We start from the raw sequence: 57,527 nt of genomic DNA on the forward strand, positions 1-57,527 counted from the left end.
TTTCTGGCCGCACCATCACGCTGACGCTGGCGTCGCTGGAGGCGGGCCACTGGCCGGGCCAGCCGCCGCAGGTGTTGCTGGCGCCATGGGGCATGCTGTGGCTGACGCGCGCCGGTGATGGCAATGACAGCGGCGGGGCACACTGACATGACGACTTCTCCCTTGCCCGCGGCAAGCGACGCCTCAATCGTGCTATTCGGCGAAGCGCTGATCGACGATTTTGCGACCGTCCAGGTGGTTGGTGGCGCACCGTTCAATGTCGCCCGCCACCTGGCCGCCTTCGCGCCCCTGGCCTGCCCGCCGTTGATGATCACCCGCATCGGCAGCGACGATAACGGTGCGCGCGTACTTGCCGAATTCAGCCGTTTTGCCATGCGCGTCGATGGCTTGCAGAGCGATGCCAGCGCGCCCACCGGCCGCGTGCTGGTCGAAGCCGATGGCGACAGCCACCGCTTCATCATCTTGCCGGACCAGGCTTACGACGCCATCGATGGCGCGCTGGCGTGCACCGCGCTGGCGCGCTGCACGCCGTCGACCATTTACTTTGGCACGCTGGCCCAGCGCAGCGCCGGCGCGCGGACCGCGCTGGCGACGCTACTGGCGGCGACACCGCACGCCGCACGCCGCTTCCTCGACCTCAATCTGCGAGACGGCCAGACCGATGCCGCCTGCGTGTTCGCCTCCCTCCATGAAGCCGATGTGGTCAAGGTCAATGAGTACGAACTGGGCGCCCTGTTTGACTGGTGCAATCCGGCGGCGCGGCCAGCGGCGCTGGTCGCTGGTGTCGACATGCGTGACATCGCGCTGCGGATGGCGTGCGTCGGCCTGATGGACAACTTCGGCGTGCTCGGCTTGATCGTCACGCTCGGTCCGCACGGCGCCGTCTATCTGGCTGCCGATGGCAGCTACGTGACGGCAGCAGCGGCAGCTGCGCCTGCTCTGGTCGACACGGTGGGCGCGGGTGACGCCTTTTCTGCTATCTATCTGTTGGGCAGCACACTTAGATGGCCGCTGGCGACGACCTTGCAACGTGCCAACGCCTTTGCCGCCGCCGTTTGCGGTATTGCCGGCGCCGTGCCGGCCGACCTGACATTTTACGAGCCGTGGCTGCTGCGCTGGCTCGCGGACTGATCAATCAAAGCGAAACTCAGAGAGTCCATCATGGCGCACCAACCGCACCTGTCGTTCTGGCAAATCGTCAACATGAATGTCGGCTTCTTTGGCATCCAGTTCAGTTTTGGACTGCAGCAAAGCAGCATGAGTCCCATCTACAGCTACCTGGGCGCCAACGAAGCGACCTTGCCGCTGCTGTGGCTGGCGGGGCCGATGACGGGGCTGATCATCCAGCCCATTGTCGGTGCCATGAGCGACCGCACCGTCTCCCGCTGGGGCCGGCGCACGCCGTATTTCCTGATCGGTGCCATCCTGTGCAGCCTGGGATTGCTGGCGATGCCATTTAGTCCCACGCTGTGGATGGCAGCGAGCCTGTTGTGGGTGCTTGACTCGGCCAACAATGTGACGATGGAGCCGTACCGCGCGTATGTCAGCGACAAGCTGGCGCCGGCCCAGCACGCGCTGGGCTTTCTGACCCAGAGCGCTTTTACCGGGCTGGGGCAGACGCTCGCTTACCTGACGCCGTCGCTACTGGTGTGGTTTGGCATGAACAAGGATGCCACCAACGCCAGCCATATTCCCCATATCGTCATTGCCGCTTTTCTGATCGGCGCCGTGTTTTCCATCTCCAGCGTGCTGTGGAGCCTGTACACCACGCCGGAGACGCCGCTGGCCGCCGCCGACCTGGCCAGATTGCGCGCCGCCCGTCGCGGGGGCAAGGCCGTGGTGGCCGAGATCGCGCTGGCGATCCGAGAAATGCCGCCCACCATGCGCCAGCTGGCGGTGATGAAGCTGTTTCAATGGTATGCCTTGTTTTGCTACTGGCAATACATCTCGCTGTCGCTGGCGAAAACCGTGTTTCATACCAGCGACCCGCTCACCGCCGGCTTTCGCGATGCTGGCCTGCTCAACGGCCAGATTGGCGCCTTCTATAATTTTATTGCCTTCATTGCTGCCTTTGCGCTGGTGCCGTTCACCCGCCGCTTCGGTCCCAAGGTGGTGCACAGCGTGTGCCTGGCGCTGGCGGGCGCGAGCATGCTGTGCATTCCCTTGATCAGCGCGCCCGGCTGGCTGTTCGTCGCCATGATCGGCATCGGCCTGGCGTGGGCCAGCATCATGGGCAATCCCTACATCATGCTGGCCGGCTGCATTCCACCTGAGCGCACCGGTGTCTACATGGGCATTTTTAATATGTTCATCGTGATCCCCATGATCATCCAGATTTTTACCTTACCGCTGTATTACCAGGCCTGGCTCGGCGGGCGGCCGGACAATGTGATCCGGCTGGCGGGGGGGCTGATGCTGTGTGCGGCGCTGTCGGTGCTGCTGGTCAAGCTGCGGCATGTGCGGGCAGGGGCGGCACAGCCATCGCTGGCGTAATTGTCAGCGGTGGCCGACGACGCTAAGCGCGCTTTTCGATTCGAGAAACATGCGACAGGCGATTGCGCGCCAGTCCCGCCTGTCGTTTGAAGCAGGTGACTGTCCCATGTGTAAAAATTTAGCAGCCCTGGCTCGGCGGGCGGCCAATCAAGGTCAGCCGGTAATTCTCCATCAGCCAATTCGACTTGTAATGCATTCGGATAAACACCACGTGACAGCACGATTTTTACGTGCCTCTGGACACAAGAGGGCGACGATGTTGAGCGCGTCAGGACAGGCCGGCAACATTCCGATTCAGGCCTCCAGCAGGCTATCTCCCCACCCCGGTTGCTTCTTCAATTGGCCAGATCAGTAACGCTTCTACAGCGCCGCCACTGTCTGTCGACCCCCGATTGCGACGGCGGGGTGCTCACCTCACCGCGGGGTCTGATTATTGAACTTGTATAGCAACAAGTGCGCAAACGCTCGCGCGCCTGTGCGAAGACGGCTTGCTGGCCGATTGCGCAAGGTCAGACTCGTTGGGCGCACCAGACTGTTGCTTTTACAGAAAATAAGGCAACGCGTCAGCCACCCCATACCGTCCATTGGCAATTGAATATTTTTTACCGTCGATAAATATACATATCGACAAGTTCAACAAAATTCCGTTTTGTTGTTGATAACGAATCGCGAACAAACAACACGATTGGTGTCATTTTTTTAAAATTGTTAGCGAGAAGCCTGTCATGTAACGTACTATCAAGTCTAATAATTCTTAAGAGTAACTTAAGTTGTTCTTGTTTAATCCTTGACAACGAATTGTTGCCGCTTGAATTCTCTCAGAAGGTAGCTCATGTGACACGGCGTGCAGGTTTCACTGCTTTAAGACCGAATGCTGGCTTCCGGCGCTAATAGTTCCTCACCACGATTTTTACTTCCCCCTCCAGGATCTGTGGCCCCTCAGGCCCTGGATGGATCGACTCGTGCTGCCTCCGCGTGTTGTTGCGCTGACAACAATAAACAGGGTATATAATTACCCTTAGGAAATTTCGTGAATATTTATCACCGCATTCATCCGGACGGCTGGCGTCTCGGCGCGCTCGGCTTCGCCGGTACGCTTGGCATGCTGGCAGCAGGCGGCTGGCGCTGGCCGCTCGCTGTCGTGGCCGCCGCACTGGCGATCGCCACCATCCTGCTGGTCCGGCGCAGCGCCGCTGCCTACCGCCAGCAGCAACAGATGCTGGCCCGGTACCTGGCGGCGCAACAGGACTTCGGCCATGCCGTGGTGCCGGTCTGGGCCGGCCACATCGAAGCGGCCCGCATCCAGATGGATGGCGCGGTCGAGTCGCTGGCGATGCGCTTTGCCAGCATCGTTGAGCGGCTCGAGCAGGCGCTGCAGGCATCCAGCCAGGCCAGCGAACCGGTCGATGGCGACGACCTGGTGGCGGTGCTGGCGCGCAGCCGGCAGCAACTGTCGGCCGTGCTGGTGCAACAGTCGGACGCCATGCTCAGCATGACTACCATGCTCGGCAAGGTCCAGGATTTGCGGCAGTTCATCGCCGAGTTGCAGGACATGTCGGCCGCGGTTGCCAGTATCGCCGCCCAGTCCAACTTGCTGGCCCTAAATGCCGCCATCGAAGCGGCGCGCGGCGGCGAACTGGGACGCGGCTTTGCCGTGCTGGCCGCCGAGTTCCGCATGCTGTCGAACCAGTCGGGCGATACCGGCGGGCGCATGGCGCTGAAGGTGCGTGACATCAGCGCGGCGATATTTGCCACCTGCCAGGCGGCCGAGCTGTCGGTCGATGACCAGCACCGCTCGCTGCAATCGACCGATACCGTGATCGGCGCGGTACTGACCGATTTCAAGGGTGTGGCCGACGCCTTGCTGCGCTCGACCAGCCTGCTCAAGGATGAAAGCCTGGGCATCAAGGAGCAGGTGGGCGAGGCGCTGGTGCAGCTGCAGTTTCAAGACCGCGTCAACCAGATCCTGACCCAGGTCTCGGCCAATATCCAGCAATTCCCGCCGCACCTCGATGCCGCCTGCACGCGCTTCGAACAGGCCGGACAGATCGATGCGCTCGATGTGCCGGCCCTGCTGGGCAAGCTGAAGAAGACTTACGTGATGTCCGATCAGCATGCCGTTCACAGCGGCGCCCTGACAAATACCGTCGACCGTTCCGCCACGCTGTTTACTGAGGTTTGAAAATGACAAAAACGATACTGGTAGTAGATGACTCCGCATCGATGCGGCAAGTGATCGGCATCGCTCTCAAGGGGGCCGGCTATGTGGTGCTGGAAGGGCGCGACGGCCAGGATGGGCTGGCGCGCTTGACCGGCCAGAAAGTGCATCTGATCATCAGCGACGTCAACATGCCCGTCATGGATGGCATCAGCTTTGTCCGGCAAGTCAAACAGATGGCGAACTACAAGTTCACCCCCATCATGATGCTCACCACCGAGTCGGACGACGCCAGAAAGCGCGAAGGCCAGGCGGCCGGCGCCCGCGCATGGATGGTCAAGCCATTCAAGGCCGAGCAGTTGCTGGCCGCCGTGCAGAAGCTGTGCCTGCCATGAAGACGCTGACCGTGTGCCTCGATGGCGAACTGAGCATTTATCGCGCGGCGGACCTCAAGCAGGTCCTGCTGGCAGCGCTCGCTGCTGGCACCGTGATCGAGCTGGACCTCGCTGGCGTCAGCGAGATCGACTGTGCCGGGGTGCAGTTGCTGATGCTGGCCAAGCGCACGGCGCTGGCGCTGGGCGGCGATCTGCGCCTGGCGGCAAGCAGCCGGCCGGTGCTGGAAGTGCTGGCGCTGCTGGGCCTGGGCGCGATGTTTGCCACTGGCGCCGCCAGCAACAACATGGCCGCCAGCAACAACATGGCCGCCAGCAACAACATGGCCGCCAGCAACAACATGGCCGCCAGCAACAACAGGACCGCACCATGAACATGGACGCCGTACTGCAAACCTTCCTGATCGAGTGCGGCGAATTGCTTGAAGAGATGGAACAGGCGCTGCTTGCCGTGGAGGCGGCGCCCGACAAGAGCGAACTGGTCAATGCGATTTTTCGCGCCGCCCACACCATCAAGGGCTCCGCCGGCCTGTTCGGGCTCGATCATGTGGTCAGCTTCACCCATGTGCTTGAAAGCGTGCTCGACGAAGCGCGCGGCGGCCGGCTGCTGCTCGCCGACCAGCTGGTGGCCCTGCTGCTTGCCTGCGGCGACCATATCGGCGCCATGGTGGCCGTGGTCGCCAGTGGCCGGATGGACGCCGACACTGCCATCAGCAAGGCCGGCGCGCCCCTTGTACAAGCTTTACATGCCTATCTGGAACCGGGCGGCAGCGCCGTTGTTGCCGCCATCGCGCCGGCGCCGTCGGGCAGCAGCCAGAGCGGTGTCTGGCACATCACGGTGCGCTTCGGCAGCGAGGTGTTGAAAAACGGTATGGACCCGCTGTCCTTCATCGGCTACCTGGGCACGCTCGGCCAGATCGTCGCTATCGTCACCCTCGATGACGGCTTGCCGCAGGCTGCCGCCATGGACCCCGAATGCTGCTACCTGGGCTTTCATATCGTCTTCAGAAGCAGCGCCGACGTCGCCACCATCGAAGGCGCCTTTGAATTCGTGCGCGACGATTGTGTGTTGCAGATGGTGGCACCAGGCAGTCCGGTCGCCCGCTACGCGGCCCTGCTGGGCGATCTGGCGGCCCACGCCGACGCGCTGGGCGATTTATTGCTCCTGTGCGGCACCATGACGGCAACCGACATCGATGGCGTGCTGGCGCTGCAGGCGGCCCCTGAACCTGTATCTGAATCTGAATCTGTAGCTGAACCTGTAGCTGAACCTGTAGCTGAATCTGCAGCGGCGCCGGTCGCAGGCCCGGCAGACCGACAGCCGCAACCGCAGCCACAGGGCGAGGTCCGGGCGACGACGGCGAAAACCGCAGAACACCGCTCGATCCGCGTCGATGCCGACAAGCTCGATCAATTGATCAACCTGGTGGGCGAACTGATCATCGTCAGCGCGTCGGCCAAGCTGATCGCCGGGCGCGCCCAGATCGCCGAGCTGCACGACTGTGCCTCGACCCTGGCCACCCTGGTGGAAAACGTCCGCGACAGTGCCCTGCAACTGCGCATGGTGAAAATCGGCGCCACCTTCAACCGTTTTCAGCGCGTGGTGCATGACGTCGCCCGCGAAATCGGCAAGGACATCGTGCTGCAGGTGAGCGGGGTCGATACCGAGCTCGACAAGACCGTGGTCGAGCGCATCGGTGACCCGCTCACCCACTTGTTGCGCAATGCCATGGACCATGGCATCGAGCCGGCCGCTGTCCGTGCGGCGCACGGCAAGCCGGCGGTCGGCGTGGTCAAGCTCGACGCCTGCCACGATTCCGGCAGCATCGTCATTACCGTCAGCGACGACGGTGGTGGCCTCGACCGCGAACGCATTCTCGCCAAGGCAATCGAGCGTGGTTTGGTCGAGCCGGGGCGCGTGCTGGGCGAGAACGAGATTTATGCGCTGATTTTTGAACCGGGCTTTTCCACCGCCGCCCAGATCACCAATCTGTCCGGGCGCGGGGTCGGCATGGACGTCGTCAAGCGCAACATCAATGCCTTGCGCGGCAGTGTCGGCGTGCACAGCGAAGCGGGGCGCGGTACCACCATCACCGTGCGCCTGCCACTGACGCTGGCCATCATCGATGGGTTTCAGGTGGGCGTCGGCCCGTCGGTGTTCGTCATTCCCCTCGATATGATCGAAGAATGCGTGCAATTCTCGTGCGAGCCGGGCCACGATTACACCAATCTGCGCGGTCAGGTGTTGCCGCTGGTGCGGCTGCGCGACCTGTTCGCCATCGACGCCGCCGCGGTGCGGCGCGAGAGTATCGTCGTCGTCCACCATGCGGGGCAACGCTGCGGCATCGTCGTCGATACCCTGATCGGCGAATTCCAGGCTGTCATCAAGCCGCTGGCGAAGCTGTTCAATCAGGTCGCCTGCATCAGCGGTTCGACCATCCTCGGCAGCGGTGAGGTGGCGCTCATTTTTGATGTGCCAGCGCTGTTTGCGCAACTGGCCAGCCAGCGCGCCAGTGCGGGGGCGTCATGAACATGGCGTCTCATGAGCAACTGGCGGCGCCTGCCATGCAGCAGCCGATCGCCATCAGCGACCAGGAATTCGTCCAGTTCCAGCGCTTCATCCACGACGCTGCCGGCATCAGCCTGTCGGCGGCCAAGAAGGCCTTGGTCAGCGGCCGCCTGGCCAGGCGCCTGCAACACTGCCAGCTGCACAGTTATGGCGATTACTTTCGCCTGCTGGCCAGCGGCCATGCCGCCGCCGAGGTGCAGGCGGCCATCGATCTGTTGACCACCAACGAGACGTATTTTTTTCGTGAGCCCAAGCACTTCGACATGCTGCGCGAGTATGTGCGCACGGTGCACCAGCCCGGCCAGATGCTGCGCGTCTGGAGTGCGGCCAGCTCGAGTGGCGAGGAGGCCTACAGCATCGCCATGGTGCTGGCCGACTGTCTGCACGAGGCGCCATGGGAAGTGGTGGGGTCGGACATCAGCATGCGCGTGCTGGAACGGGCGCGCCTGGGGCACTACCCGCTCGAGCGCACCACCCACATGCCGCCGGCCTATCTCAAGCGCTTTTGCCTGAAGGGTACCGGCCAACAGCAGGGCACGCTGCTGATCGATCGCCGCCTGCGCCAGCGCGTCTGTTTTATGCAGGTCAATTTGAATGTGCCGCTGCCAGCGCTGGGCGCCTTCGACCTGATCTTTTTGCGCAATGTGATGATTTATTTCGACGCCAGAACCAAGCAGCAGGTGGTGGCGCGCGTGATCGGCCTGCTCAAGCCGCACGGCCGCTTTGTCATCGGCCACGCCGAAAGCCTGCACGGCGTGACCGACCTGGTGCGGGCGCTGGGACCATCGATTTACAGCCGGGACGCCGCCATGTAGCTGACACCGATCGCATGCCTTCCTGCCCGCGCCGCCTGGCGCGGGCCGTTGCCTTACCCATGTTTCACTCAGGAGCAACACCATGTTTAGTCATATCAAAATCTCGCTGCGGCTCATTGCCGGCTTCCTGCTGGTGGCCACCTTGAGCGTGGTCGTCGGCGTCATCGGCATTGTCAATTCGGGCGGCATCCACGACGCCGCCCAATCGATTTATAACGATGACTTGATGGCGATGTCGTATCTCAAAGAAGCGAATATCAACCTGATTTATATCGGCCGCGCCCGTTCCAACTACCTGCTGGCAACATCGCCGGAAGAGCGCGAACAGCGTCTCGTCTTCATGCGCAAGAGCATCGCCAACTGGAAAGACAATCTGGCCAAGACGCGTCCCCTGTTCAAGTTGCCGAAGGCGAAGGAACTGCTCGACACCATCGACAAGCAGTGGGAGGCGTACGACAAGGATTTGCAGATCGTGCTGAGCATGGCAGCCCGTGAAAAACTGGCGCAGCGCAGCGATGAACTCAACAGCGCGATGAACGCCGAACGCTTGCAGGCTGACAAGCTCGACGACCTGATGACCGACCTGGCGGTGATGAAAGAAGTGCGTGCAAAGGAAAAATATGACGATGCCACGACCCTGTTCAATGACAGCCGCAAGGCCATGATTGGCGCGATGGGCGCGGCGCTGGCGCTGGGCCTGCTTCTTGGCGTGCTGATCAGCCGTAGCGTGACAGTGCCGCTGAACCAGGCGAAAGATGCGGCGATCCGCCTGTCCGAAGGCGACCTCAACGTGAAGATCAGTTCGCAAGCCAGCGATGAAACGGGGCAAATGCTGCGCGCCATGCAAGCGATGATCGCCCGCCTCAGCCAGGTGGTGTCGGATGTCAACGGCGGCGCCCAGTCGCTCGCCAGCGCCGCCCAGCAAGTCAGTGCCACCTCGCAATCGCTGTCGCAGGCATCGAGCGAACAGGCCGCCAGTGTCGAACAGACCAGCGCCTCGATCGAAGAAATGACGGCGTCGATTGCGCAAAATACCGCCAACGCCCGCGTCACCGATGGCATGGCCAGCAAGGCGGCGCAGGAAGCGGTCGATGGCGGCGAATCGGTCAACGCCACGGTGGCCGCGATGCGCCAGATCGCCCGCAAGATCGGTATCATCGACGACATCGCCTATCAGACCAATTTGCTGGCCCTGAACGCGGCCATCGAAGCGGCCCGTGCCGGTGAGCATGGCAAGGGCTTTGCGGTGGTGGCGGCCGAGGTGCGCAAGCTGGCCGAGCGCAGCCAGGTGGCGGCGCAGGAAATCGGCGAAGTCGCCAGCAGCAGCGTGATGCTCGCTGAACAGGCCGGCAAGCTGCTGCAAGACATGGTGCCGAGTATCCGCAAGACGTCCGACCTGGTGCAGGAAATCGCGGCCGCCTCGGCCGAGCAATCGTCCGGCGTGGGGCAAATCAATTCGGCCGTCATCCAGTTGAGCCAGACCACCCAGCATAATGCGTCGAGCTCGGAACAGCTGGCCGCCACCGCCGAGGAAATGAGTAGCCAGGCCGAGCAGTTGCAGCAAACCATGGCCTTCTTCCGCCTCGATGGCATGGATGGCGGCGGGCAGCGCACGGCGGCCCGGCCGAAGGCGCCGCCGCGCATGAAGGACCGCGATGGTTTCAAGCCGAATGCCAAGCTGTCGCTGGCCGCCGCCGGCGAGCTCGATGAATCCCAGTTCGTCAAATTCTGATGGGCGCGCGCAGCAACGGGGCGATGCCGGCCCGCCAGCCACAGGGGAATGCGGTGACCGATGGCGCGGTCGAGCAGCAGCAATATCTGACCTTCATGCTGGGCGGCGAGATGCTGGCGGTGGGCATTCTCCACATCAAGGAAATCATCGAGTATGACGGCATCACCCAGGTGCCGATGATGCCGGCCTGCATACGCGGGGTGATCAATCTGCGCGGCGCCGTGGTGCCGGTGATGGACCTGGCGGCGCGCTTTGGCAAGCCGTCGGCGGCGGTGACCAAGCGCACCTGCATCGTGATCGTCGAGCTCGGTGACGGGGGCAAGATGGCGCAGGGCGGCGAACGGGGCGAGCGCCACGACATGGGCATCGTCGTCGATACCGTCAACGCCGTGCTGGAAATTGCCGCTGCCGATATCGAACCGGCGCCGGCGTTTGGCGCGCGCATCCGCACCAATTTTATCGAGGGCATGGGCAAGGTGAATGGCAAGTTTGTGATCTTGCTCGATGTTGAACAGGTGCTGTCGGACATCGACCTCGGCGGGCTCGCGCAGGGTGGCGATGGTGACGATGGTGGCAGCGGGTTGGCCGAGCTGGCCGACGGCATGGCGCGGACCGACTAAATGGACCGCATCAAGGTGATGGTGATCGACGACTCGGCCGTGGTGCGCCAGGTGGTCAGCGAACTGCTGCAGGCCGACGCCGCCATCGAGGTGCTGTGCGCGGTGGCCGACCCGTTGCTGGCGAGCGTGCGCATGAAAGTCCAGTGGCCCGACGTCATCGTGCTCGACATTGAAATGCCGCGGATGGATGGCATCACCTTCCTGCGCAAGATCATGAGCGAACGGCCGACCCCGGTGGTGATCTGCTCGTCGCTGGCAGAGAAGGGGGCCCGTACCTCGATCGAGGCACTGGCGGCCGGTGCGGTGGCCATCATCACCAAGCCGCAGCTGGGCCTCAAGCAGTTTTTGCACGATAGCAGTGTTGAGCTGATCGGCGCGGTGAAGGCGGCCGCGCGGGCCAATGTCAAGATGCTGGTGGCGCGCGAAAAGCACAGCGCCGACGTCATTCTGCCACCGCCCGGCAGCGCCGGCGCCATGCTGCGCACCACCGAGCGGGTGGTGGCGATCGGTACCTCGACGGGCGGCACCCAGGCGCTCGAAGTGGTATTGAAAGCGCTGCCGCGGGTGGCGCCCGGCATCGTCATTGTCCAGCACATGCCGGAAAAATTTACCGAAGCGTTTGCCTTGCGGCTCAACAGCGTGTGCCAGATCAGCGTCAGGGAAGCGCGTCACGGTGACCGGGTGATGCCGGGGCTGGCACTGATCGCTCCCGGTGGCAAGCACATGTTGTTGAGGCGCAACGGCGCGCAGTATCACGTCGACGTCATCGATGGCCCGCTGGTCAACCGCCACCGGCCGTCCGTCGATGTGCTGTTTCGGTCGGTGGCGCGGCATGCCGGCGCGAATGCGCTCGGCATCATCATGACGGGCATGGGCAACGATGGTGCCGCCGGCCTGCTGGAGATGCGCAGCGCCGGCGCTGCCACCCTGGCCCAGGACGAAGACAGTTGCGTCGTCTATGGCATGCCGAAAGAAGCGGTGCTGCGGGGCGGCGTCGACAAGATCGTGCCGCTGAGCGCGATCGCCCGCCATATCGTGCTGCAGCTAAACGCTGCGGCCCAGCAAGCCTGAAGCGCCACGCCAGAGCGGCGTGACGCAGCGAAGGGTACCCCTAATTGTTAAATATGCGCGCATACTGTGTCACTAAAGTATTGCCTTTAGAAGTACAGCAGAAGGAATTGTTCATGCCAGAGCAACGAAAAACAGGCACGCCGGCCGCCATCAGCCGCTCTGCGCTAAAGCATGGCATCACCCAGGCCGGCTACCATTTCCAGGCGCTCATCGAGAATTCGGATGATGCCATTATCAGCAAGGACATGTCCGGCAACATTACCAGCTGGAATGTGGGTGCCCAGGCCCTGTTTGGCTATGCCGCACCGTACATGATCGGGCGCTCGATGCTGCTGCTGTTTCCCGTCGATCGCCATGACGAGGAGGCGCTCATTTTTGCCAAGATCCTGGCGGGCGAAAAAGTCGAGCATTTCGAGACCGTGCGGCTGCACCGCGATGGCCATCTGCTGGCAGTGTCGGTGACGATTTCGCCGATCCGCGACGGTGCCGGCCGCATCATCGGCGCGTCGAACATCGCCCGCGACATCTCTGAACAGGTGTCGCTGGCCAACGCCGCCCGCCGCTGCGAGGCGATCATCGCCTCGTCTGACGACGCCATCATCAGCAAGTCGCTCGATGGCACCATTCTGAGCTGGAATGCCGCCGCCCAAACGATCTTCGGCTTTTCGGCGCAAGACATGATCGGTGCTTCCATTTATACGCTGGTCCCCGCCGAGTTGCGCGAGCAGGAAGACGAGTTCCTGCGCCGCTTGCGGCTGGGCGGTAAAGTCGAGCACGTTGAAACGCAGCGGCGCACCAAGTCCGGCGGCCTGGTCGATGTATCGATCAGCAGTTCGCCCATTCACGATGCGCGTGGCAAGGTGATTGGCGTGTCAAAAATCGCCCGCGATATCACCCTGCAAAAACGCGCCGAAGCGCGCCTGCAACTGACCTCGCGCGTCTTTAGCAGCACCCATGAGGGCATCCTGATTACCGATGCCGTGGGCAGCATCGTCGAAGTGAACGAGTCGTTTTTGCGTATTTCCGGCTACCGGCGCGAAGAACTGCTGGGGCAGTCGCCGCGCATGTTCCGCTCTTCGCGCCAGGGGCCGGAAGTGCATGAGGCGATGTGGGCCGAGCTCGCTGCCACTGGCAGTTTTCAGGGCGAAGCATGGAGCCGGCGCAAGGATGGCGAAGCGTATGCGGGCCTGCTGTCGATCAATGCGATCGCCGACAGCAACGGCAAGGTGCACAACTACGTGGCGATGGTGGCCGACATCACGCCGCTGCGCACCAAGCAGGAAGAGCTCGAGAGGATGCTCCATTTCGACCCGCTCACCACCCTGGCCAACCGCATTTTGCTGGGCGACCGCTTGCAGCAGGCACTGCTGCTGGCGCAACGCACGGGGCAGTCGGTGGCGGTGCTGTATCTCGACCTCGACCGCTTCAAGCAAATCAACGACGGTTATGGCCACGACATCGGTGACCAGGTGCTGGTGGCGGTGGCCCAGAACATGCTCGGCGCCATCCGCGACACCGACACCCTGGCGCGCATGGGCGGTGACGAGTTCGTCGTCGTGCTGCAGGATGTCGGCGCGGCGTGTTACCCGGACCAGCTGGTCGAGCGCATCTTGCAGGCGTGCGCGCGGCCGCTGGCAATTGGCGAATTGCTGCTGCAGGTATCGGCCAGCATCGGCATGACCGTGTTCCCGGCCGACGGCGGCGATGCCGACCAGCTGATCCGCCATGCCGACCAGGCCATGTTCGTCGCCAAGCGCGATGGCCGCAACCGTATCTGCCACTTCGATTCGGCGTTCGAGGCGGGTATCGAGCTGCGCAATGTGCAGTTGTCGCGCCTGGCGCTGGCGATGCGCAACGATGAAATGCTGTTGCACTACCAGCCGAAGGTGAACATGCGGCTCGGCACCGTCACCGGGGTGGAAGCGCTGGTACGCTGGCAGCACCCGGAGCGCGGCTTGCTGGCACCGGCCGCCTTCCTGCCGGTGCTGCAGGACGACCCGCTGGAAGCGGTGCTGGGCGAGCTGGTCATTGAACAGGCGCTGGCGCAGATGGCGCGCTGGCAGAGCGCCGGCCTGCGCTTGCCCGTCAGCGTCAACATCGCGGCGAGCCACTTGCAGATGGCCGATTTCGCCGAGCGCCTGGGCACGCTGCTGCAGCGCTACGCGCAAGTCGATCCGGGCGACCTGGAACTGGAAATTCTCGAGACCAGCGCCTTGCGCGACTTGCAGGCAGTGGCGACCGTCATGCATGCCTGCCTGGCGCTGGGGGTGCATTTTGCCGTCGACGATTTCGGTACCGGCTATTCGTCGCTGACCTATTTGCGCCGCCTGCCGGCGGCCACCCTGAAAATCGACCAGAGTTTTGTGCGCGACCTGCTGGTCGACCACGATGACTTGTCCATCGTGCAAAGCGTGATCGCGCTGGCCGGCGTGTTTCAGCGCGCCGTCATCGCAGAAGGGGTGGAAAGCGAGGAGATCGGCGCGCGCCTGCTCGACCTCGGCTGCGACACCGCCCAGGGCTACGTGATTGCCCGGCCGATGGCGGCGTCGGCGATCGCCGACTGGTTGCGCAGCTGGCGGCCCTGTGCCAGCTGGAAGGGGCGGCTGCCGGCCTGACCCCTCGTCGCGGCGTTCAGGGCGTCGGCTGCCAGCCGGCGCCGCTGTTCCAGCCGCCGAAGATGGCAGTGCGGTTGCTCACGCCGGTGGGGTCGGCGCTGGTGCTCGCGCTGCTGGCGCGGCCGCTGATATCGGCCACACTGCCGCTGGCAGTGACGCTGCCGCTCTCGCGCCAGCCGGTGGTGGCAGTGGCAGTGGTGGGATCAGGCAGCGGCTGGGTGTACCAGCCGACCGTGGCGATATGCGGGCCGACCTGGTTGCCGACGAAGGCGATATTGTCGCAGCCGAGGTTTGGATTGGAGAAGCTGCCGCTGGTGTAGAGCGTATTGCAGTAGCCATTCGCCACCGTCAGGCCGCCCGAGCGGGCCAGGTAAGTGCTGCCTGCCGGGACGTTGGCATCGGCCGTCAATTTGCTGTTGAGGACGACGAAACCGGGATAGCCGAAGGCGGCCCGCGCCTGGAACAGGTAATCGCCCGAGTAAGGGCCAAGGGCGGCGCCGGTCGGATCGAACACCGTGTGCAGCTCGCTCTGCTCGAACACGGCGGCAAATGGCGAGCCCCAGATAAAGTCGACGTCGCCGGCGATATACGACTGGTAGAACCAGGCCCAGCCTTTGGTCTGGATGGTGTCTTGCGCGCTGATGAAATTCATCGATGTGGCGATCAGGCGGCTGCCGTTGAGTGTGGCGCTGTTGAAGTACATCGTTTCAGCCTGATTGTTATAAATAGCTTGCTTGACGTGGGTGTTTTTCAGCGTGAAGTTGTTCAGCTTGAGCAGGTCAGCAGCCTCGACCAGCAGCACCGCGCGCCCCCCGCCCAGCGAGCGGCGGGTGGCGCCCTGCTCATTGGTCAGGGTGGTCTGTACGGCCGTCTTGCTGCCGCCCGTGCTGGGGTTGTAAGACTCGTAATTGTCGTAGTGGACCACCACGCCGGCCCGGCTTTCGCCGGTGATCGTCAGGTTGTTGACGTTGCGCAGGAACAGCATTTCATTGTAGTCACCGTTCTTGATGGTGACGGTCTTGGCGTCGGCCGCATTGGTGCAGGTGGCCACGCAGCCATTGGCCATGATCCAGTTCAGAGCACCCTGCACGCTGCGGAAGTCGGCGGGACCATCGTCGTCGACGGTGACCGCGGTGGGCGCAGCGGGGGCGTTCTTGGTATGGAAGGCCCAGCCCTTGCTGCCGGTGATGGCGTTCAGGCCGGCGCCGTTGACCTTGCCTGCCAGTACGCCCGGGTCCATGGTCACATAGTAATCGGTGTTATAGGCCAGCACACCGTCGTGCAGCTTGATGGTGGCGACGTTGCCCGCCACCGTCACCGGCTGGTAATAGACGTAGCGCCATTGGGTGAGGCTGGCCACGCTTTTGCCGATCTGATCGATCTCGGTATTGCCGTAAGGGGTCACGGTCTGGGTTTCGCCACCGGCGGTGACGATGGACGCGCTGACATCGATGGTGTCGACCAGGCTGTTGTCGGCTGCCTTATAGACCTTGATGGTACCGCCGATGCCCGGTTGCGGCGCCGTAACGAAGGTAATTTGCAGGCGGGTGTCGATGTACGCTGCGCTGTCGCCCTTGACCGGCAGGTAGCCGGCGGTGGTGGACGCGCTTGCCGGTGGGGTGCTGCCGGCGGCCGCGCTGGCGGGCGCCGTGCTGTCGCTGCCGCCGCAGGCGGTCAGAACGGCGGTGCAGGACAGCATTGCCAACGCTTGATTCAATTTTTTCATGTGCTGATCCCCGGTGTTGTTGGGGTTTTTTTACTTGTGGTGTGCGGCTTGCGGCGGCGCCCGAGGCTGCGTTTCGGCCTGAGGCTGGTATGACCGATGACAGAATAGTCACGGTTTGCATTGCTTTGTAACCAAAAGTGCAGGCGTAAATGCTATCTCTGGGAAACTTTTTACGCAACAGGAATTTTCCAGTTTGCAACTTCTGTCGCGCTGATGAAACGCTCGCCACAGCCTCGTGCGCAGATGAAAAAAGCCCGTGGATTGCACGGGCCTGTTGGGCTGGTTCGCTTGCCGGGCGGGCCCGCTAGCGTTTACTCAAAGCGGTCGAGATCCATCACCTTGGCCCACGCCGCCACGAAATCGGCGACAAACTTCGCTGACGCGGTGGCGCTGGCATACACCTCGGCAATCGCGCGTAGTTGCGCGTGCGAGCCGAATATCAGGTCGACGCGCGAGGCCGTCCATTTTTCTTCGCCGGTCTTGCGATCGCGTCCCATGAAGCGTTCCTTGTCGGTCGACAAGACCAGCCACTCGGTGTTCATGTCGAGCAGTTCGACGAAAAAATCGTTGCTCAAGGTGGCCGCGTGGCGGGTGAAGACGCCGTCGCTGGTCTGGCCCACATTCGTGCCCAGTACCCGCAGCCCACCCACCAGCACCGTCATTTCCGGCGCGGTCAGGGTCAGCAGTTGCGCGCGGTCGACCAGCAGGGCTTCGGCTGCCACGCTGTAATGGGCCTTCTGGTAATTGCGGAAGCCATCGGCCAGCGGCTCGAGCGCTTCGAACGAATGGACATCGGTCTGTTCCTGCGAGGCGTCGGTGCGGCCGGGCTTGAACGGCACGCTGACCGTATGGCCACCGTTGGCGGCGGCCTGTTCGACGGCGGCGCTACCGGCCAGCACGATCAGGTCGGCCAGCGAGACATGCTTGCCACCGGTCTGCGCACCATTGAACTGGCTGCGGATCGCTTCGAGCACGGCCAGCACGTGGGTCAGCTGCTCGGGCTGATTGACGGCCCAGTCCTTTTGCGGCGCCAGCCGCACGCGCGCGCCATTGGCACCGCCGCGCTTGTCGGAACCGCGGAAGGTCGAGGCCGAGGCCCAGGCGGTCGACACCAGTTGCGACAGCGTCAGCGTCGAGGCCAGCACCGCGCGCTTGAGGGTGGCGATATCGCGCGCATCGATCAGCGCATGATCGAGCGGCGGCACCGGGTCTTGCCAGATCATGATTTCGGCCGGCACTTCCGCACCGAGGTAACGGGCACGCGGACCCATGTCGCGGTGGGTCAGCTTGAACCAGGCGCGGGCGAAGGCATCGGCAAATTCGTCGGGGTTTTCAAAAAAGTGCCGCGAAATTTTTTCATAGGCGGGGTCGACCCGCAAGGCGATATCGCTGGTCAACATGGTGGGACGATGGCGCTTGCTGGCGTCAAACGCATCGGGAATCAAGCCATCGCCGCCCTTGGCCACCCACTGGTAGGCACCGGCCGGGCTCTTGGTCAATTCCCACTCGAAGCCGAACAGGTTTTCAAAATAGTTGTTGCTCCACTGGGTGGGTGTGCTGGTCCAGGTCACTTCGATGCCGCTGGAAATGGCGTCGCTGCCTTTGCCGCTGCCAAAGCTGCTTTTCCAGCCCAGGCCTTGCGCTTCGAGCTCGCCCGCTTCCGGTTCCTTGCCGACGTGCTCGGCCGGCCCGGCGCCGTGGGTCTTGCCGAAGGTGTGGCCGCCGGCGATCAGGGCGACCGTTTCTTCATCGTTCATGGCCATGCGGGCGAAGGTTTCGCGGATGTCGACGGCCGAGGCGAGCGGATCGGGTTTGCCATCCGGTCCTTCGGGATTGACATAGATCAGGCCCATCTGCACGGCAGCGAGCGGGTTTTCCAGGTCGCGGCTGTGCGGCACCTGGCTGTTGTCGTCCTTGACCAGCACGCCATGTTGCTTGCTGGTGCCGGGTGAGCCGGTGGCGTAGCGGATGTCGCCCGCCAGCCACTTGTCTTCGCGGCCCCAGTAGACGTCTTGGTCCGGTTCCCACACATCCTGGCGGCCGCCGCCGAAGCCGAAGGTGGTAAAGCCCATGCTTTCGAGCGCCACGTTGCCGGACAAAATGAACAGGTCGGCCCAGGAGATTTTTTCGCCGTATTTTTGCTTGACCGGCCACAGCAGGCGGCGTGCCTTGTCGAGGTTGACGTTGTCGGGCCAGCTGTTGAGGGGGGCAAAGCGTTGCTGGCCACGGCCGGCGCCGCCGCGACCGTCGCCGATGCGGTAGGTGCCGGCATTGTGCCAGGCCAGCCGGATGAACAGGCCGCCGTAGTGGCCGAAGTCGGCCGGCCACCAGTCCTGCGAATCGGTCATCAGGGCGGTCAGGTCTTGTTTGACGGCAGCCAGATCGAGGCTGTTGAATGCTGCGGCATAGTCAAAGTCGGCACCCATCGGGTCCGATTTGGTCGAGTGCTGGTGCAGCAGGTCGAGGCGCAATTGCTGCGGCCACCAGTCGCGGTTGGTATTGCCGGCACCGGCGGCGGCCTTGAAAGGACATGTTGCTGCGCTTGTTTCTGTATTTTCCGTACTCATGGGAGATCCTGTCTGGGCAAAAACGTGGAGGAAGGGCGTTGTTCCAGTATAGGAGCTTTGTACAATAGCGTGGATTGATTGTCGGTATCGGTTCGATAGCGCTGATTCAATTGGTGCCGATGTGTAAGGTGGCGCTGAAATGGGCGATCAGGCTGTGCACTTTCGGCGCCTGCTGACGGCTGCGTTGCCACACCAGGTGCAGCGGCAAACCGGCGGTGGTCAACTCCGGCATGATGCGCACCAGCCTGCCTTCGCGCAGCGACTGTGCCACCACCCAGGTGGCCAGCTGGGCAATGCCGAAGCCCGCTTCCACCGCCGCCACCTGGGCCTCGGCCTGGCCCAGCACGATGCGTCCGTGCACCTGCTGGCGCAGCAGCGGCGCCTTGCCCTGTTTGATCAGCCAGGGGCTGCTGCTGCCATCGGCTTTGCCGTACAGCACCGCCGCATGGCCCAGCAACTGCTCGACCGTGGCCGGGCTGCCGTGCCGTTCGAGGTAGGCCGGGGCGGCGCAAAAAATTAATTCTTCATTGCCGAGAAATTGCTGGCCCAGCGTGGCGGGCCAGCTGTCGGCGCCGCCGATGCGGATGACAAGGTCGATGCCGTCTTCGACCGGGTCGACGAAGCGGTCGGTAAACGACACCTGCGGCGTCACCAAGGGATAGTGGGCGGCAAACGCCAGCAGCGCCGGCACCCCGTGCAGGCGGCCGAAGGTGGCCGGCATGTCGACCCGCAGGCGGCCCGACGGCGCGCTGTGTTGCGCCGACAGCAAGCGTTCGGCCACCTCGAGTTCGCCCAGCACTTTGACACACACGGCGTGAAAGGCAGCGCCCGCATCGGTCAGTTCCAGGTGCCGCGTGCTGCGCTCGAACAGTTGCTGCTTGAGGCGCTGTTCGAGCCGGGCAATGGTCTTGCCAACGGCCGAATTGGTCAGATTGAGACGGGCGGCCGCTGCCGTAAAACTGCCGGCCTCGGCCACGGTGACAAAGGTGTCCAGCCCTTTCAGGCGATCTGCAGCGCTCATGCGATTGGTATCCTGGAAAATAATTCTATAGTTATGCGGAAATTATATCCCAGCAGAGAATTTTTATCCTTTATACAATGGCTGCCAGTTTATTTTGGAGATACTCGCAATGGCATCCACTCACAGCGCCGATCGCGCCGCCGTTCCAGCCCAGCAGACGGGCGGGGTCGCCGCCATCGCCATCCTGGCCATCGCCGCCTTCGTCATCGTCACCACCGAATTTTTGATCGTCGGCCTGCTGCCGGCGCTGTCGCGCGACCTCGGTATTGCAGTCACCAGCGCCGGCCAGCTGGTGACCCTGTTTGCCGTCGTCGTCATGCTGTGCGGCCCGGTGTTGACGGCGTGGCTGGCCCACATCGACCGCAAGCGCCTGTTTGTCGGCATCCTGCTGCTGTTTGCGGCATCCAATGCGCTCGCCGCCATGGCGCCGAATATCTGGGTGCTGGCGCTTGCCCGCCTGCTGCCGGCGCTGGCCTTGCCGGTGTTCTGGGGTACCGCCAGCGACACGGCGGCGCAAATCGCCGGTGCCGACAAGGGCGGCAGGGCGGTCTCGACGGTGTACCTGGGCATCTCGGCGGCGATGCTGTTCGGCATTCCGCTGGGCACGCTGGCGTCTGACGCCATCGGCTGGCGCGGCGCCTTTGCCCTGCTGGCGGCGCTGTCGCTGGTGATCGCCGTGCTGATGATGTGGAGCATGCCGACGGTGCGCGCCAGTGCTGCCGTGTCGATGCGGGCGCAGGCTGGCATTCTCAAGCAGCCCCGGTTGCTGGCCAATGTGGCGCTGTCGGTGCTGGTGTTTACTGCCATGTTCACCGGCTACACCTACCTGGCCGACACGCTCGAACAGGCGGTCGGCATCGCCCCCGCGCAGGTCGGCTGGTGGCTGATGGGCTTTGGCGCCGTCGGCTTGCTGGGCAACTGGCTCGGTGGTCTGTGGGTCGACCAGCAGCCACTGGCCACCACCGCGCTGTTTAGTGTTGTGCTGGCCGCCGGCATGGCTGCCAGCATGGCCTTGGCCGGCGTGAGCCTGTGGTTCGCCGCTGCGCTGGCGGTGTGGGGCGTGGCCAACACCGCGCTGTATCCGATCTGCCAGATCCGGGTGATGAAGGCGGCCACCGGGGCGCAGGCGCTGGCCGGCACCATCAATGTGTCGGCAGCCAATGGCGGCATCGCGCTGGGGGCGGTGATTGGCGGGCTGGCGATTGCAGCGTGGGGACCGGGGCATGTGGGGTATGTGGCCGCTGGCATTGCGGTGCTGGCCGCAGGGCTGGCGCTGGTGATTGGCAAATTGCTGCCGGAGAAGTGATGGGCTTCAGGCAGGGGACAGGCACCCTGCGGGGGTGCCTGTCCCCTGCCTTTAAAGTTCCACTGAGTCGTCGCGCGACTCACAGCGACGTTTCGCCAGTATTGGACATTTTGCGCATTAAAGGGCACCCTGCAAGCCTCATCCCGCCATCTGCCAGAGGTTTGCCATGCCCGTCTACCGTTCCCACACCACCACTCAGGGCCGCAACATGGCCGGCGCCCGTGCCCTGTGGCGCGCCACCGGCATGAAAGACGGTGATTTTGACAAGCCCATCATTGCCGTCGTCAACTCGTTCACCCAGTTCGTCCCCGGCCACGTGCACCTGAAAGACCTGGGCCAGCTGGTGGCGCGTGAAATCGAGGCGGCCGGTGGCGTCGCCAAGGAATTTAATACCATCGCCGTCGACGATGGCATCGCCATGGGCCACGGCGGCATGCTGTATTCACTGCCGTCGCGCGACCTGATCGCCGATTCGGTCGAATACATGGTCAACGCCCACTGCGCCGACGCCATGGTGTGCATTTCCAATTGCGACAAGATCACCCCCGGCATGCTGATGGCCGCCATGCGCCTGAATATTCCCGTGGTCTTCGTCTCGGGCGGGCCGATGGAAGCGGGCAAGGTGGTCAAGGTGGTCAATGGCGGCCAGAAAATCATCAAGCTCGACCTGATCGACGCCATGATCAAGGCCGGAGACAGCAGCGTGTCGGATGCCGATGTGCTCGAAATCGAGCGCTCGGCCTGTCCCACCTGCGGTTCCTGCTCCGGCATGTTCACCGCCAACTCGATGAATTGCCTGACCGAAGCGCTGGGCCTGGCGCTGCCCGGCAATGGCACCATCGTCGCCACCCATGCGGACCGCAAGGAACTGTTCTTGAAAGCGGGCCGCATCATCGTCGAACTGGCCAGGCGCCATTACGAGCAGGACGATTATTCGGTGCTGCCCCGTTCGATCGCCACCAAGGCGGCGTTCGAGAATGCCATGGTGCTCGATGTGTCGATGGGCGGCTCGACCAACACCGTGCTGCACCTGCTGGCGGCGGCCCACGAGGCCGAGGTGGCCTTTACCATGGCCGACATCGACCGCATTTCGCGCAAGGTGCCATGCCTGTGCAAGGTGGCGCCGATGACGGACAAATACCACATCGAAGACGTCCACCGCGCCGGCGGCATCATCGCCATTCTCGGCGAGCTGGCCCGCGCCGGCCTGCTCGACACCTCGCTGCCGACCATCCACAGCCCGTCGCTGGGCGCGGCGATCGAGCGCTACGACATCAGCCGCAGCAATGACCCTGCGGTGCACCAGCTGTTTCGCGCGGCACCGGGCGGCGTGCCCACCCAGGTGGCGTTTTCGCAAGCCGAGCGCTATGCAGAGAACGATCTCGACCGCAGCAGCGGCTGCATCCGCGACCTCGCCCATGCCTATTCGCAGGATGGCGGCCTGGCCGTCTTGTACGGCAACATCGCCGAAAAGGGTTGCATCGTCAAGACGGCCGGCGTCGACGACAGCATTTTGAAATTCTCCGGCAAGGCCAGGGTGTTCGAGAGCCAGGATGCGGCGGTCGAGGCGATCCTCGGCGACAAGGTCGTCGCCGGTGACGTCGTCATCATCCGCTACGAGGGGCCAAAAGGCGGGCCGGGCATGCAGGAAATGCTGTATCCGACCTCGTATATCAAATCAAAAGGTTTAGGGAAAGCCTGTGCGCTGTTTACGGACGGGCGCTTTTCCGGTGGTTCGTCGGGCCTGGTGATTGGCCACGCCTCGCCGGAAGCGGCCGAGGGTGGCGCCATCGGACTGGTGGAGGAGGGTGATGCCGTCGATATCGATATTCCCAACCGCAGCATCAATTTGCGCGTGTCGCCGGAAACGCTGGTGCAGCGCCGCGCTGCCATGGATGCGCGCGGGCGCGACGCCTGGCAGCCGGTGGGACGGGTGCGTTATGTATCGCAGGCGCTGCAGGCGTATGCGGCGTTGACCACCTCGGCTGACCGCGGCGCCGTGCGCGATCTGGCGCAGTTGCGCCGCTAAGTTAGGTCGCTAAGTTGCGTCGCTAAGTTACGTTGCTCAGTTACGTCGCTAAGTTGCGTCGCTAAGTTGCGTCGCTAAGTTTTTCCGCTGGGCCGCTCGGCCCGGCTGTGTGTCTCCTGCAAACGGCGACAGGCGCCCTGCGGGTGCCTGTCCCCCCTCCCAATTTCAATTTCGCAAGAATACGCCGTTACAGAGGAGCGCTTGCCTAACTGATATATTAGGAATACTATTCTGATATATCAGAACTGGCGACCATCGCTGTCGTCACATGTGCCCAGATTTCTCCCGGAGACGCTGCATGACCCCCTTCATGAACCAGGATTTCCTGCTCACCACCGACGTCGCCCGCAAGCTGTACCGCGAAGTAGCAGCCGATCTGCCCGTCATCGATTACCACTCGCACTTGCAACAGGGCGAAATCGCCAGCCGTAAAACCTTCCGCAACATCGCCGAGCTGTGGTTGGCGGGCGACCATTACAAATGGCGCCTGATGCGCACCTGCGGCGTGGCCGAAGCATTCATTACCGGTGAGCGTTCCGACGAAGAAAAATTCCACGCCTTTTGCAAGGTGCTGCCACTGGCCATCGGCAACCCGATCTACCACTGGAGCCACCTGGAACTGCGCCGCATTTTTAATATCGAGCTGATCATCAACGAGCAAAACGCCGCCGCCATCTGGCAGCAGGCCAACGCCACACTGGCCACCATGGACACCTGGAGCCTGCTCGAGCAAGCCAAGGTCGAGATCGCCTGCACCACCGACGACCCCGCCGACGACCTGCTGCAACACGCCGAAATCGCAGCGTCGAGCCTGTCGACCCGCGTGCTGCCCGCGTACCGGCCGGACAAGGCGATGCGCATCAACCAGCCCGGCTTCGTCGATTACCTCGCCCACCTGGCGAGCGTTGCCGCCATGCCGGTCGGCAGCTTTGCCGAACTGATCGCCGCGCTGGCCGCCCGCGTCGACTACTTTCACGTCCGTGGCGGTCGCATTTCCGATCACGCCATCGATATTGCCCTGCCAGTGCAGGCGGCGACTGCCGAACAGGTCGAAGCGATGTTCGCCCGCCGCCTGGCCGGCGAACTGCTGACTGATCTCGAACAGTCGCAATACCTGCGCGCACTGCTCGAACAGATCGGCGCCGTGTATGCCCGCTACCACTGGACCATGTGCCTGCACATCGGCGCCATGCGCAACAACAACCGCCGCATGCTCGATACCTTGGGCCCCGACACCGGCTTCGATTCGATCGGCGACATGACCACCAGCAATGGCCTGGTCGGCCTGCTCGATGCGCTCGACGTCAACGACTCCTTGCCAAAGACCATGCTGTTCAACCTGAACCCGGCCATGAACGACGTGCTCTCGACCATGATCGGCAACTTCCAGGACGGCTCGGTCGCTGGCAAGGTGCAGTTTGGCCCCGCCTGGTGGTTCAACGATCACAAGACCGGCAACCTGGCCCAGCTGGTCGCCTTTGGCAATCACAGCGTGCTCGGCGTGTTCGTCGGCATGGTCACCGATTCGCGCAGTTTTGCGTCTTACCCGCGCCACGATTATTTCCGCCGCCTGGTTTGCCGCCAGCTCGGTGAATGGGTCGAAGCGGGCGAGTACCCGGACGACTTCGCCGCACTGTCGACCATCGTGCGTGGCATTTGCTACGACAACGCCAAACAATTCTTTCAGCTGTAAGACGGCCCCGCCATGCAAAAAGTGATCTGTATTCACCCCGACGACAGCATGCTGGTCGCCCTGCGCGACCTGGCAGCGGGCGACGTGGTCAGCTGGAACGATGAAAACATCCTGATCAGCTCGCCCGTGCAAACCAAGCACAAGCTGGCACGCCACGCCTTTGCCGTCGGCGATACCCTCATCATGTATGGCGTGCCGGTCGGCAAGGCGACGCAGCCGATCCGCCGCGGCGAAGCGGTCACCACCGAGAACCTGGCCCACTACGCGGCCGAAGTGCAGATCGGCGAGTCGGTACCGTATACCTGGACGCCGCCCGACATCAGCGATGTCGCCGCTGCCACCTTCGATGGCGTGGTGCGCGCCGATGGTCGCGTCGGTACTGCCAATTACTGGCTGATCTTCCCGCTGGTGTTCTGCGAAAACCGCAACGTCGAGCACTTGCGCAATGCCCTCGAAGGCCCGCTCGGCTACAGCAGCAACGACCTGGCGGCCTTGACGTTCTCCCTGCTGGGCGAAGACATGGCGGCGCCGAAGCCGGTGGTGCGGCCATTCCCCAATCTGGACGGCGTGCGCATCATCACCCACAACGGCGGCTGCGGCGGCACCCGCGCCGATGCGCGCTCGCTGTGCCGTATCCTGTCGAGTTACGCCGACCACCCGAACGTCGCCGGTATCACGGTGTTTTCGCTGGGTTGCCAGAATGCCCAGATCGGCATGTTCAAGGACGCCCTGGCCAAGCAGAATGCGGCGTTTGCCAAGCCGGTGCTCATTTACGAGCAGCAGCAGTGGGACAGCGAAGCGGCCATGATGAAGGCAGTGTTGCAAGATACCCTGGCGCAGCTGAAGGAAGCGAACAAGGTGGTGCGCCAGCCGGTGTCGGTGTCGCACCTGAAAATCGGCGTCAAGTGCGGCGGCTCGGACGGCTTTTCCGGCATTTCCGCCAACCCCGCCATGGGCTATGTGTCGGACATGGTGGTCGCCTGCGGCGGCTCGTCACTGCTGGCCGAATTTCCCGAACTGTGCGGCGTCGAAGCGAGCCTGATCGAGCGCTGCGTGCATGACGACGACAAGCGCCGCTTCGTGACCATGATGCGCGATTTCGAAGCGCGTGCGCTGGCCGTCGGCACCCATTTTGCCGACAATCCCAGCCCCGGCAATATCCGCGACGGCTTGATTACCGACGCCATGAAATCAGCGGGCGCGGCCAAGAAGGGCGGCACCTCGCCCATCGTCGCCGTGCTCGACTACGGCGAGCAAACTGCCGCCCCCGGCCTGTCGCTGCTGTGCACACCGGGCGGCGACGTCGAATCCGTCACCGCCATCGTCGCTTCGGGCGCCAACGTGGTGCTGTTTTCCACGGGGCTGGGCACGCCCACCGGCAACCCCATCGTGCCGGTGCTGAAAATTTCGTCGAACACCCGGGTGGCCACCAAGCTGGCCGACCTGATCGACTACGACTGCGGTCCCATCATCGAAGGGGCGCCGCTGCCACACGTGGCGCGCGGCCTGTTCGACATGGTGGTGGCCACCGCCGGCGGCAAGTACCAGTGCAAGGCGGACCGCCTGCAGCAATACGATTTTATTTTCTGGAAGCGTGACATTTCACTCTGATTGCGCGCGTTCCGTGCTCCCTGTTTTTTGATTAGTCCATGCAAACACTCCACCGCAGCGCGCCGTTCGCGCTCCCCATCAAGATCTTGCAGTTCGGCCAGGGCAATTTTATGCGCGGCTTTTTTGACTGGCAGATCGACCTGCTCAACGAGCGCTCAGGCCTCAACGCCGGCGTGGTGGTGGTGCGCCCGCGCGGTGGCAGCAGCGTGCCGCTGCTCGATGTGCAGGATGGCTTATTTACCGTGCTGGTACGCGGCCTCGACGAAGCCGGCGCACCAGTGCGGCACACCCGCCTGGTCGATTGCGTGCAGCGCGAAATCGATGCGCGCACCATGTTTGCCGACTTTATTGCGCAGGCGTCCAACCCGGACTTGCGCCTGATCGTCTCGAATACCACCGAGGCCGGCATCGCCATCAACGACAGCGACCGTCTCGACGATACCCCCGCCGGCAGCTTCCCCGCCAAGCTGACCCAGCTGTTATGGGCACGTTACCAGGCTTTCGACGGCGCCCTCGACAAGGGCGTGATCGTGCTGCCATGCGAGCTGATCGACGACAACGGCCCGGCCCTGCAACGCGCCGTGCAGCACTTCGCCCGCCGGTGGCAGCTGGGCGCCGCCTTTAGCGGCTGGCTCGACGCCGCCTGCCACTTTTGCTCGACCCTGGTCGACCGCATCGTCACCGGCTACCCGGCGGCCGAAGCCGCTGCTGTCGAAGCCGAACTGGGCTACCGCGACCAGTTCCTGGTGGCGGCCGAATATTACTATTTGTTCGTCATCGCCGGTCCGGCCAGCCTGGCCAGCGAACTCAAGCTGGCCGGTGCCGGCCTGAACATCGAACTGGTCGACGACATCGCGCCCTATAAAAAACGCAAGGTCGGCATTCTCAACGGCGGCCACACCACCCTGGTGCCGGTGGCCTTGCTCGCCGGCCTGGAATCGGTGGGGCAGGCGGTGGCCGATGCCCAGGTCGGCGCCTGGCTGAGCGCCGCCATCGATGAAGAAATCATTCCCGCGCTGAACATGGAGCGCGCGCCCCTGCAGGCGTTCGCCGCCGAGGTGCTGCGGCGCTTTCATAACCCGGCGATTGAACACCGGCTGGCCTCGATTGCCCTGAATAGCTGGAGCAAATTTGCCGCCCGCGTGATGCCGCAACTGTTGCAGTACGCCGCACTCAACAACGGCCGCTTGCCGCGCCGGCTGGTGCTGGCGCTGGCCGCCACCATGGTGCTCTATCGCGGCAGCGTCATCGAATTGTCCGACGACGCGGCCCACCTGGCCTGGTTCGCCGCAGCGTGGGCGCGCGTGCTGACGGGCGAAGCAGGGATGCGCGAGCTGGCCATCGGCTGGCTGGCCAACTGCAGCGTGTGGGGGCGTGACTTGAATACCGTGCCGGGCCTGACCACGGCGCTGACCGAAGCGCTGGGCACCATCGTGCGCGAGGGCATGCGGGCGGCGCTGCAACAGCACATGGAATAAACGATTTATTACTGCAACACGTTTTAAGAACAGAGCAGAGGCCGCACGCGATTGGCGCGCAGCGGCCCGCAAATGAGCAGGAGACAGTATGAAAAAAATCAAAGGCATGCGCTGGTGGATGGTCGCGATGGTCACGTTCGGCCTGATCGTCAATTACCTGGCGCGTAATACGCTGTCGGTGGCGGCGCCCACCATGATGGCCGACCTGCACATCAGCACCCGCGAGTATTCTTACATCGTGGTGGCCTGGCAAGTGTGCTATGCGCTGATGCAGCCGGTGGCCGGCTATGTGCTCGACGCCGTCGGCACCAAGCTGGGCTTTGCCATGTTTGCGCTGGCCTGGTCGCTCGCCTGCGCCAGCGCGGCGCTGGCCACCGGCTGGCAGAGCATGGCGTTGTTCCGCGGCCTGCTGGGCCTGACCGAAGCGGCCGGCATCCCGGCCGGCGTCAAGGCCACCACCGAATGGTTTCCCGCCCGCGAGCGCTCGGTGGCCATCGGCTGGTTCAATATCGGCTCCTCGATCGGCGCCCTGTGCGCGCCACCACTGGTGGTGTGGACCATCCTGCATGCCAGCTGGCAGTGGGCGTTTGTCGTGGTCGGCGTGCTGGGCATCCTGTGGTCGCTGTTGTGGATGCTGTTCTACAAGCATCCGCGTGACCAGAAGCATTTGTCGGACCGCGAGCGCGACTATATTCTGGCCGGCCAGGAAGCCAAATACCAGCACGGTGTGCCCGCCAAGGCGTCCTGGAAAGCCATCGTGCGCACCCGCAGCTTCTGGTCGATCGCCATCCCGCGCTTTTTGTCGGAACCGGCCTGGCAAACCTTCAATGCCTGGATTCCCCTGTACATGGCCACCGAGCGCCACATGAACATCAAGGAAATCGCCCTGTTCGCCTGGCTGCCGTTCCTGGCCGCCGATATCGGCTGCGTGCTGGGCGGTTACCTGTCGCCCCTGTTCCATAAGTACTTTGATGTGTCGCTGTTCAATTCGCGCAAATGGGTGATGGCGGTCGGTGCGCTGGCCATGATCGGGCCCGGCTGCCTGGGCCTGGCCGACAGCCCCTACACGGCGATTGCCCTGCTGTGCCTGGGTGGCTTTGCTCACCAGACCCTGTCCGGCGCGCTGTACGCGATCACCTCCGATTCCTTCGGCAAGAACGAAGTGGCCACCGCCACTGGACTGGCCGGCATGTCGGGCTACCTGGGGGCGACCCTGTTCACCCTGCTGTTCGGCGTGCTCGTCACCGTGGTGGGCTACAGCCCGCTGTTCGTGGTGCTGTCGGTGTTCGACATCATCGCCTGCATCGTCGTCTTTGGCATGGTGCGCGAAAGCGCGCCGCTGGGCGTGCCGGCGCGCGCCTGAGCCCGTCCTGGTTCGCTGTTTTAACTGTTTCTTGATACCTGCAATCCCACCGGCCACCTGACCACCTACGAGAGAGAAAAAGAGACGATGCATACCATCACATTTTCCACCAGAAAAACCGTCCTCGCCGCCGCTGTTTTGACCAGTCTGGCCAGTCTGGCGGGCCTGGTCCAGGCGCAGAGCTTGCCAGTTGCCACCAGCGTCGGCGGCCTGCGGGTCGACACCAGCATCTACGGTTTCCTCAACGGCCAGCTCGAATCGGTCGAAGCGACCGGCGGCGCCACCCCGTACAGCGCGCGCGGCCGTGTTTCTGACGGCAATTCGCGGATCGGCTTTCGCGGCAATATCAGCGTCGATGCAGATCTGAAAGGCATCTGGCAGATCGAAGCGGCGATGAACAATTTCGACCAGGGCGGCGTCAACAGCCGTGGCGAATCGGCCACGCTGAGCTCGCGCAACACCTATGTCGGGATCGAAAGCGTGCGCTTCGGCACCTTCTTGGTCGGCAATAATGACTCGGTGTATCGCAGCCTGGTCGGCTCCGGCGGCGCCCTCGGCGGCAACCTCGGCTTGACCACGCACGGTCTCGATGTGTGGAACAACACCTCGGCGCAAGTGTCGGGCAATGCCGATTCCGCCTTCTCGCGCGGCGAAGCACGCTATAAAAATTCGGCCCATTACCTCTCGCCCGTGTGGTACGGCGTGCAGGTGGGCGGCTCTTACGGTTTCGATGAAGAGCAGGCCAGCAACACCAACCGCAGCCGCTATGCGCTGGCCATCAAATACAGCGTCGGCCCGTTCGCCATCGGCGCCGGTTTTGACCGCCAGAACAACACCGGCGTCGATACCAGCCGCCTGATCAACGGCTTCGGCTTTCGCACGACCGATGTCGATGGCGCCAAGACCGATTTCATGAAAGTGCTGGGCACCTATCGCTTGCCGAGCAACACCACGCTGGGCCTGGGCTTCGAGCAAGCCAAGTATGGCTTCCAGAGCGTCACTGTGCCCACCCCCGGCAACTTTTATGTGGGCACCATCGATGGCCGCGTGAAGCAAAATTCGGTGATGGGCTCCTTGACCCAGGAGTTTGGCGCCGCCACCTTGATGGCGTCTTACGCCAAACTGGGCGAGCTGAAAAACACCACCTTCGCCTCTCCCGGCGACTTCGGCGCCAAACAATGGTCGGTCGGCGCCACCTACGCGCTCAACCGTTTCCTGACGCCGTATGTGTATTTCACCAAGATCCGCAACAGCACCCAGCAAAGCATCAACCTCGGCCAGGCGCCCGTCTACAGCAATAACAGCGGCACCGAGAACGCCTACCTGGCCCCGGGCGACAGCCCGCGCGCTTTCGGCATCGGCATGATCGCCCGCTTCTGAAGCCGGTAACGCCCCTGACGCTTTTTACGCATCGCCATACCTAGAAAGAGAGACGATTTACATGAACAAGTATTATTTAAAACAGTCCGGCCGCCTGTTGTTGCCGCTGGCCGCCGCCGCCGCCCTGCTTGCCGCCTGCGGTGGCAGCGACAGCGCCAGCACCGCCACCAGCGGCTCGCAAACGGCCGTCAATTATGGTTCCGGCAGCGTGTTCCAGGTCGGCACCACCAGCTTCGATGCCAACCTGCCCGCCGAACCGACCCTGCCCGCTGACACCGCCGTGTGTGCCAGCCTGCAGGCGAGCAACAACCTGGTCAGCCGTCCGGATGGCTCGCTGCCACCGGAAGCCGATCCATCGAAAACGGGCGTGAGCGTGGCGGTCGACGCTGCCACTGCCAATCCCGATCAGGCGCGCATCCAGGCCGCCCTCGACGCCTGCGGCGCCGCCGTCGACGCCGAAGTGGGCGCCAAGATTGCCGCCGCTGACGCCGCTGCCACGGCGGCGCAGGTGGCCGCTGCCGCCAAGAACGTCAATATCGCCGGTGTGTCCGGTGAAGAATTGGCGAAACCGGCTTACCAGGCCAGCAAGTATGCGGTGCGGCTGGTGGTCAATGCCAGCGGTCCCGGCAACGGCTTCATTTCCGGCCCGCTGACCCTGCCATCAGGCGTCACCCTGTGGATCGACAAGGGCGTCACCCTGTACGCCTCGCGCGATGCCAAGGCCTATGCACCAAAAGTGGCGGGACCGTACTGCGCCAACACGGCAGTGTCGGCCACCAAGGCGGGTAGCTCGTCGAATTGCCTGCCTTTGATTGGCGGCACCAATATGGTCAATGCGGCGGTGATGGGCGATGGCCGTATCGATAGCCGTGGCTACGCCGAAATCGTCACCACCGACAAGCTGTATCCCTTGATGAAGGTCGACCTGACCTGCTCGAATACCTACACGGCATACGCCACTGGCAAGCAGGCTGCCGATGGGGTGTCGTGCGATAACGGTGGCACCGTGGTCGATTCGAAATCGTCGTCGCGCAACATGAGCTGGTGGGACCTGGCTTACCTGGGCAATATGGTGCAGAACGGCGCCACCGGCACCGGTTCGCAGTCGAACTTCCGCATGATGGTATTTAATTATGCGAAAAACCTGACCCTGTACCGTATCTCCCTGCATAACAGTGCCAACTTCCACGTGGTGCCGTCCGGCGTCGATGGCTTGACCGTCTGGGGCGTGAAGGTACAGACGCCGTCGCTGGCGGCGTTTGCCAATCCGGCCGGCAATGGCAACCCGCTCTATACGGGCGCCGTCTTCACCGAAGACAACGTCAAGAACACCGACGCCTTCGATCCCGGTTCGGCTGCCAAGGCCATCCAGGACAATCTGGGCACGGGCAGTGTGAGCAAGTCGGCCGCCAAGATGTCGTTCGACGGTTACCTGAAGAACTTCGTGTTCGCCTACAACTACGTGTCGACCGGCGACGATGACATGGCCTTCAAGGGCAGCGCCAATCCGACCCCCGCCGGTTCCGGTCTGTTCTCCATCGATGGCAAGCGCGATGTGCGTGCGGACCGCAAGTACGGCATGATCGTGGCGCACAACCACATCTACTGGGGCCATGGTATTTCGGTCGGTTCCGAGACCAATGCGGGCGTCACCAACGTCGAGGTGTACGACAATTCCTTCCTCCATTCGGAAGAGGGATTGCGCATCAAGTCGGATTACGCCCGCGGCGGTGAAGTGAGTAATATTCACTACAACAACATCTGCATCAAGGATGCCCAGAACGCGCTGCTGTTCACGCCGTATTACAGCACCAAGGCCTTGCCGGCCGCCGGTCCGCTGTTCCCGAACTTCCACGATATCACCCTCGATAACGTGCGCATCCAGGGCAACAGCGCGGTCAAGCTGCAGGGCTTCCAGGCCAACACGGGCGGCTTTAGCAATCCACAGTACCCGCTGGGCATGACCTTGAACAATGTGGTGGCCGACGAGCCGGACCTGATCAGTGTGATTTCTTCCGATGCTGCCCTGATCATCAAGGGCGTCAACCTGCCCCTGACGGCCACGGTCGACAACCGCAACGTCCTCACCGGCGTGCCGACCAAGGCGGTCGATCCGGCCAAGGTGCTCGATTGCTCGCGTGCTTACGTTGATTTCCCTTCGATCGGCGCCTCGAACTTTTTCGGTTCCAGCTGGGATTCGAACCGCTGATGTAGAGGACCATTGCCTGTAGAAGACCATCGTCTCCGGCTGGCCGGGGACGATGCCGGTTGCGCAGGGTAGCCGCGCTACATTGCGCAACCGGCATCGGGCGCCACGCCACGAGCCATTTTTACGCTGTGTTTTCAGGCGTTTTTTATACGTTAGCAACCAGGAATACCAGGTGCAAGTGAACACCCTTTACGCCATCGGCGAATGCATGATCGAGCTGCAGCGCAGCGCCACCGGCATCGATTACCGCTTCGGCGGCGACACCCTCAACGCCGCCGTCTACCTGGCGCGCCTGCTCGATCCGGCGCGCTTGATGGTGGCCTATGTCACCGGTCTGGGCAGCGACAGCATGTCCGATGAAATGTGCGCCAGCTGGCAAGCCGAAGGCATCAATACCGACAGCGTGCTGCGCCTGCCCGAGCGCCTGCCCGGCATTTACATGATCGATAGCGCGGCCGATGGCGAGCGCAGCTTTCACTACTGGCGGCGCGATTCGGCCGCCCGCCACTGGCTCGAAGCCGATGACGCCGGCCGCGTGCTGCTGCGGCTGGGCGCGGCGCACACCATTTATTTGTCGGGCATCAGCCTGGCGATCCTGTCGCCGGGTGACCGCGAACTGCTGCTGGTGGCGCTCGGCCAGTGCCGCGCGCGCGGTGGCCGGGTGGTGTTCGATAACAATTACCGGCCGCGCCTGTGGGAAAGCGCCGCCGTTGCTGCCGACCTGTACGCGCGCGTGCTGGCCAATTGCGATCTGGCCCTGCTCACGCTCGACGATGAACAGGCGCTCTATGGCAGCAGCGCTGACGCCGCCGCCGACTGCAGCGCGGCGATCGCCCGCGCGCGCGCCTTTGGTGTCGGTGAAGTGGTGGTCAAGCGCGGCGCCGCGCCCTGCATGGTGTGGGCCGATGGCGGCTTGCTCGAGGTCGCCGCCAGCCCGGTGGCGCAGGTGGTCGACACCACCGCCGCGGGCGATTCCTTCGGCGCCGCCTACCTCGCCGCCCGCCTGCAGGGCGCCGATGGCGCCACGGCGGCGCGTGCCGGCCATTGTCTCGCCGCTGCCGTGATCGGCCAGCGCGGCGCCATCATTGCCCGCGCTGCCATGCCGGCAGCGACGCTGGCGCAGCGCGCGCCTGCAGATTGATGGCGGCGTCGCGCCAGTTTCGTTACACTTGTACATATGATAAATTTCAGCCACACCGACGCCACCGCGGCCACCACGCTCGATGACAGCGTCAGCGCTGCCCGCCGCGTTTATTTGTCGCTGCGCCAGCGCATCGTCGACATGAGCATGCTGCCGGGCGTGCGCATCGTCGAGCGCGACCTCGCCGAAGAACTCGGCATCAGCCGCACGCCCGTGCATGAGGCGGTGCAGCGGCTGGCCGAAGAGGGGCTGGTCGAAGTGATTCCCCGCTCGGGCACCTTTGTGGCACGCATTCCCCTTGATGGCCTCGACGAAGCGATGATGGTCAGAAATGCGCTGGAAGCGGCCATCATTGAAAAAGCGGCGGCCCGGGCGACCCCTGCCGGTATCGACCAGTTGCGCGCCATTCTTGCCCAGCAGGCCAGGGCGATTGCGGCGAGCGATTTCCGCGCCTTTCACCGCAGCGATGAAATGTTCCATGCCACCCTGGCCGAGCTGTCCGGCTATCCGGGTGTCTGGCCCATCATCCTGCAGGCCAAGACCCAGGTCGACCGTTACCGCCAGTTGACCCTGCCCCTGCAGGGACGCATGGATGGCGTGCTCGATGAACACAAGGCGGTGATCGATGCGCTCGCCGTGGGCGACGCCGCCAGGGCGGTGCAAGCGATGCGCGAGCACCTCGACCATGTGCTGCCTGTGCTGGAAATGACGCGCCAGCTGCGCCCGGAGTTTTTTACGGCGCCGCGGCCGCAGGGCCGCTAAAAGAGGCGGCGCCATCGGGGCGACGGCAGCGTCGTATAATGGCGCGCCTGTCTCCGTGGTTTTTCGCTTCCGCTTCCGCTTCCGCCCGTGCTCCCCTTGAACAGCGCCCCCGCCGCCGTGCCCTTCGGTTTTCGCCGCGATCTGCCACGCTGGCGCCAGCTGGTCACGCCGGCATGGCTGGCCAGCCTGCTGGCGGGACAACCGTGCGCTGCCGCTCCGGCGGGGCGCTGGTGTCTGCTGGAAGTGGGCAATGGCACGCTGGCACAATTTGAGGCCGGCCACATCGAAGGCGCCCGCTACCTCGACACGGCGCGGCTGGAACGGCCACCGACCTGGAACTGCTGCGACGACGCCGCCCTGCTGCAACTGCTGCTGGAGTACGGCATCGGTCACGACGTCACCGTGCTGCTGTACGGGCGCAACATGCTGGCGGCCGCGCGCGCCGCCCATTTGTTGTTGTACGCCGGCGTGCACGATGTGCGCCTGGTCGACGGCGGCCTGGCGGCCTGGCGTCTGGCCGGCCTGGCGCTGCTGCGCGGGTCCGCGCCCGCTACCGCGGCGCCGCTGGCGCAGTTTGGCGGCGTCTTTCCCGGTCGTCCCGAGTTGATGCTCGACATGGTGCAGGTGCGCGCCATGCAGCAGGCCGACGGGGTGCTGGTGAGTATCCGCACCTGGAGCGAATTCATCGGTGAAACCTCCGGCTACAGTTACATCAGCGCGCGCGGCGAGATTCCCGCTGCGCTGTGGGGCCGCGCTGGCGACGATGGCGATGTCGACAGCATGAGCCAGTTCCACGATGGTCTCGGCCGCATGAAGCCGGCAGCCGACATCGCCCGCATGTGGCGGGCGGGCGGTATTTTGCCAGAGCAGCAGCTGGTATTTTATTGCGGCACCGGCTGGCGCGCCTCGCTGGCGTGGTTCTATGCCTGGCTGATGGGCTGGCAGCACATCGCCGTGTACGATGGCGGCTGGTGCGAATGGAGCCGCGACAGCGCCAACCCGCAACTGTGCCGCGTGCGGGCGGCGCTCACGCCACTGCCGCTGTGATCCAGACAGCGCGGCCGGCGGCAGCCCGGACCAGGCTGCTATGATGGTCTTTCTGACACTCCCCAGGAATCGATCATGCCCAAGTTTCGCCGCGCCAGCAGAGCGCTTCATACCTGTTCGGTGACGCTGGCCCTCGTGCTGGCCGCGCCAGTCGCGCTGGCCAAGACGCCGCAGGCCAGCGGTCGTGGCGGCGCCGTCGCCAGCATCAGCGAACAGGCCTCGCAATCGGCCATGGCCATCCTCAATCGGGGCGGCAATGCCATCGATGCGGCGGTGGCGGCTGCAGCCACGCTGGGCGTGACCGATCCGTTTAGCTGCGGCATCGGCGGCGGCGGCTTCATGGTCATTTATCTGGCCGATCAAAAACGGGTGGTGACCATCGACTCGCGCGAAATGGCGCCGGCTGCGTTTACCCCTGCCGTCTTTCTGCAGGACGGCATGCCAATGGACTTCGACCGCGTGGTCGCCAGCGGCGCTTCGGTGGGCGTGCCGGGCACGGTGCGCGGCTGGCACGAGGCGCTACAACGCTACGGCAGCATGTCGTTCAAGCAGGTGCTGGCGCCGGCGATCGGCGTGGCCCGCCAGGGCTTTGCGGTCAGCCCCACCTTTCACCGCCTGACCACGGAAAATGAAGGCAAGTTCCGCCAGTTCGCCGGCGCCAGCGCCCTCTATCTGCATGATGGCAAGGCCTTGCCGGTGGGCGCCCTGATCCGCAATCCCGGGCTGGCGCGCGCCTATGGCGAGATTGCCGCACGCGGGCAGGGCGCCTTTTACGGCGGGCCGATGGCGCAGGCGATCATCGAGGCGGTGCTGCGGCCGGCCACTGCACAGGGCGTGACGGTGGCCGGCGGCGCCATGACACTGGCCGATCTGGCCAATTACGAAGCGCGCATTCGCCAGCCAGTCCACTCGCGCTACCGCGGCTACGAACTGTATGGCATGGCCGAGCCCAGCAGCGGCGGGGTGGCGGTGGCCGAGGCCCTTAATATTCTCGAAGGCTACGATCTGAAGGCCATGACGCGACCGCAGGTCGAGCACCTGTACCTGGAAGCGAGCCGCTTGGCGTTTGCCGATCGCAATGCCTATCTGGGCGACCCCGAGTACGTCGAAGCGCCGCTGACGGGGCTGCTGTCAAAACCCTATGCGGCGCAGCGCCGTGGCCTGATCGATGCGCGCCAGGCAGGCGTGACCGGCAGCGCCGCTGGTGACCCGTATCCGTTTCAGGATGACCGCAGCGTCGTCCTGCGGCCGATGGCGGCACCGGCGGCCCGCGCGGCGCGTCAGGAAAGCGCGCACACCACCCATTTCACGGTCGCCGACAAGGCCGGCAATATCGTCTCTTACACCTTCACCATTGAATCGTGGGGCGGCAGCGGCATCGTCGTGCCTGGCTACGGCTTTTTGTTGAATAACGAGATGACCGATTTCGACTTCAGCGGTCCGGCGCCGAATGTGCCGGAAGCGGGCAAGCGTCCGAGAAGCAGCATGGCGCCCACCATCGCCTTCAAGAATGGCAAGCCAGCCTTTACCATTGGCAGCCCCGGTGGTGCCACCATCATCACCACGGTGTTGCAGACCATCGTCAACCACGTCGACCTCGGCATGCCGATGCAGCAAGCCATCGATGCGCCCCGCATCAGCGAGCGCAACGGCGCTGCCAGCTCGGTCGAACCTGGCTTTGCCGAGAGTGACCAGGGGCGCGCGCTGGCACTGCTGGGCCACCGCTGGGAAGCGACGCCGGAAGAAATCGGCGCTGCCAACGCGCTGGTGTTTAACAGCGATGGCACGGTGACGGCGGTCAGTGAAAGCCGCCGTCATGGCGGCGGTGCGGCGCTGGTGCAGCACGCCGCTCATTGAGGCAGGAATGCTGGTTTAGCCTGATCAAAGGCGCTTTACCCGTAAAGTCGGGACACCGATTGAACTTCATTCTTGTGCGCGAGAATGAAGCTACTCGACCATTGATTAGGGGCGTGACGTCGACCGCGCCGCCTTCGACCTGCTGTTGCGACGCCTGCGGGCATCCGGCCTGCACGAGCGCGAGGAGGTGTGCCTGGCGATGGCCCAGTCGATTTTCGGCGACCGCACCTGCGCCCTGACAGAAAAGGCGGCCCCGGACCGCTTGCAGTGTCCGCGCTGCCAGAAAAGGCTGGCTAGGCCATTTCAATGGCGCCGCCCCCCCCCCGCGATCTGACGAACTACCTGGGTTGGCGCTGGGCCATTGATGGCAATGCATCGCCAGCGCCGATGGCTTCCTCAGAGCGGCGCTGGGGGTTATCCGGAGTGAGCGGGTAAAGCGCCTAATCAAAAATGTCGCCGCTGGTGCGGGCGAAAGTTTTGGTGAACAGATTGAACAGGTCCAGCCCCTCGGGCGACTCGAGGTAAGCATTGGCGCGGGTGGCGATGGCGTGCAGGGTTTCGCCGGGTGACAGGGCACTGTCCCAGCCATCGGCGTGCATCTGCCCCTCGAGCCAGTCGATGTTGGCTGACATCGCTTCCTTGATAATGTGCTCGAGCAGTAGCGCCAGCTTGTCGGTGCCGACGGCCCGTTGCATGCCCAGCGCCGCCATGAAATGCCGCAACTGGCGGTCATTGGCGTCGCGCGCCAGGTCCTCCGCTTCGACGGTCGACAGGTGGGCGCCGGCGTGGTCCGCCGGTGGAACAATGGGTTGGCCGACGGTCGGATCGAGATTCGGGGCAATAGCGGTGGTCATGGAAGCGTCCTTGTTGTAAATCAGCCCTTGAGCATGACGGCAGCGCCGTTGATGGTCTGTTCGCTATCTAACCGCGTTGGGAAGCAGCATCTTGTTAGCGCAATATTCAGCAAAATTGACCAGCCTGGAGCACGCCCGGCATCGTTTTGTGCGCTTGGGAAGCGCGCGCACGAGGATTGCCTGTCGAGCCGATACAACAATCCTAATCTGACACCCCTGTATGTATATAAGCGGGTAAGCTTGCTTGGCAGAACCACAGAGTTCTCCCTATGCCGCCCTGGTGAAGTAGGATCACACCGACAGAGAGATGGGAACGCCTTTGGCCACTAAGTGTCCAAGGCCACAGAACTAACGGCGCCTTTTTGAAATAATGATGCCGTACGGGCCGTGCGCCTGATCTGGAGTTGTGCGATGAAAGTGTGTGCTCTGTTGATTGCCATGTTTGCCGCCAGCGCCAGTAGCGCGTGGGCGCAGCATCGTGTAACGGGCGTGTACGGTGTACACGATCTCGAGGTGGTCAGCGAGTTCGCCGGCCTTGAGCTCAGCCACGAATACACGGCGCTGCCTGATGTGGTGGAGTCGATCAAGGGCAGTGTGCCCAGACTGCCCGGCAGCGGTGCTCGTTCTGCCAGCGACGAATTGCAATCTCGCAGCGCCGTGGTCCATGGCGTTTCGGCCGCGACCTACGCGCGCGACGATGGCTCCCACGACACCGGCGCAGTCGCCATGACGGGCAACCGCACCTGGGGCTTGATGCTGGGGTTCGAAGCGGGTCCATGGGCGATGCGGGCCGCGCACCAGAACCGTGCCGTCGCCGCTGTCGCCCCCGCCACAGCGATGGGCAACAATGTCGACGCCAAAAATTCCGTGCTTGCCGCCAATCTGCGGGTCGGTGCAGGCACCGCTTACGCCGCCTACAGCGTCAGCCGTGGTTATGGCAGTGCGCCCCTGTGGAATCCCGACAATCCTTACAGCGCCTCGCTGGCGTCGACCCCATCGACCGACAGCCGCGACATGCTGGTCGGTGTGGCGCTGCCATGCGGCGGCGTCACCTGGCTGGCCTCATTTATCCGCAAGAACGACCGCGACCTGGCCAACCGCGACGCCAATCAGCTGGCGCTCGGTGCCACATATGCGATGGCGCGCCATACCGATCTGTATGTTGCCTACTCGCGCATCAACAACCGCAGTGGCAGCGCCTATTCTGTCGGCAACGCATCGTCGAACGGCGGCGCCACCTCAGCGGTCAACATCGGCATGCGCCACGGTTTCTGAGCGCCGCGCCGACCCTGGCGCCAGCGTGCGCGCTGTTTTTCCCGAACTCGTTACACTCTAATTACTATTGACAGACGATCGGGAGTGACCATGAGCGGCAGCAGCACACTAGACCCAGACAATTTTCCGCAAGCGCCAGACCGCAGTCTGGGCAAAGGCCACGGCACCGATGCATTGGGGCCGAGCGACAACTCCGATTCGGGCAGCGATGTCACGGGTGGTCCCGGCTTCGCGGTCGGCCTCGATGAAGACCTGATTGCCAACCTCGAACGGGGCACCAATGAAGACTACGCCATCGGTCACGGCAGCGACACGGCTGGCGCCGACATGGGCGATGCCAATCTGGACAGCGACACTGATGCGAATGGCACCGGCGAGCGTGCCGGCGCCGGCCGCGACAGCGTGCGCGACGGCGCCGACATCGGCGTGGATGCCATCGAATCGATCGATGATCTGCCGCTGACGGACGACGACCTCGCTTTCATGAAGAGCCAGCCGCAGAGATAGCGCGGCTCCCTATGGCGCCATTATCATTACCCTTGCCGGCGCCACTGCCAGCGCCACGGTCTCCGCTGAATGGGGCGGCCGCGGTCGCTACGACCAGGCTCAGCCAGCCAGTTTGGCCTTGAAGAAGTCCATGGTGCGCTGCCAGGCCAGTTTGGCATTGGCGGCGTCGTAGCGGGGCGTGGTGTCATTATTAAAACCATGCTCGGCGCCGGGGTAGACGAAGTACTGGTAATCGACCTTGTTGGCCTTGAGCGCCGTCTCGTAAGCGGGCCAGCCGGCGCGCACGCGCTCGTCTTTTTCGGCGTCGTGGATCAGCAGCGGTATCTTGATTTTTGCCACTTCGCTCGCTGGCGGCTGCTGACCATAGAAAGGCACGGCGGCGCTGATCTGTGGCGCCGCCGTCGCCAGGTAATTGGCGATGCCGCCGCCCCAGCAAAAGCCAACCACCCCCACTTTGCCGCTGGCGTGCGGCAGGGTGGTGGCGATTCTGGCCGCTTCGGCAAAATCAGCGCGCGTCTTGGTCTGGTCGAGTTTGGCGAACAGTTCGCGTGCCTTGTCTTCGTCACCGGGATAGCCGCCAAGGGGAAACAGGGCGTCGGGGGCGAAGGCGATAAAGCCGTCGAGGGCAATGCGACGCGCGATGTCTTCGATATGGGGATTGAGGCCGCGATTTTCGTGGACCACCAGCAGCACCGGCAGTTTGGCCGTCACTTTGGCCGGCTCGACCAGGTAGCCACGCAGTGTGCCGTAGCCATTCGGCGAGGGGAATTCGACGAAGCTGGCCTTGATGCGGGCATCGGTGGGGGCAATCATCTGCGCCGCAAAGCTGGGCGAGAGGGCTGCCAGCAGCGAGGTGGCGGTGGCACCGCCGACCGCATAACGACCTGCCTGGGCCAGAAAGCCACGACGGTCGAGTTGGCCATGCACATACTGGTCGAACAGCTTGAGCACTTCGGGATCAAAATCGTTGGCGGTCAGACGGGTCATGGATGGGTCTCCTGGGTGTGGGGAAATCGTCAGCGTTTGCATGGCGCATCGACAAGATCATACACAGGTTGGGCGAGCCCTGCAGTCCGACTGAGCGCCGATGGTGAGCGTGGCGGGGGACAGCTGCGCCGCCGGCGCCGGCCTGCTACCGTGGCCGAAAAAAGGCGCAGTCCGCGAAGGCGGTACTGCGCTAACACCATCGAGGAGATCGAGGAGAATGGTAACGACCTTCATCATGCTGCACCTGCTGCACCTGCTGCACCTGCTGCACCTGCTGCACCTGCTGAAGGTCGAGCGTGCATGGAATATCCACAGCTGCGTTCAAGCAGATTATTTTTTGCCCGGCTGGTAGATCTGATTGAAAATCCCGCCATCGGCGAAGTGGGCTTTCTGGGCCTTGGTCCAGACGCCGGCGACTTCTTCGATATTAAACAGTTTCACTTTCGGGAACTGCGCGGCGTATTTGACGGCGAATTTTTCGACCACTGGACGATAGTAATGTTTGGCCGCGATTTCCTGCCCCTCATCGCTGTACAGATATTGCAGGTAAGCCTCGGCCACCTTGCGGGTACCGCGCTTGTCGACCACCTTGTCGACCACGGCGACGGGCGGTTCGGCGAGGATGCTGACCGACGGTGCGACGATTTCCACCTTGTCCGGACCGAGTTCCTTGATGGCCAGCAGGGCTTCGTTTTCCCAGGCAATCAGCACATCGCCAATACCGCGCTCGACAAAGGTGGTGGTGGCGCCGCGGGCGCCGGAGTCGAGCACTGGCACATTGCGGTACAGTTTGCCGATGAACTCGCGCGCGCTCGCTTCCGAACCGCCGGGCTGGCGCAGGGCGTAACCCCAGGCGGCCAGGTGATTCCAGCGGGCGCCGCCCGAGGTTTTTGGATTTGGTGTGATGACGGCAATGCCTGGTTTGATCAGGTCGTTCCAGTCCTTGATGTGTTTGGGATTGCCTTTGCGGACCAGGAAGACGATGGTCGACGTGTAGGGCGCGCTATTGTGCGGCAGGCGTTTTTGCCAGGCTGGCGCGATCAGGCCGCGCTCGCTGATGGCATCGACATCGCTGGCCAATGCCAGGGTGACCACGTCCGCCTCGAGACCGTCGATGACGGAGCGGGCCTGTTTGCCGGAGCCGCCGTGCGACTGCTTGACGGTGACGGTGTCGCCTGTTTTGGCTTTCCACTGGCGCGCAAAGGCGCCGTTGAAATCCTGGTAGAGCTCGCGCGTCGGATCGTAGGACACGTTGAGCAGGGTGATGTCGGCAGCGATGGCCGCTTGCGACACGAGCATGAGCGCGATAACTGTTTGACTTATTTTTTGAGCAGCATGATCTACATCTTTCGTGACTAGGGAAACGCCAGCCTACGCATAGCGCATCCAAAAAGGAACGAAGGAATTCATGTGACGATATGTGTTTTTTGGTGCTTCAGTCCGCTGCCCGGTCGCCTTGAATTGACGTCTGGCCGCGCGCATGCCACTCTGTGAGCCTGATGGCGGTGGCCGCGGCGAAGGCCACCGACGCCAATTTAATGCGCCTTGGACAGAATCAGCAGCCAGCGCCGCAGCAGCAGCACTTCCACATGGCCCGCCTCGACACCGGTATCGCACTCGATGAGGGGATTGACCGCGTAAAAACGCTTGCGGAAGTCGCGGGTCACCAGCAGTTCACGGCGGCCGAAGCGCAGGGTGAAGGCGCTGGGAGCGTATTGCATACCGAAAGCGTTATTCAAGGTGGTCATGACGATGTCCTTTGGATGGGTTGTCTGCTGCGTTGTCCAGAGATTCAAGAATACCATAACCACTGTATAAATCCACAGCTACTGTACAAATACCCAGTTAAATTTGCTACTGTGGTTTTTCCGCCAAGGTCCCTATGTCGTCGTCGTTCCGTTCCCGTCTGCAGCGCTTTAGCGCCGCCCGTCTGTCGCCCGAAGGGGCGGCCGGCCTGCATCTCAGTGCGGGCATGCTGGCGCTGTTGGTCGGGGTGCTCGCCTTCGGCCTGATCGCCGAGGATGTCGTCACCGGCGCCCCCTTGACCGTGCTGGACGTCGACATCGCCAACTGGCTGCATGCGCGCGCCACTGCGGGAATGACGCGCTTCATGCTGGGCGTTTCATTTTTTCATGGCGGTGTCGCCGGCGCCGTGCTGGCGCTGGCCTTGCTGGCGGTGTTTTACGTGCGCAAAATGCACTGGTGGTTGCTTGCCGGTTTGATCATCCTACCGGGCGGCAGCTTGCTCAATGTGCTGATAAAGTACTGCTTTCAGCGCGCCCGTCCGACCTTTCATACGCCGTTGCTGACGCTGGATACTTACAGTTTTCCCAGCGGTCACACGGCGTTTGCCGCCATGTTGTACGGCTTGCTGGCATGCGCGCTGCTGGCCCATCTGCGCGGCACCTGGGCGCGGCTGGCAGTGGTGGTGGCGGCCGCTGCCATGGTGGCACTGGTCGGCGTGAGCCGCATGTATCTGGGGGTGCACTACCTCAGCGACGTGCTGGCCGCCAGCGCCGAAGGCTGTATCTGGCTGGCGCTGTGCATTACCACCGTGTCGACCCTGCGCCGCCGGCGGCAGGGCAGGGCGGCCGGTCCTTGATCAATGGAGAGCGCTCTGTACGATTCACTTCAACCGCCCGCATCTGCGCCCGCTGTCGTCAGCCGCAAGACCGTCGCCGTCATCATCAATGGCAGCGCCGGCAGTGGCCACGATGACCGCGCCGCCAGCGCGCTGCGCGACAAATTCGCCGCCGCCGGCTGCGTCGCCACCGTCATCCTGGCCAGCAGCGGCGAACAAATGATCGAGTGCGCGCGCCAGGCGCTGCGCGACCAGGTCGACGTCGTCGTCGCCGGTGGCGGTGATGGCACCATCAATGCGGTCGCCTCGGTGGTCGCTGGCAGCAAGGTGGCGTTTGGCGTGCTGCCGCTGGGTACCCTCAACCATTTCGCCAAGGACGTCGGCGTGCCACTCGGTCTGGACGAGGCAGTGCGCAATATCGCCACTGGTACGTTGGTGGCGGTCGATGTGGGCGAAGTGAACGGCCGGATTTTCTTGAATAATTCGGGGCTGGGACTGTATCCCGACATCGTCCACGACCGCGAAAAGCAGCAGTCGCGGCTTGGTCGCGGCAAGTGGCCGGCGGCCGTCTGGGCCACGGTTGCCGCCTTGCGGCGCTATCCCTTTCTTAAGCTGACCCTGTGCATCAAGGGCCACAACCATCTGCGCACCACCCCCTTCGTCTTTATCGGCAACAACGAGTACAGCATGACGGGGCTGTCGATCGGCGCGCGTTCGAGCTTGCAGGACGGCCTGCTCAGCGTCTACGTAGCGCAGCGGCCCGGCCGCCTCGGTCTGTTGCGCTTTGGCTGGCGCGCGCTGTGTGGCAGGCTGGCGGCGGAAGCCGATTTCGATGCCATGCTGTGCGACCAGTTCGCCATCACGACGGGCCACAAGCGTTTGCGGGTGGCCACCGATGGCGAAGTGACGGTGATGCGCACCCCCTTGCAGTACAAGATACGCCCCGGCGATTTGCAAGTGATCGTGCCGCCCACGGCCCGCTCGGCAACGGCCAGCGCGCCAGGACGCGCCTAGCCCATGCGCACCCTGGTGCATTTATCCGACCTGCACTTCGGCAGGGTCGACGAGCAGTTGCTGGCACCGTTGCGCGCCACCATCGAGGCGATCGGCCCCGACCTGGTAGTGGTATCGGGCGACCTCACGCAGCGCGCGCTGAGCGTTCAATTCGAGGCGGCGCGGGCCTATCTGGACAGCCTGCCGGGTCCGCAAATTATCGTGCCGGGCAACCACGACATTTCGCTGTATAACCTGGTGCGCCGCTTTCTGCAGCCGCTGACGCGCTACAAGCGCCACATCACCAGTGATCTGGCACCGACCTATTTTGATGACGAAATTGCGGTCCTCGGCATCAACACCGCGCGTTCGCTGACCTTCAAGGATGGCCGGGTCAATCATGAACAGGTGGCCAGCATGCGGGCGGCGTTTGCCGGCATCGATCCGGCGCTGACCCGCATTGTTGTCACCCACCATCCGTTCGACTTGCCGGAGGCGGTCGAGCGCAGCGAGGTGGTCGACCGCGCACCGATGGCGATGCAAGCGTTTGCCGAGGAAGGGGTCGATCTGTTACTGGCCGGCCACCTGCACCTGAGCCACGCTGGCAACACCGCCGAGCGCTACCAGATCCGTGACTTTGCCGCCCTGGTGGTGCAGGCCGGCACCGCCACCTCGACCCGCGGCAGAGGTGAAGTGAATGGTTTTAATGTGATTCGCATCCACCATGGTTGCATCGAAGTGGACCGCTACGGCTGGGATGATTCGGCCAGGCAGTTCGCCAGACTCAAGACTGAAACCTTCCGCCGCAGCGCGAACGTTTGGGCGGTACACATCGGTGGCTTGCTGGCAGCGGGGCTGTAAGAGCCAAGCGTTGTGGCCCGGCCATCGTGGCCCGGCCATCCCCCCTGCTGCGATCGCAGTCGTCAGCGTCGCGCCTCTCAGCGTCGCTTTTCCTCCGAAAATCATCTGGCTTCGCCAGTGATTTTTGGCCGTCCCGCCCTGCGCCTCTAAGCCACTGTTCCCCTTGGCTTCTCTAACCAAACCAAACAAAAGTAGGTTTTCACTTTTGTTTGACGGTTGTCAGATCCAATACTCCGCCAGCCTGGCCCCCCACTCCTTGATGCGATCCGACATTGGCCGGCGGCGCCATTCGTCGAGCGTGACTTGTTTTGAATCGCGCAAGTCTTCACTGAAGGCGCGCTCCATTTCCTGGGCGAAGCCGGGGTCGAGAATGATGACGTTCAATTCGTAGTTGTGAATAAAACTGCGGCGGTCGATGTTGGCCGAACCGATGGTCGACCAGCTGCCATCGATGACGGCGGTCTTGGCGTGCAGCACGGCCACCTGCAACTGGTGGATCTTGACGCCACCGGCCAGCAACTGCTCGTAAAAGGCGCGGCCGGCATGCAGCACCAGGCCGTGATCGGTGACGCCGGGCAGCACCAGGCGGACGTCGACGCCGCGGCGGGCCGCGCCGATCAGGGCGTCGACGATCTGCTGGTCAGGGACAAAATACGCGCTGGTGATGTGCACGCTCTTTTTCGATTCCTGGATCGCCAGCACCAGCGACTTGTAGATTTCATAGCCCTTGTCGGGGTCGCTGGCGAGCACCCGCACGATCTTGTCGCCGACCGCCGATAGCGGCGGAAAGTAATTCGCTTCCGGCAATTCCCCGGCATCCTGGTGCACCCAGTTATTGACGAAGGAGTATTGAAAGGCGGCCACCGCCGGGCCCTCGATCTTGACATGGGTATCGCGCCAGCCGACTTTCTTGCCATCGCTGGTATTTGGCCGGCGGCCCGAGCCGAAGAAGGAACTGTTGGCGTAGTCGCTGCTGATGTTGATGCCGCCGGTGAAGGCGGTGTTGCCGTCGACCACCAGCAGCTTGCGGTGGTCGCGGTTGTTGACCTGCCACTTGCCGATCCGGGTGGTCGGGTTGACCGGATTGAAGGCCAGTAAATTGACACCGCCGGCGCGCATGCGCTCGAAGAACGCTTGCGGCACGCTGAGGGTGCCGACGCTGTCGTAGAGCACATTGACGGTCACGCCCTGGCGGCGTTTTTCGATCAGCAGGTCGGCAAATTGCAGGCCCAGTTCATCCTGGTCGAAAATATAGGTTTCCAGGTTGACCGTCGAGGTGGCCGTGCGTACGGCGGCCATCATTTCCGTCATGGTGGCGGGGCCGTCGATCAGCAGCGTCACCTTGTTGCCGGCGATCAGCGGTACGCCGGTGGCCGCTTCTTCCTGCACGGCCAGCGCCTTCATGTCGGGGGTGGCGCGCGCCCAGCGCCGCGCCAGCAGCGCCGCCGCCTGCTTGCTCTGCAGGGCGCCCTTGCCGTTAGCGACGGTTGGCGTCGCCTTTGATGCGGCGCTGCGGTCGACGTCGGGCAAGGTGGCGCAAGCCGACAGCAACAGGCACAGCGAGATGGCGGCGCTGCCTACTGCGCGGGCGGCGATACGGGAGATGGTCATTTATTTCCTCTGCGGGGGACAGTAGTGCTGTCAATGGTGCTGTCAATCGTGCTGTTAATCGCCGGCGCCGGCGCCGGCGTCGCATCGCTGTCGCGCGGTCCAATAAAAAAGTCGAGCGGCGCCGCCAGAAAACGCCGGCCCAGCGCTTTCAACAGGCGGATGCCATGATTAAATCGAATCTTTCGTGCGCGCAGCGCCACCCACAGCGCCAACGAAAAACTGACCAGCAAATTGACCGCGCCGATGCCGAGAAAGCCGGCCACCGACGTCGCCACCAGCTGCCAGCTGGCCTGATGATCGAGGGCCACCAGCGCCGTCGAAAAATTGGCGGCAGAAAAGGTCACGTGGCGGATATCGAGCGGCAGGCCCAGCAGATATCCGAGGGTGCCCGTCACCCCCAGCAGGATGCCGAAGAAAAAATTTCCCATCAAGCCGCCCAGGTTGTCTTCCAGGTAGCCGGCCAGGCGCGCCAGCCGGCGCTGGCCGATCCAGCGGCCCAGTGCGCGCAGCTGGCGCACCCGCCGCGCCATGCGGGTGTACAGCGCCTTGTTGTCATAGTAGCCCGAGATCAGGCCGGCGACGAACAGGCAGACGCCAGCGACTGCGGCATACATCAGGGCCAGGCTGTGGAAGGGATCGATGTCGTGCAGCATGTGGATCGCCTTGGCGGGGGTGATCAGGTGGCTGCCGCCGACCTTGTGCCAGAGCATGGCGATGATCCAGGCCACCGGCAGGGCGGTGGCCAGGTTGCCCAGCACGGCCACACACTGAGTGCGGAATACCTTGTTGACCAGCTCGGCCATGGTGTCGAGATCGATATGGCGGCCGTCGCGGCTCGACAGCGCGGCGGCGATGCGCGAGGCCGTCATCGCCGGCTGCTTGGTGGCAATGGTCATGTGCAGTAAATGGATGACGATGAAGCCGAGCGAGTAATTCAGGCTGAACAGAAAAGCTTCGACCAGCGGTGCGCTGCGCAGGTATGACAGCAGGATTTTGCACAGCGCCATGAAGCCGACGATGACGCCGGCGCCAGCAGAGGAGGCGAACATGTGGCGCAACTCGGCGCGCGATTCGGCAATGTAGTGCTCGCCAGTGCGGCTGGCGTTTTCCGTCACATTGCGCGCCAGCAGATCGATATTCGCGGCGAACAGTCGGCGCACTTCGTACTTGGTGTTGTGCGCTTCGACCAGTTCCTGGGCCAGGGCAATGGCGCCGGCGCAGCGCAGGCTGACCGGCGGCGCCTGTTCGGGACTGGCGTCGTTGGCGAGCGCGTGGATGTCGACGGTGGCGGCGCTCGGCAAGGCGCCGCTGACGTCGACCAGGAACATCAGCTTGTGCAAGCGGTCGATGCTCTGGCTTAAGGCCACCAGCACATAGGTCAGTGCCACGCTGGTGCCCTGGCGCGAGGCGGTCTTGCGGATCTTGCCGATCAGCGCGCTGCACTGGTCGAGCATGACCAGCAGGTGGCGCGCATCTTCCGGTGGCGGGCCGTCGCCGGCGAGCATGCGGGCGTAGCCTTCGAGGTAGGTGTTGACCTCGATGTTTTGCATGAGGAACGGTGAGTCGAAGGTTTCGATATCGGGATTGCTGCGCACCAGGCGCGGCTCCAGGCCCAGCGCGCAGACGCGGCAGGACAGGGTGCGGATGGCGTCGAGCAGGCCGCCCAGCACGGTGCCGTGGGCGCTGCGCAGCTGCTGGTCCGGGGTGGCCGCGACGATGGTGTCAAACAGGGCCATCCAGTCGGCGGCAGGCACCGACTGGATCCAGCGAAAGTCGGTATCGACAAATAGCACTTCGTCGATGGCGTCGGCCAGATACGCATGGTCGAGCGCTGGTGGCAGCAGGCGGTAGCTGATGCGCCGCCGCAGCTCGGTGACAAAACCATCGTTCGACAAGATCCCGATGTCGGTGTACAGGCTGGCATGGCGGCGCTGTTCGAGCAGGCTGCAGATGGCGCTGCCCAGACCGGCTGCCAGCTGGGGCTGCGCGCGCACCAGCGCGCTCAGGCTGCGCACGTTGGTGGCGGCAATGTCGGCCTGGCTGGGATGGCGGGGACGCAGCGCGCTCACCAGTTCCGTCAATAACTCGATGGTGGCGACTTCTTGCATCGTGCTGGCGATGTCGGCAGCGGAAAAGGCGCGGCTGTCGATGACCAGCGCGGCGCGTGCGCCGGCATGGGCGGCGCCGTACAGATCAGGGCGGGAGAGGGCGGCGAGGCGCTCTAGGATGGAAAGCATGATGGGACTGCCGGCGCGGCGCGGATGCAAAACGCCAGTGTACGTGGGCGCTACAAAAACTTATGTTCGCTAGCGAACCTATTGCACATGACAAACATTGAAAAGCGCGCAACCGTGGCTGGCGGCGCCCGCGCCTGCCATGCAGAACCGATTCTGGTAGCTTGTTAGCCGGGCACGTCGATGGGCGCGATGGCGCCGCAATCGGCGCTCAGCCAGCGGCCGCTGGAGTCGACCGTCATGCTGGCGCCAGCGGCGTCGGCAGCGTTGATGCGGGTGGTCGCCGTGTAGCTGGTGGGGCTGCTGAAGGTGGCCGTGCCTTCGCTGGTGGCAGCCGGACTGGTGCAGCTGACGGCATAGTTGATGCTCTGGCCGCCGGCCGGACTGAAGCGCGAGGTGCAATTGCCTTTCTGTTGCACTGGCAATTGCTGGCGCGCGGCCATTGCCGGGGTGATGCAGACCTTGGCCTTGACGTTGCCGTTCTCGATGACCACGCCGTTGCGGGACATCATCGACTCCACTTGCGCGCGCCTGGCCGGGTCCAGCGCGCTCATTTGCTGTTGCGCCGCCGCCAGCATGGCTTGCATCTGCGAACCGCCGGCGCCACCGGGCCGGTTGTTAATTTCCCACAGCCCCGGTTTGAACAGCGGTTCGACGGCGGCGGCGGAAACGCAAGCGGCGCCCAGGCTGAGGGCAATAACAAGTGGCAAGGTTGATTTCATGCGGCATTCTCCAAGGCGATCCGGCATCGAGCATAACGGAAAGGCGCCACGGCTGTCGCCCGTTCGGTATCTTTTACAGTGCCATCCGACCGGGACCGGTGCTTAGCCACGCGGGTCGCGTTCCGCCACATAAATCTCGACCCGGCGGTTGCGGGCGCGGCCGGCCGGATCGTCGTTGCTGGCAACCGGTTCGCGATCGCCACGGCCATCGGTGACGATGCGCTCGGCTTGCACCCCGCGCATGGTCAGGTAGTCGCGCGTGCGGGTGGCGCGCTCGCGCGAGAGGGGATCGTTAATGGCCGGGGTGCCGGTGGCGTCAGTGTGGCCGATGATGGTGACGGTGGTGCCTGGGTTGACGTTGAGGGTGCCGGCGAACTGTTCAAGCACAGGGCGGAAATTCGGCTTGATGTCGGCCCGTCCTGTGTCGAAGGAAATGTCGCTGGGGATATCGAGCTTGAGGCGGTTGTCTTGCGTTTGCGACACCTGCACGCCAGTACCGCGGGTGGCCTGTTCCATCGCCCGCTTTTGCTGTTCCATGCGATTCGACCAGATATTGCCGATCAAACCGCCGGCGGCCGCGCCCAGCACGGCGCCACCGGCGGCGCGGTTGCCGCCGCCGCCGCCGGTGGCGCTACCGATGATGGCCCCGAGGCCGGCGCCGATGCCGGCGCCGCTGGCGGTGCCGCGCTGGGTTGGCGTCATGTCGGCGCAGGCGCACAGGCTGACGCACAGCGTCACCATGATGCTGATCGAAGTGAACCGAGGTTTGCTGGACTGCATGGTGTTCTCCCAATAAAAAATCCGTCTCGCTGTCGCCTCCGGCGAAGCGGAAACACGACCGGGAGACGGATCGTTAAATCAATCAACGAGGGGGGCGGCGGGCCATTGCAAGGCCGGTCCGCCGTGCGCCTGTCGGCGTTAAATCCCTCGACCGCTGATCAATTTTACCAAGATCATGATGACGGCGACCACCAGCAGAATGTGCAGAAAACCACCGACGGTGTACGAGGTGACCAGGCCAAGGACCCACAGGATCAAAAGAATAATTGCGATGGTATAAAGCATAATGTCGTCCTTGTTTATGAGTTGCGACTGTTTCGTCGTGAAATCAGTGTCGCTGTTTGCGTGCGGTTGTTCCGTTCGCTGCCGTACATTAAAAATAACTTTTTTGTTCGGCTGGCGCGCGTCCCATCCATCCCATCAGGCCGCATAAGCCCACCAGTCCAACCAGGCAGGTCAGCAGTCCGCCGACCAGCAAAAACAGCACATCCTGCGGCTGCTGGGCTTCGCCCGCACCGGCACTGGTCAAGCCGCAGGCGCTGACAAACAAGCCCCACGCGATGATGCCGCTCCAATACAGTTTATTCATGCTCGCTCCTGGTTGAACAAGTGGTCCCTTGATGGGCATGAATGGAGTTTGAGCGCAGCCTGATCGCTAATCCGTGCGCTGCCGCACGTTGCAAATAAGAAAAAATTATCTCGGTAAAAAAAGGCCTGGCGCTGTTGTTTTTACGCTTCTCATCGGCACAAAAAAACGCCACGCGGCGCACTGCCGGGTGGCGTTGATCGCGCTGCCGCTTGCGCGGCAGCGCGTTGCTTAGTTTACCGAATGCAAAGAGCCATTGACCACTTTGACCCGCGAACCTGCGCTCCAGCCTGGCGCATTTTGCTGGTGGAAGGTGCGGGTGCCGCCATCGTCCATGCGGACGCGGATCTCGTAGCTGTGGGTGGCTTTCATATTGCCTTCGACCTGGTTGCCGACTACTGCGCCGCCAACGGCACCGGCGACGGTGGCCAGTTGACGACCATGACCGCTACCAACCTGGTTGCCCAGCAAGCCGCCGAGAATGGCGCCGCCGGCGGCACCGACGCCGCTGCCCTGGGCCCGCGTGTTGATTTCACGCACTGATTCGACGTTACCGCAATGGTTGCACCAGTTTTTCGCCGGCGCCGCAGCGGCCACTTGATCAGGACGGTAATCGGCGTCGCCTGCTGCGCCCTGCTGTTGGCCTGCGTCGCCACCATTCGACCCCGAACGGCTTGCCGCCCCGTTCATGTTGGAAGCGAGCAGGGGCGCAGGCTGTTGCATCGGCATATTGCTGTCCATTTTTCCTGCGAGCATGTTGCGATCGGCTTCGCTGAGGTCACCGCGCGGGGCGCTGGCGCTGCTGGTGTTGCCGGCACCGACCGAGCTGGGCAGCCAGCCCAGGATGGCGGCGATGCCTACTGCACAAAACAGCACGACGGCGACGGCGGCCACGATCATCAGGGGATGTTGGCTGGCGCGCACTGGCGTGCCAGGGGTGATTGGGGTTTCCATATTGATTCCTTTTGGTTGTTATCGGTGCCGCCTCAATGCTGAGGCCGGCTAAGCAATTCACGTGGCAGCGGTGTCGACGTCGCGGGATTTGACTTCCCGATCATTCTCTCGTGTAACAACGCGCTGCTCCGTGCGTCACCGTACATACTTTCACTAATTCAGGCCGTAAGCTGTTTTAAATTGTTTGTAAATGTAAATGACTCCATTTGACAAATGGTTCCCCCCAATGCAGGAAAACCAACGAGACTCATGCATCAAACTACGCACCCCGGCCATCATGGGACGCGCCATATTGTGGCTGCCGTCGATGTGACGGACACAATGACCAATCAGCTGCTGGAGGCCTTGCCGGCAGCCGACCTCGCACGTCTGTTACCCATGCTCGAGCTGGTCAAAGTCGAGGTGGGTGAGGTGCTGTTCGAGCCCCGTGAGCCCATCCGTGCAATTTATTTCCCGCATGACAGCCTGATTTCGCTGCTGGGGGTTGCCGAAGGGCGCATGACGCTCGAAGTGGGACTGGTGGGCCGTGAAGGCATGCTGGGCGCCACGGTGGCGCTCGGTCACGAACTCGCCCAGGTACGCGCGGTGGTGCAGCGGGCCGGCACTGCCAGCCGCATGGATAGCGCCCGCTTTCGCGCCCAGTTCGCCAGCAATCCGGCCTTGCAGCGGGTGCTGTACCGGTATACCGACACCTTGCTGGCGCAGGCCATCCAGATCGCTGTCTGCAGCCGCTTTCACGTGCTCGAAGCACGCCTGGCGCGCTCGCTGCTGGTCACGCGCGATCGTTTGCAGTCAGACAAGTTCCACCTGACCCACGAGTTTCTGGCCCATGCGCTCGGTGTGCGCCGGGTCGGCGTGACCAAGGCGGCCAGTGCGCTGCAGCAACAGGGGTTGATTATCTATAGTCGCGGCAACATTGAAATTCTCGATGTTGCAGGTCTGGTGGCGGCCTCGTGCAAGTGCTACGAAATCGTCAAGGAAGCGGGCGAGGCGGCCCTGTCAACGGCGTTTATTTGAACCCGCGCTGCTATGGATGTGCCTGCCAGCCCCGCCTTGCCGGGGCTTTTTAACGTCAGCACCGGTCGTCTTGTGTAACCAACTACCACCATCTGCAACCATCGGCCCCACGGAAAAACGCCCCGCAAGCGGGGCGTTCTGTGTGAAGCGAGCAGCAATTACTTGGTCGTTTTGACCTGGTTGCCGATCACGCCGCCAACCGCAGCGCCGCCGACGGCGCCGATTGGGCTGCCGCCGGTCAGCACGCTGCCGGCAACGGCGCCAACGCCTGCGCCAACGGCAGTGTTCTTGTCCTGGTTGGACATGCCGGCGCAGCCGGTCACGCCCAGGGCGACGACGATAAGGGAAGCGCTAACAACGATTTGCTTGATGGTTTGCATGAGTATCTCCAGTGGGTGATGGTGGTATTACTTCAGGCGCAGGTCGTTTTTGACCGATTTCACGCCATTCACGGTACGCGCGACCGACGTTGCAGTCGCGATGTTCTCTGCCGAGCTGACGAAACCGCTGAGCTGCACGACGCCCTTGTAGGTTTCAACGTTAATTTCCGCAACCTTCAGGCTCGGTTCCTTGACGATGGCAGCCTTGACAGCGGTGGTGACGGCGGCGTCATCGATGTACTGGCCGGCGCTCTCGTGCTTGTCGCTGGCAGTGGAGGCGCAGCCGACGATGGAGGTGAGCATCAAGGCGGCGATCAGTGGTGTGGCGAATTTGAAATTTTTCATGGTGGTGTCCTGAGTGGTGGTGCGATTATTGTTTTTCCCTGGCCAGCTGGCGCAAGGTGCTGGTGCACTGCAAGCGCCGCCGACAAGACCCAGCATAGTCGGCACCGCCTTCGTGGTCTGTTCGGCAACGCACATTGAATTGCCTGAAACACATTTCGTTACAAACTTCGGCGCATCCAGGGGACGAGGCAACTAGCGGCTGTTCGGCACGGCACGCTCACCGGTACGGCCGGACGGCGGTGCGACGGCAGGTGCCGCGCTGGTGGCGACCGGCGCGGCCTGGGTGGGCGCGGTGGTTTTCATGACCGTGCCCGGTGGCGGCGCCACCGGCTTGACGCGCGCATTGGCCAGCAGCTGGCCGCAGGGACTGGTTTGGCCCGGCCCGGTGTTGATCAGTGGCAGCAGGGCAGCGGCTGGGGCGGCGAACACGGCCAGTGCGGCGGCGCCGCCCGCCTTCATTGCCACCACGCCCTTGTCGACGCTCACGCGCGGCTGGCTGAACGGGCCGTCGACATGCAGCGGCGCACGCAGCGAGAAAATTCGTACGCTCTTGGTCTGCGGCTCCAGCGTTAAAGCAAGCTGCTCGTTGGCCAAATTGATGGTGCCGTTGGCGTGGATGGTCGCCTCGTCCGTATCGACCAAAAACACCCGCGTCTGCATCAAGCCGTTGACCACGCCAAAATCGGCGGCCATGCAATTGAGCTGGACCGGTTTGTCACCGATCAATTTGGTGAGTAACACGTTGCCGACATTCAGCCCCATCTCTTCCAGCAGCAGCTTGCTGACCGAGCCCTGGTTGATCAGCGTTTTCAGTTCGCCATTCGATTTGGCCAGCAGGGTCGCCACCGAATTGCCCACCGCTGACAGCTGGGCGTCGCCATCGATCTGGCCGACCGTGGCCTGCATCTGCTCGATGGTGGGAAACAGCTGCTTGATTTGCAGATGGCGCGCAGTGACCTTGGCGGTGGCCTTGATGCCATTGACGCCATCGGCGCCGCTGCCGTCCATTTTGATGTTCGACATCATGGTGCCACCGGCGATGTCGAAGTTGAGCGGATTGAGCGTCAGGACCCCGGCCTGCAGGACGACATGGGTGTTCAGATGACTGATGGGCAGCTGCTTGTCGCGTGTAATTTGATCCGCAGTAAATTTGACGTCGGTATCGACTTTCTTCCAGCGCTCGGTGCGGAAGGTTTCGATGGGCAATACCTTGCCCGACGGTTGCACCACATCGACGCCGCGCGCGACCTTGCTGGCGTTGGAGTCGGCGCCCACCAGCGGTCCCAGATCGGCAAAGCGCAACAGGCGCGAATGGACTTCCCCGCTGAGGATGCCGCGTGGCGTGCCGCTTTGGAAATCGAGGCGGCCGGCGATATCGCTTTCCCCCACCTTGCCCTGGAATTGTGCATAGGTCCAGCGACTGCTGTTCTTGTCGATGGTGCCGATCAGGCGTCCCGAGGTCTCGTAGGCCGGGGTTTCCGGCAGCAGTACGCCGGTAAATTCGTACAGGCGCGCCATGCTGCGTCCCGCCATTTTAAGGCGCAGGTCGATGGCGATGGCGCTGCCCGGTCTGGCCACGCTGCCCTGTGCGTCGATGCGGGTAGCGCCCGAGCGCAGCGCGGCGACGATGGGGAAGGGCGTGCTTTGCTGGCGCAGCGAGAGCACCGCGCCAGTCTTGCCACTGCCGCTGACGGCAGCGCCATTGTAGGTGCCGCCCAGCTGCCAGCCGATGCCGTAGGTGGGGTCGCCCGTCAGGGTGTCGACGTCGGCCTGCACCTTGATTTTTTCAATCGCATCTTCGTACTTGATGACGCCCTTGGCAAACATCACCTGCTCCAGTTCGAGCGTCCAGTTGGATTTGTTTTGATCATGGTGAAACGTCCAGTTATTGCTGCCGTCGGCATTTCGGATCAGGTCGACTGCGGGCGCCTGGAACTGCAACATGGGTACGGCAATGGTGTGGCGCAGCAGGGCAAACGGGTTGATTGAAAACGACAGCTGACCAACGCTGGCGGTGTCGCGCGCGGGCATGCCGGCGGGATTGCTCACGTGGACGTCGCCGGCCACCAGGTGCGGCCACGGGATAAGATCGCGCCAGCTGTTGCTGGCGCCGCTGCTCTTTTGCCAGTCGAGCGCGAGCGCGCCGCGAATGGCGAATGGCCGTCCCATGGCCTCGCTGGCCCTGGCATTGAGCCAGGGCCGCGCCTGGTTCCAGTCATAGTTGAGCATGATGATCACGGCGCCAGCGGGGATGGCAATGAGCAGCCCGACCGCCCACAGCGCGATTTTGCTGCTGCGGGAGAGGGTGTGGCGGCCGCTGGCAAGGGGCGCACTGGAGGGCGGGGTGGTGTCGGGCATTGCGATCCTTTGTTGAGCTTGCATAATTGGCAGGTTTACGATTCAGGGTAAACCAATCAGCCAGCACCTGATGTGCGCTGGCGCACGATGGGCGCCAGCGCAGTATGGCAGGCCAGGGCCGTGATGGTGGCGTCGCCGATATGTGCGTCAGCGAACTGAACTTGCCAAAGAATCAGCATATAACGTTATCAATCATTTGTTAATCATTGGAGAAGCCTCATGAAGATGGAAACAGTCACCCCCCGCTTGCTTAACATCCTGGCCGTCGCTGCCGTGCTGTCGCTGGCCGCCTGCGCCAGTTCGCAGAAGGCGCCCGCCACGGCGGACGTGGCAGTGTCCCGGAATGCGGTCGACAATGCGGTGAGCGCGGGCGCCGCCGATCTGGCCCCGGCAGAAATCAATATGGCGCGCAGCAAAATGATGCGCGCCAATGAGGCGCTGGCGGCCAAGGATTACGTGCTGGCACGCCAGCTGGCCACCGAAGCCCAGGCGGACGCCAAGCTGGCCCAGAGCAAGGCCAGTTCGGCCAAGGCGAATGCCGCCGCCAATGCGCTCGACGCCGATCTGCGCGTATTGCGCGAAGAGGTCGACCGCAATCGCTAATGTCTGCGTGATTGCGCGCCGCTGCGCCAGCCATACCCATTCAAACAAGAACAGGAATTGACCATGAAATTACGTACCTCACTGACCACCGCAGTGCTCGCCAGCGCCGTGTTGCTCGCCGCCTGCGGCAGCACTCCAACGACCACCTCGACGCTCGACCAGGCGCGCGGCGACTTCATCGCTGCGAATAACAACCCGCAGGTGTCGTCGTTCGCGCCGCTCGA

Annotated in this window: 50 protein-coding genes (2 of these 50 running past the window's edge); 33 read left to right on the top strand and 17 right to left on the bottom strand. The window is 63.4% G+C overall.

The window, feature by feature from the left end:
* The 12 genes from ACP7BZ_RS06885 to ACP7BZ_RS06940 form a co-directional block, all read left to right on the top strand.
* Positions 1-146, top strand: the 3' portion of a protein-coding gene (locus ACP7BZ_RS06885) for an alpha-amylase family glycosyl hydrolase (protein WP_426111378.1). 1,708 nt of this gene lie to the left of the window's left edge; 146 of the gene's 1,854 nt are visible here — the last part of the coding sequence; its start codon lies off the left edge, out of view; the stop codon is at positions 144-146.
* Between the two features lies 1 nt (position 147).
* Entirely contained in the window at positions 148-1,131 is a 984-nt protein-coding gene (locus ACP7BZ_RS06890) for a PfkB family carbohydrate kinase (protein ID WP_426111380.1), read from the top strand.
* A 30-nt stretch (positions 1,132-1,161) separates the two neighbouring features.
* Positions 1,162-2,493, top strand: a complete 1,332-nt coding sequence (locus tag ACP7BZ_RS06895) for an MFS transporter (protein WP_426111382.1) — start codon at positions 1,162-1,164, stop codon at positions 2,491-2,493.
* A gap of 1,030 nt (positions 2,494-3,523) precedes the next feature.
* Entirely contained in the window at positions 3,524-4,675 is a 1,152-nt protein-coding gene (locus ACP7BZ_RS06900; RefSeq protein WP_426111384.1) for a methyl-accepting chemotaxis protein, read from the top strand.
* Between the two features lie 2 nt (positions 4,676-4,677).
* A complete protein-coding gene (locus ACP7BZ_RS06905) occupies positions 4,678-5,046 on the top strand; it encodes a response regulator (protein ID WP_426111386.1) in 369 nt (122 codons plus the stop codon).
* Positions 5,043-5,417 (top strand): STAS domain-containing protein, encoded by a 375-nt coding sequence (locus ACP7BZ_RS06910; RefSeq protein WP_426111388.1) that lies wholly within the window; start codon positions 5,043-5,045, stop codon positions 5,415-5,417. Before ACP7BZ_RS06905 ends, ACP7BZ_RS06910 begins: the two co-directional genes overlap by 4 nt.
* Complete coding sequence (locus tag ACP7BZ_RS06915) at positions 5,414-7,573, top strand: chemotaxis protein CheA (protein ID WP_426111390.1); 2,160 nt, start codon at positions 5,414-5,416, stop codon at positions 7,571-7,573. Before ACP7BZ_RS06910 ends, ACP7BZ_RS06915 begins: the two co-directional genes overlap by 4 nt.
* Positions 7,570-8,427 (top strand): CheR family methyltransferase, encoded by an 858-nt coding sequence (locus ACP7BZ_RS06920; RefSeq protein ID WP_426111392.1) that lies wholly within the window; start codon positions 7,570-7,572, stop codon positions 8,425-8,427. The genes ACP7BZ_RS06915 and ACP7BZ_RS06920 overlap by 4 nt, the downstream gene beginning before the upstream one ends.
* Positions 8,428-8,509: 82 nt before the next feature.
* Positions 8,510-10,159 carry a methyl-accepting chemotaxis protein gene (locus ACP7BZ_RS06925; RefSeq protein ID WP_426111394.1) on the top strand — a complete coding sequence of 550 codons (1,650 nt, stop codon included), beginning with the start codon at positions 8,510-8,512 and terminating at the stop codon, positions 10,157-10,159.
* Positions 10,159-10,779 carry a chemotaxis protein CheW gene (locus ACP7BZ_RS06930; protein ID WP_426111396.1) on the top strand — a complete coding sequence of 207 codons (621 nt, stop codon included), beginning with the start codon at positions 10,159-10,161 and terminating at the stop codon, positions 10,777-10,779. The genes ACP7BZ_RS06925 and ACP7BZ_RS06930 overlap by 1 nt, the downstream gene beginning before the upstream one ends.
* Positions 10,780-11,850, top strand: a complete 1,071-nt coding sequence (locus ACP7BZ_RS06935) for a protein-glutamate methylesterase/protein-glutamine glutaminase (protein WP_426111398.1) — start codon at positions 10,780-10,782, stop codon at positions 11,848-11,850. It abuts the gene before it with no gap.
* 113 nt (positions 11,851-11,963) lie between these two features.
* Positions 11,964-14,465: a sensor domain-containing protein gene (locus ACP7BZ_RS06940; RefSeq protein WP_426111400.1), complete on the top strand. Its 2,502-nt coding sequence runs from the start codon at positions 11,964-11,966 to the stop codon at positions 14,463-14,465.
* 16 nt (positions 14,466-14,481) lie between these two features.
* On the opposite strand, the gene ACP7BZ_RS06945 is transcribed toward ACP7BZ_RS06940, so the two are convergent.
* From ACP7BZ_RS06945 to ACP7BZ_RS06955, 3 genes are all read right to left on the bottom strand, one after another.
* Positions 14,482-16,191: a pectate lyase gene (locus ACP7BZ_RS06945; protein WP_426111402.1), complete on the bottom strand. Its 1,710-nt coding sequence runs from the start codon at positions 16,189-16,191 to the stop codon at positions 14,482-14,484.
* Between the two features lie 311 nt (positions 16,192-16,502).
* A complete protein-coding gene (katG, locus tag ACP7BZ_RS06950; protein ID WP_426111404.1) occupies positions 16,503-18,758 on the bottom strand; it encodes a catalase/peroxidase HPI in 2,256 nt (751 codons plus the stop codon).
* A gap of 106 nt (positions 18,759-18,864) precedes the next feature.
* Positions 18,865-19,779 (bottom strand): LysR substrate-binding domain-containing protein, encoded by a 915-nt coding sequence (locus ACP7BZ_RS06955; protein WP_426111406.1) that lies wholly within the window; start codon positions 19,777-19,779, stop codon positions 18,865-18,867.
* A 109-nt stretch (positions 19,780-19,888) separates the two neighbouring features.
* Here ACP7BZ_RS06955 and ACP7BZ_RS06960 point away from each other — a divergent pair, with 109 nt between their 5' ends.
* From ACP7BZ_RS06960 to ggt, 12 genes are all read left to right on the top strand, one after another.
* Positions 19,889-21,085 carry an MFS transporter gene (locus ACP7BZ_RS06960; protein ID WP_426111408.1) on the top strand — a complete coding sequence of 399 codons (1,197 nt, stop codon included), beginning with the start codon at positions 19,889-19,891 and terminating at the stop codon, positions 21,083-21,085.
* Between the two features lie 166 nt (positions 21,086-21,251).
* Positions 21,252-23,114 (top strand): dihydroxy-acid dehydratase, encoded by a 1,863-nt coding sequence (gene ilvD, locus ACP7BZ_RS06965; RefSeq protein ID WP_426111410.1) that lies wholly within the window; start codon positions 21,252-21,254, stop codon positions 23,112-23,114.
* Between the two features lie 298 nt (positions 23,115-23,412).
* Complete coding sequence (gene uxaC / locus ACP7BZ_RS06970; protein WP_426111412.1) at positions 23,413-24,807, top strand: glucuronate isomerase; 1,395 nt, start codon at positions 23,413-23,415, stop codon at positions 24,805-24,807.
* Between the two features lie 12 nt (positions 24,808-24,819).
* On the top strand, positions 24,820-26,418 hold the full coding sequence (locus ACP7BZ_RS06975; RefSeq protein ID WP_426111414.1) for a UxaA family hydrolase: 1,599 nt from the start codon (positions 24,820-24,822) through the stop codon (positions 26,416-26,418).
* A gap of 38 nt (positions 26,419-26,456) precedes the next feature.
* A complete protein-coding gene (locus tag ACP7BZ_RS06980) occupies positions 26,457-27,896 on the top strand; it encodes a tagaturonate reductase (RefSeq protein WP_426111416.1) in 1,440 nt (479 codons plus the stop codon).
* A gap of 88 nt (positions 27,897-27,984) precedes the next feature.
* Positions 27,985-29,259 (top strand): MFS transporter, encoded by a 1,275-nt coding sequence (locus tag ACP7BZ_RS06985; RefSeq protein WP_426111418.1) that lies wholly within the window; start codon positions 27,985-27,987, stop codon positions 29,257-29,259.
* Positions 29,260-29,346: 87 nt separating this feature from the next.
* Entirely contained in the window at positions 29,347-30,639 is a 1,293-nt protein-coding gene (locus ACP7BZ_RS06990) for a porin (protein WP_426111420.1), read from the top strand.
* A 61-nt stretch (positions 30,640-30,700) separates the two neighbouring features.
* Entirely contained in the window at positions 30,701-32,848 is a 2,148-nt protein-coding gene (locus tag ACP7BZ_RS06995; protein ID WP_426111422.1) for a glycoside hydrolase family 28 protein, read from the top strand.
* Positions 32,849-33,026: 178 nt separating this feature from the next.
* Positions 33,027-33,989: a sugar kinase gene (locus ACP7BZ_RS07000; protein ID WP_426111424.1), complete on the top strand. Its 963-nt coding sequence runs from the start codon at positions 33,027-33,029 to the stop codon at positions 33,987-33,989.
* Between the two features lie 36 nt (positions 33,990-34,025).
* On the top strand, positions 34,026-34,751 hold the full coding sequence (locus ACP7BZ_RS07005; RefSeq protein WP_426111426.1) for a GntR family transcriptional regulator: 726 nt from the start codon (positions 34,026-34,028) through the stop codon (positions 34,749-34,751).
* A gap of 96 nt (positions 34,752-34,847) precedes the next feature.
* On the top strand, positions 34,848-35,798 hold the full coding sequence (locus ACP7BZ_RS07010; RefSeq protein WP_426111428.1) for a sulfurtransferase: 951 nt from the start codon (positions 34,848-34,850) through the stop codon (positions 35,796-35,798).
* A gap of 75 nt (positions 35,799-35,873) precedes the next feature.
* Positions 35,874-37,655 carry a gamma-glutamyltransferase gene (gene ggt, locus ACP7BZ_RS07015; protein ID WP_426111430.1) on the top strand — a complete coding sequence of 594 codons (1,782 nt, stop codon included), beginning with the start codon at positions 35,874-35,876 and terminating at the stop codon, positions 37,653-37,655.
* Between the two features lie 440 nt (positions 37,656-38,095).
* Here the strand turns inward: ggt and ACP7BZ_RS07020 are convergent, their stop codons facing one another.
* The gene (locus ACP7BZ_RS07020) at positions 38,096-38,509 is read right to left on the bottom strand and encodes a hypothetical protein (RefSeq protein WP_426111432.1); all 414 of its coding nucleotides are present in this window, start codon (positions 38,507-38,509) and stop codon (positions 38,096-38,098) included.
* A 411-nt stretch (positions 38,510-38,920) separates the two neighbouring features.
* On the opposite strand from ACP7BZ_RS07020, the gene ACP7BZ_RS07025 reads away from it, so the two are divergent.
* Complete coding sequence (locus ACP7BZ_RS07025; protein WP_426111434.1) at positions 38,921-39,784, top strand: porin; 864 nt, start codon at positions 38,921-38,923, stop codon at positions 39,782-39,784.
* A gap of 90 nt (positions 39,785-39,874) precedes the next feature.
* Positions 39,875-40,291 carry a hypothetical protein gene (locus tag ACP7BZ_RS07030; RefSeq protein WP_426111436.1) on the top strand — a complete coding sequence of 139 codons (417 nt, stop codon included), beginning with the start codon at positions 39,875-39,877 and terminating at the stop codon, positions 40,289-40,291.
* Between the two features lie 99 nt (positions 40,292-40,390).
* Here ACP7BZ_RS07030 and ACP7BZ_RS07035 read toward each other — a convergent pair whose 3' ends face one another.
* Positions 40,391-41,278 (bottom strand): dienelactone hydrolase family protein, encoded by an 888-nt coding sequence (locus tag ACP7BZ_RS07035; RefSeq protein WP_426111438.1) that lies wholly within the window; start codon positions 41,276-41,278, stop codon positions 40,391-40,393.
* 217 nt (positions 41,279-41,495) lie between these two features.
* Here ACP7BZ_RS07035 and ACP7BZ_RS07040 point away from each other — a divergent pair, with 217 nt between their 5' ends.
* On the top strand, positions 41,496-41,630 hold the full coding sequence (locus tag ACP7BZ_RS07040) for a hypothetical protein (protein WP_426111440.1): 135 nt from the start codon (positions 41,496-41,498) through the stop codon (positions 41,628-41,630).
* Here ACP7BZ_RS07040 and ACP7BZ_RS07045 read toward each other — a convergent pair.
* Both ACP7BZ_RS07045 and ACP7BZ_RS07050 read right to left on the bottom strand, forming a co-directional pair.
* A complete protein-coding gene (locus tag ACP7BZ_RS07045; protein ID WP_426111441.1) occupies positions 41,609-42,577 on the bottom strand; it encodes a sulfate ABC transporter substrate-binding protein in 969 nt (322 codons plus the stop codon). The genes ACP7BZ_RS07040 and ACP7BZ_RS07045 overlap by 22 nt on opposite strands.
* A gap of 236 nt (positions 42,578-42,813) precedes the next feature.
* Entirely contained in the window at positions 42,814-43,026 is a 213-nt protein-coding gene (locus tag ACP7BZ_RS07050) for a hypothetical protein (protein WP_426111443.1), read from the bottom strand.
* A 134-nt stretch (positions 43,027-43,160) separates the two neighbouring features.
* On the opposite strand from ACP7BZ_RS07050, the gene ACP7BZ_RS07055 reads away from it, so the two are divergent.
* The 3 genes from ACP7BZ_RS07055 to ACP7BZ_RS07065 are packed head-to-tail and all read left to right on the top strand — an operon-like array spanning position 43,161 to position 45,713.
* Entirely contained in the window at positions 43,161-43,880 is a 720-nt protein-coding gene (locus ACP7BZ_RS07055) for a phosphatase PAP2 family protein (protein WP_426111445.1), read from the top strand.
* Between the two features lie 3 nt (positions 43,881-43,883).
* On the top strand, positions 43,884-44,873 hold the full coding sequence (locus ACP7BZ_RS07060) for a diacylglycerol/lipid kinase family protein (protein ID WP_426111447.1): 990 nt from the start codon (positions 43,884-43,886) through the stop codon (positions 44,871-44,873).
* A gap of 3 nt (positions 44,874-44,876) precedes the next feature.
* The gene (locus tag ACP7BZ_RS07065; RefSeq protein WP_426111449.1) at positions 44,877-45,713 is read left to right on the top strand and encodes a metallophosphoesterase family protein; all 837 of its coding nucleotides are present in this window, start codon (positions 44,877-44,879) and stop codon (positions 45,711-45,713) included.
* A gap of 219 nt (positions 45,714-45,932) precedes the next feature.
* Here ACP7BZ_RS07065 and cls read toward each other — a convergent pair whose 3' ends face one another.
* The 7 genes from cls to ACP7BZ_RS07100 all read right to left on the bottom strand — a co-directional run bounded on the left by cls (position 45,933) and on the right by ACP7BZ_RS07100 (position 52,600).
* Positions 45,933-47,324: a cardiolipin synthase gene (gene cls, locus ACP7BZ_RS07070; RefSeq protein WP_426111451.1), complete on the bottom strand. Its 1,392-nt coding sequence runs from the start codon at positions 47,322-47,324 to the stop codon at positions 45,933-45,935.
* Positions 47,321-49,432, bottom strand: a complete 2,112-nt coding sequence (locus ACP7BZ_RS07075) for a site-specific recombinase (RefSeq protein ID WP_426111684.1) — start codon at positions 49,430-49,432, stop codon at positions 47,321-47,323. Before ACP7BZ_RS07075 ends, cls begins: the two co-directional genes overlap by 4 nt.
* Positions 49,433-49,725: 293 nt before the next feature.
* Complete coding sequence (locus tag ACP7BZ_RS07080; protein WP_426111453.1) at positions 49,726-50,280, bottom strand: DUF3617 domain-containing protein; 555 nt, start codon at positions 50,278-50,280, stop codon at positions 49,726-49,728.
* A gap of 102 nt (positions 50,281-50,382) precedes the next feature.
* Positions 50,383-51,060: an OmpA family protein gene (locus tag ACP7BZ_RS07085; RefSeq protein ID WP_426111454.1), complete on the bottom strand. Its 678-nt coding sequence runs from the start codon at positions 51,058-51,060 to the stop codon at positions 50,383-50,385.
* A gap of 138 nt (positions 51,061-51,198) precedes the next feature.
* A complete protein-coding gene (locus ACP7BZ_RS07090) occupies positions 51,199-51,345 on the bottom strand; it encodes a lmo0937 family membrane protein (protein WP_426111456.1) in 147 nt (48 codons plus the stop codon).
* 88 nt (positions 51,346-51,433) lie between these two features.
* On the bottom strand, positions 51,434-51,649 hold the full coding sequence (locus tag ACP7BZ_RS07095) for a hypothetical protein (RefSeq protein ID WP_426111458.1): 216 nt from the start codon (positions 51,647-51,649) through the stop codon (positions 51,434-51,436).
* Positions 51,650-51,877: 228 nt separating this feature from the next.
* The gene (locus ACP7BZ_RS07100; RefSeq protein ID WP_426111460.1) at positions 51,878-52,600 is read right to left on the bottom strand and encodes a glycine zipper 2TM domain-containing protein; all 723 of its coding nucleotides are present in this window, start codon (positions 52,598-52,600) and stop codon (positions 51,878-51,880) included.
* A 321-nt stretch (positions 52,601-52,921) separates the two neighbouring features.
* Here ACP7BZ_RS07100 and ACP7BZ_RS07105 point away from each other — a divergent pair, with 321 nt between their 5' ends.
* The gene (locus ACP7BZ_RS07105; RefSeq protein WP_426111462.1) at positions 52,922-53,617 is read left to right on the top strand and encodes a Crp/Fnr family transcriptional regulator; all 696 of its coding nucleotides are present in this window, start codon (positions 52,922-52,924) and stop codon (positions 53,615-53,617) included.
* 158 nt (positions 53,618-53,775) lie between these two features.
* Here the strand turns inward: ACP7BZ_RS07105 and ACP7BZ_RS07110 are convergent, their stop codons facing one another.
* The 3 genes from ACP7BZ_RS07110 to ACP7BZ_RS07120 form a co-directional block, all read right to left on the bottom strand.
* Positions 53,776-53,997, bottom strand: coding sequence for a glycine zipper 2TM domain-containing protein (locus tag ACP7BZ_RS07110; protein WP_426111464.1), 222 nt, complete (start codon positions 53,995-53,997; stop codon positions 53,776-53,778).
* A 27-nt stretch (positions 53,998-54,024) separates the two neighbouring features.
* Positions 54,025-54,342 (bottom strand): BON domain-containing protein, encoded by a 318-nt coding sequence (locus tag ACP7BZ_RS07115; RefSeq protein ID WP_426111466.1) that lies wholly within the window; start codon positions 54,340-54,342, stop codon positions 54,025-54,027.
* A gap of 192 nt (positions 54,343-54,534) precedes the next feature.
* A complete protein-coding gene (locus ACP7BZ_RS07120; RefSeq protein ID WP_426111468.1) occupies positions 54,535-56,700 on the bottom strand; it encodes an AsmA family protein in 2,166 nt (721 codons plus the stop codon).
* 225 nt (positions 56,701-56,925) lie between these two features.
* Here ACP7BZ_RS07120 and ACP7BZ_RS07125 point away from each other — a divergent pair, with 225 nt between their 5' ends.
* Together ACP7BZ_RS07125 and ACP7BZ_RS07130 are read left to right on the top strand one after the other, a co-directional pair.
* Positions 56,926-57,303, top strand: coding sequence for a DUF4398 domain-containing protein (locus ACP7BZ_RS07125; RefSeq protein ID WP_426111686.1), 378 nt, complete (start codon positions 56,926-56,928; stop codon positions 57,301-57,303).
* A 63-nt stretch (positions 57,304-57,366) separates the two neighbouring features.
* A protein-coding gene (locus ACP7BZ_RS07130; RefSeq protein ID WP_426111470.1) for an OmpA family protein crosses the window boundary here: on the top strand, positions 57,367-57,527 show its start. Its footprint extends 757 nt past the window's final position; only the first 161 of its 918 coding nucleotides appear in the window; the start codon lies at positions 57,367-57,369; its stop codon lies beyond the right edge, outside the window.

Source organism: Massilia sp. PWRC2, assembly GCF_049896725.1.
GTDB lineage: Bacteria > Pseudomonadota > Gammaproteobacteria > Burkholderiales > Burkholderiaceae_D > JAFCUW01.

Bases quoted from the DNA above. Each gene is read 5' to 3' on its own strand.
- ACP7BZ_RS06890 (WP_426111380.1), top strand. From the start codon at position 148: ATGACGACTTCTCCCTTGCCCGCGGCAAGCGACGCCTCAATCGTGCTA.
- ACP7BZ_RS06895 (WP_426111382.1), top strand. From the start codon at position 1,162: ATGGCGCACCAACCGCACCTGTCGTTCTGGCAAATCGTCAACATGAAT.
- ACP7BZ_RS06905 (WP_426111386.1), top strand. From the start codon at position 4,678: ATGACAAAAACGATACTGGTAGTAGATGACTCCGCATCGATGCGGCAA.
- ACP7BZ_RS06910 (WP_426111388.1), top strand. From the start codon at position 5,043: ATGAAGACGCTGACCGTGTGCCTCGATGGCGAACTGAGCATTTATCGC.
- ACP7BZ_RS06915 (WP_426111390.1), top strand. From the start codon at position 5,414: ATGAACATGGACGCCGTACTGCAAACCTTCCTGATCGAGTGCGGCGAA.
- ACP7BZ_RS06920 (WP_426111392.1), top strand. From the start codon at position 7,570: ATGAACATGGCGTCTCATGAGCAACTGGCGGCGCCTGCCATGCAGCAG.
- ACP7BZ_RS06925 (WP_426111394.1), top strand. From the start codon at position 8,510: ATGTTTAGTCATATCAAAATCTCGCTGCGGCTCATTGCCGGCTTCCTG.
- ACP7BZ_RS06930 (WP_426111396.1), top strand. From the start codon at position 10,159: ATGGGCGCGCGCAGCAACGGGGCGATGCCGGCCCGCCAGCCACAGGGG.
- ACP7BZ_RS06935 (WP_426111398.1), top strand. From the start codon at position 10,780: ATGGACCGCATCAAGGTGATGGTGATCGACGACTCGGCCGTGGTGCGC.
- ACP7BZ_RS06940 (WP_426111400.1), top strand. From the start codon at position 11,964: ATGCCAGAGCAACGAAAAACAGGCACGCCGGCCGCCATCAGCCGCTCT.
- ACP7BZ_RS06945 (WP_426111402.1), bottom strand. From the start codon at position 16,191: ATGAAAAAATTGAATCAAGCGTTGGCAATGCTGTCCTGCACCGCCGTT.
- katG (WP_426111404.1), bottom strand. From the start codon at position 18,758: ATGAGTACGGAAAATACAGAAACAAGCGCAGCAACATGTCCTTTCAAG.
- ACP7BZ_RS06955 (WP_426111406.1), bottom strand. From the start codon at position 19,779: ATGAGCGCTGCAGATCGCCTGAAAGGGCTGGACACCTTTGTCACCGTG.
- ACP7BZ_RS06960 (WP_426111408.1), top strand. From the start codon at position 19,889: ATGGCATCCACTCACAGCGCCGATCGCGCCGCCGTTCCAGCCCAGCAG.
- ilvD (WP_426111410.1), top strand. From the start codon at position 21,252: ATGCCCGTCTACCGTTCCCACACCACCACTCAGGGCCGCAACATGGCC.
- uxaC (WP_426111412.1), top strand. From the start codon at position 23,413: ATGACCCCCTTCATGAACCAGGATTTCCTGCTCACCACCGACGTCGCC.
- ACP7BZ_RS06975 (WP_426111414.1), top strand. From the start codon at position 24,820: ATGCAAAAAGTGATCTGTATTCACCCCGACGACAGCATGCTGGTCGCC.
- ACP7BZ_RS06980 (WP_426111416.1), top strand. From the start codon at position 26,457: ATGCAAACACTCCACCGCAGCGCGCCGTTCGCGCTCCCCATCAAGATC.
- ACP7BZ_RS06985 (WP_426111418.1), top strand. From the start codon at position 27,985: ATGAAAAAAATCAAAGGCATGCGCTGGTGGATGGTCGCGATGGTCACG.
- ACP7BZ_RS06990 (WP_426111420.1), top strand. From the start codon at position 29,347: ATGCATACCATCACATTTTCCACCAGAAAAACCGTCCTCGCCGCCGCT.
- ACP7BZ_RS06995 (WP_426111422.1), top strand. From the start codon at position 30,701: ATGAACAAGTATTATTTAAAACAGTCCGGCCGCCTGTTGTTGCCGCTG.
- ACP7BZ_RS07005 (WP_426111426.1), top strand. From the start codon at position 34,026: ATGATAAATTTCAGCCACACCGACGCCACCGCGGCCACCACGCTCGAT.
- ggt (WP_426111430.1), top strand. From the start codon at position 35,874: ATGCCCAAGTTTCGCCGCGCCAGCAGAGCGCTTCATACCTGTTCGGTG.
- ACP7BZ_RS07020 (WP_426111432.1), bottom strand. From the start codon at position 38,509: ATGACCACCGCTATTGCCCCGAATCTCGATCCGACCGTCGGCCAACCC.
- ACP7BZ_RS07025 (WP_426111434.1), top strand. From the start codon at position 38,921: ATGAAAGTGTGTGCTCTGTTGATTGCCATGTTTGCCGCCAGCGCCAGT.
- ACP7BZ_RS07030 (WP_426111436.1), top strand. From the start codon at position 39,875: ATGAGCGGCAGCAGCACACTAGACCCAGACAATTTTCCGCAAGCGCCA.
- ACP7BZ_RS07035 (WP_426111438.1), bottom strand. From the start codon at position 41,278: ATGACCCGTCTGACCGCCAACGATTTTGATCCCGAAGTGCTCAAGCTG.
- ACP7BZ_RS07040 (WP_426111440.1), top strand. From the start codon at position 41,496: ATGGTAACGACCTTCATCATGCTGCACCTGCTGCACCTGCTGCACCTG.
- ACP7BZ_RS07045 (WP_426111441.1), bottom strand. From the start codon at position 42,577: ATGCTCGTGTCGCAAGCGGCCATCGCTGCCGACATCACCCTGCTCAAC.
- ACP7BZ_RS07050 (WP_426111443.1), bottom strand. From the start codon at position 43,026: ATGACCACCTTGAATAACGCTTTCGGTATGCAATACGCTCCCAGCGCC.
- ACP7BZ_RS07055 (WP_426111445.1), top strand. From the start codon at position 43,161: ATGTCGTCGTCGTTCCGTTCCCGTCTGCAGCGCTTTAGCGCCGCCCGT.
- ACP7BZ_RS07060 (WP_426111447.1), top strand. From the start codon at position 43,884: ATGGAGAGCGCTCTGTACGATTCACTTCAACCGCCCGCATCTGCGCCC.
- ACP7BZ_RS07065 (WP_426111449.1), top strand. From the start codon at position 44,877: ATGCGCACCCTGGTGCATTTATCCGACCTGCACTTCGGCAGGGTCGAC.
- cls (WP_426111451.1), bottom strand. From the start codon at position 47,324: ATGACCATCTCCCGTATCGCCGCCCGCGCAGTAGGCAGCGCCGCCATC.
- ACP7BZ_RS07075 (WP_426111684.1), bottom strand. From the start codon at position 49,432: ATGCAAGAAGTCGCCACCATCGAGTTATTGACGGAACTGGTGAGCGCG.
- ACP7BZ_RS07080 (WP_426111453.1), bottom strand. From the start codon at position 50,280: ATGAAATCAACCTTGCCACTTGTTATTGCCCTCAGCCTGGGCGCCGCT.
- ACP7BZ_RS07085 (WP_426111454.1), bottom strand. From the start codon at position 51,060: ATGCAGTCCAGCAAACCTCGGTTCACTTCGATCAGCATCATGGTGACG.
- ACP7BZ_RS07090 (WP_426111456.1), bottom strand. From the start codon at position 51,345: ATGCTTTATACCATCGCAATTATTCTTTTGATCCTGTGGGTCCTTGGC.
- ACP7BZ_RS07095 (WP_426111458.1), bottom strand. From the start codon at position 51,649: ATGAATAAACTGTATTGGAGCGGCATCATCGCGTGGGGCTTGTTTGTC.
- ACP7BZ_RS07100 (WP_426111460.1), bottom strand. From the start codon at position 52,600: ATGGAAACCCCAATCACCCCTGGCACGCCAGTGCGCGCCAGCCAACAT.
- ACP7BZ_RS07105 (WP_426111462.1), top strand. From the start codon at position 52,922: ATGACCAATCAGCTGCTGGAGGCCTTGCCGGCAGCCGACCTCGCACGT.
- ACP7BZ_RS07110 (WP_426111464.1), bottom strand. From the start codon at position 53,997: ATGCAAACCATCAAGCAAATCGTTGTTAGCGCTTCCCTTATCGTCGTC.
- ACP7BZ_RS07115 (WP_426111466.1), bottom strand. From the start codon at position 54,342: ATGAAAAATTTCAAATTCGCCACACCACTGATCGCCGCCTTGATGCTC.
- ACP7BZ_RS07120 (WP_426111468.1), bottom strand. From the start codon at position 56,700: ATGCCCGACACCACCCCGCCCTCCAGTGCGCCCCTTGCCAGCGGCCGC.
- ACP7BZ_RS07125 (WP_426111686.1), top strand. From the start codon at position 56,926: ATGGAAACAGTCACCCCCCGCTTGCTTAACATCCTGGCCGTCGCTGCC.